General features: G+C 70.8%; 53 protein-coding genes, 1 tRNA gene, 3 pseudogenes and 1 riboswitch (1 of these 58 running past the window's edge). Of the genes and pseudogenes, 37 read left to right on the top strand and 20 right to left on the bottom strand.

All coding sequences use genetic code 11. From position 1 onward, the window contains the following. The first annotated feature begins 125 nt into the window (after positions 1-125). The 5 genes from ET989_RS07845 to ET989_RS15795 all read left to right on the top strand — a co-directional run bounded on the left by ET989_RS07845 (position 126) and on the right by ET989_RS15795 (position 3746). Positions 126-482, top strand: a complete 357-nt coding sequence (locus ET989_RS07845; protein WP_206662269.1) for a fluoride efflux transporter FluC — start codon at positions 126-128, stop codon at positions 480-482. After that, entirely contained in the window at positions 479-844 is a 366-nt protein-coding gene (gene crcB / locus ET989_RS07840) for a fluoride efflux transporter CrcB (RefSeq protein WP_131167979.1), read from the top strand. The genes ET989_RS07845 and crcB overlap by 4 nt, the downstream gene beginning before the upstream one ends. A gap of 96 nt (positions 845-940) precedes the next feature. Further along, positions 941-1987: an endonuclease/exonuclease/phosphatase family protein gene (locus ET989_RS07835; RefSeq protein ID WP_131167978.1), complete on the top strand. Its 1047-nt coding sequence runs from the start codon at positions 941-943 to the stop codon at positions 1985-1987. A 127-nt stretch (positions 1988-2114) separates the two neighbouring features. Next, the gene (locus ET989_RS07830; protein ID WP_131167977.1) at positions 2115-3044 is read left to right on the top strand and encodes a 3-oxoacyl-ACP synthase III family protein; all 930 of its coding nucleotides are present in this window, start codon (positions 2115-2117) and stop codon (positions 3042-3044) included. Between the two features lie 24 nt (positions 3045-3068). Continuing rightward, positions 3069-3746: an ATP-binding cassette domain-containing protein gene (locus ET989_RS15795; protein WP_131167976.1), complete on the top strand. Its 678-nt coding sequence runs from the start codon at positions 3069-3071 to the stop codon at positions 3744-3746. Here ET989_RS15795 and ET989_RS07820 read toward each other — a convergent pair. Next, positions 3715-4260 (bottom strand): hypothetical protein, encoded by a 546-nt coding sequence (locus tag ET989_RS07820; protein WP_131167975.1) that lies wholly within the window; start codon positions 4258-4260, stop codon positions 3715-3717. The two genes, ET989_RS15795 and ET989_RS07820, sit on opposite strands and share 32 nt — an antisense overlap. 53 nt (positions 4261-4313) lie before the next feature. Here ET989_RS07820 and ET989_RS07815 point away from each other — a divergent pair, with 53 nt between their 5' ends. The 4 genes from ET989_RS07815 (at position 4314) to ET989_RS14910 (ending at position 6576) form a co-directional block, all read left to right on the top strand. Further along, positions 4314-5273, top strand: a complete 960-nt coding sequence (locus ET989_RS07815; protein ID WP_131167974.1) for an AraC-like ligand-binding domain-containing protein — start codon at positions 4314-4316, stop codon at positions 5271-5273. Continuing rightward, positions 5270-5647, top strand: a complete 378-nt coding sequence (locus tag ET989_RS07810) for a PAS domain S-box protein (RefSeq protein WP_131167973.1) — start codon at positions 5270-5272, stop codon at positions 5645-5647. The genes ET989_RS07815 and ET989_RS07810 overlap by 4 nt, the downstream gene beginning before the upstream one ends. Before the next feature lie 291 nt (positions 5648-5938). Further along, complete coding sequence (locus ET989_RS07805) at positions 5939-6424, top strand: nucleotidyltransferase family protein (RefSeq protein WP_241656261.1); 486 nt, start codon at positions 5939-5941, stop codon at positions 6422-6424. After that, a complete protein-coding gene (locus ET989_RS14910; RefSeq protein ID WP_165490078.1) occupies positions 6424-6576 on the top strand; it encodes a hypothetical protein in 153 nt (50 codons plus the stop codon). The genes ET989_RS07805 and ET989_RS14910 overlap by 1 nt, the downstream gene beginning before the upstream one ends. A 31-nt stretch (positions 6577-6607) precedes the next feature. On the opposite strand, the gene ET989_RS07800 is transcribed toward ET989_RS14910, so the two are convergent. From ET989_RS07800 to ET989_RS15155, 6 genes are all read right to left on the bottom strand, one after another. Further along, a complete protein-coding gene (locus ET989_RS07800; protein ID WP_131167971.1) occupies positions 6608-8740 on the bottom strand; it encodes an ATP-binding cassette domain-containing protein in 2133 nt (710 codons plus the stop codon). Continuing rightward, on the bottom strand, positions 8733-9359 hold the full coding sequence (locus ET989_RS07795; RefSeq protein WP_131167970.1) for an ECF transporter S component: 627 nt from the start codon (positions 9357-9359) through the stop codon (positions 8733-8735). The genes ET989_RS07800 and ET989_RS07795 overlap by 8 nt, the downstream gene beginning before the upstream one ends. Further along, positions 9356-10015: a YkoF family thiamine/hydroxymethylpyrimidine-binding protein gene (locus ET989_RS07790; RefSeq protein WP_131167969.1), complete on the bottom strand. Its 660-nt coding sequence runs from the start codon at positions 10013-10015 to the stop codon at positions 9356-9358. Before ET989_RS07790 ends, ET989_RS07795 begins: the two co-directional genes overlap by 4 nt. Positions 10016-10101: 86 nt before the next feature. Next, a riboswitch (TPP riboswitch) is annotated at positions 10102-10205 on the bottom strand. 56 nt (positions 10206-10261) lie between these two features. Continuing rightward, entirely contained in the window at positions 10262-10867 is a 606-nt protein-coding gene (locus tag ET989_RS07785; protein ID WP_165490085.1) for a pyroglutamyl-peptidase I, read from the bottom strand. Positions 10868-10968: 101 nt separating this feature from the next. Continuing rightward, positions 10969-11217, bottom strand: a complete 249-nt coding sequence (locus ET989_RS07780; protein ID WP_131167967.1) for a sulfurtransferase TusA family protein — start codon at positions 11215-11217, stop codon at positions 10969-10971. Further along, positions 11217-12191: a hypothetical protein gene (locus ET989_RS15155; protein ID WP_180320769.1), complete on the bottom strand. Its 975-nt coding sequence runs from the start codon at positions 12189-12191 to the stop codon at positions 11217-11219. Before ET989_RS15155 ends, ET989_RS07780 begins: the two co-directional genes overlap by 1 nt. Positions 12192-12312: 121 nt before the next feature. Between ET989_RS15155 and ET989_RS07770 the strand changes: the two genes are divergently transcribed. Further along, positions 12313-12852 (top strand): hypothetical protein, encoded by a 540-nt coding sequence (locus ET989_RS07770; RefSeq protein ID WP_131167966.1) that lies wholly within the window; start codon positions 12313-12315, stop codon positions 12850-12852. A 348-nt stretch (positions 12853-13200) separates the two neighbouring features. Here the strand turns inward: ET989_RS07770 and ET989_RS07765 are convergent, their stop codons facing one another. Next, positions 13201-13518 (bottom strand): type II toxin-antitoxin system PemK/MazF family toxin, encoded by a 318-nt coding sequence (locus tag ET989_RS07765; RefSeq protein ID WP_131167965.1) that lies wholly within the window; start codon positions 13516-13518, stop codon positions 13201-13203. A 1-nt stretch (position 13519) separates the two neighbouring features. Then, positions 13520-13753: a YlcI/YnfO family protein gene (locus ET989_RS07760; RefSeq protein WP_131167964.1), complete on the bottom strand. Its 234-nt coding sequence runs from the start codon at positions 13751-13753 to the stop codon at positions 13520-13522. Positions 13754-13853: 100 nt separating this feature from the next. Between ET989_RS07760 and ET989_RS15960 the strand changes: the two are divergent. The 10 genes and pseudogenes from ET989_RS15960 to ET989_RS07710 all read left to right on the top strand — a co-directional run. After that, a pseudogene (locus ET989_RS15960) lies at positions 13854-14070 on the top strand (transposase); the annotation flags it as partial. A 40-nt stretch (positions 14071-14110) separates the two neighbouring features. Beyond that, positions 14111-15316, top strand: coding sequence for a galactokinase (gene galK, locus ET989_RS07750; RefSeq protein WP_131167962.1), 1206 nt, complete (start codon positions 14111-14113; stop codon positions 15314-15316). A gap of 64 nt (positions 15317-15380) precedes the next feature. Beyond that, complete coding sequence (locus ET989_RS07745) at positions 15381-16424, top strand: LacI family DNA-binding transcriptional regulator (RefSeq protein ID WP_131167961.1); 1044 nt, start codon at positions 15381-15383, stop codon at positions 16422-16424. A 94-nt stretch (positions 16425-16518) separates the two neighbouring features. Further along, the gene (locus tag ET989_RS07740) at positions 16519-18651 is read left to right on the top strand and encodes a beta-galactosidase (protein ID WP_131167960.1); all 2133 of its coding nucleotides are present in this window, start codon (positions 16519-16521) and stop codon (positions 18649-18651) included. Between the two features lie 7 nt (positions 18652-18658). Next, complete coding sequence (locus ET989_RS07735) at positions 18659-19993, top strand: ABC transporter substrate-binding protein (protein WP_131167959.1); 1335 nt, start codon at positions 18659-18661, stop codon at positions 19991-19993. Continuing rightward, positions 19990-20901 (top strand): carbohydrate ABC transporter permease, encoded by a 912-nt coding sequence (locus ET989_RS07730; protein WP_131167958.1) that lies wholly within the window; start codon positions 19990-19992, stop codon positions 20899-20901. Before ET989_RS07735 ends, ET989_RS07730 begins: the two co-directional genes overlap by 4 nt. Next, entirely contained in the window at positions 20898-21788 is an 891-nt protein-coding gene (locus ET989_RS07725; protein ID WP_131167957.1) for a carbohydrate ABC transporter permease, read from the top strand. Before ET989_RS07730 ends, ET989_RS07725 begins: the two co-directional genes overlap by 4 nt. 109 nt (positions 21789-21897) lie before the next feature. Continuing rightward, positions 21898-24888: a glycoside hydrolase family 2 TIM barrel-domain containing protein gene (locus ET989_RS07720; protein ID WP_131167956.1), complete on the top strand. Its 2991-nt coding sequence runs from the start codon at positions 21898-21900 to the stop codon at positions 24886-24888. Between the two features lie 25 nt (positions 24889-24913). Next, the gene (locus ET989_RS07715; RefSeq protein WP_131167955.1) at positions 24914-27148 is read left to right on the top strand and encodes an alpha-galactosidase; all 2235 of its coding nucleotides are present in this window, start codon (positions 24914-24916) and stop codon (positions 27146-27148) included. 140 nt (positions 27149-27288) lie between these two features. Next, entirely contained in the window at positions 27289-28509 is a 1221-nt protein-coding gene (locus ET989_RS07710) for an ATP-grasp domain-containing protein (protein ID WP_131167954.1), read from the top strand. 151 nt (positions 28510-28660) lie between these two features. On the opposite strand, the gene ET989_RS07705 is transcribed toward ET989_RS07710, so the two are convergent. From ET989_RS07705 to ET989_RS07690, 5 genes and pseudogenes are all read right to left on the bottom strand, one after another. Then, a complete protein-coding gene (locus ET989_RS07705; protein WP_131167953.1) occupies positions 28661-29119 on the bottom strand; it encodes an SCO6880 family protein in 459 nt (152 codons plus the stop codon). A 223-nt stretch (positions 29120-29342) separates the two neighbouring features. Continuing rightward, on the bottom strand, positions 29343-29924 hold the full coding sequence (locus ET989_RS07700) for a hypothetical protein (RefSeq protein ID WP_131167952.1): 582 nt from the start codon (positions 29922-29924) through the stop codon (positions 29343-29345). Further along, on the bottom strand, positions 29924-30067 hold the full coding sequence (locus ET989_RS14905) for a hypothetical protein (protein ID WP_165490084.1): 144 nt from the start codon (positions 30065-30067) through the stop codon (positions 29924-29926). Before ET989_RS14905 ends, ET989_RS07700 begins: the two co-directional genes overlap by 1 nt. Before the next feature lie 219 nt (positions 30068-30286). Beyond that, positions 30287-30481 (bottom strand): annotated as a pseudogene (locus ET989_RS07695) (IS3 family transposase); the annotation flags it as partial. Between the two features lie 154 nt (positions 30482-30635). Beyond that, positions 30636-31223 carry an alcohol dehydrogenase catalytic domain-containing protein gene (locus ET989_RS07690; RefSeq protein WP_206662268.1) on the bottom strand — a complete coding sequence of 196 codons (588 nt, stop codon included), beginning with the start codon at positions 31221-31223 and terminating at the stop codon, positions 30636-30638. 111 nt (positions 31224-31334) lie between these two features. Between ET989_RS07690 and ET989_RS07685 the strand changes: the two genes are divergently transcribed. From ET989_RS07685 to ET989_RS07665, 6 genes and pseudogenes are all read left to right on the top strand, one after another. After that, positions 31335-32009 (top strand): TetR/AcrR family transcriptional regulator, encoded by a 675-nt coding sequence (locus tag ET989_RS07685; protein ID WP_131167951.1) that lies wholly within the window; start codon positions 31335-31337, stop codon positions 32007-32009. Between the two features lie 215 nt (positions 32010-32224). Then, positions 32225-33451: pseudogene (locus tag ET989_RS07680) on the top strand (IS256 family transposase). Positions 33452-33820: 369 nt separating this feature from the next. Next, complete coding sequence (locus ET989_RS07675; protein ID WP_131167950.1) at positions 33821-35107, top strand: Fic family protein; 1287 nt, start codon at positions 33821-33823, stop codon at positions 35105-35107. 9 nt (positions 35108-35116) lie between these two features. Continuing rightward, entirely contained in the window at positions 35117-36058 is a 942-nt protein-coding gene (locus ET989_RS14900) for an MmyB family transcriptional regulator (protein WP_180320768.1), read from the top strand. A gap of 23 nt (positions 36059-36081) precedes the next feature. Then, positions 36082-36939, top strand: a complete 858-nt coding sequence (locus tag ET989_RS07670; RefSeq protein WP_206662267.1) for an aldo/keto reductase — start codon at positions 36082-36084, stop codon at positions 36937-36939. Positions 36940-36982: 43 nt separating this feature from the next. Further along, positions 36983-37624: an aldo/keto reductase gene (locus ET989_RS07665; protein WP_338324530.1), complete on the top strand. Its 642-nt coding sequence runs from the start codon at positions 36983-36985 to the stop codon at positions 37622-37624. Positions 37625-37663: 39 nt separating this feature from the next. Here the strand turns inward: ET989_RS07665 and ET989_RS07660 are convergent, their stop codons facing one another. Genes ET989_RS07660 through glpA form a run of 3 tightly spaced genes read right to left on the bottom strand, consistent with a single transcriptional unit; the run spans position 37664 to position 41750 of the window. Further along, the gene (locus ET989_RS07660; protein ID WP_131167949.1) at positions 37664-38935 is read right to left on the bottom strand and encodes an anaerobic glycerol-3-phosphate dehydrogenase subunit C; all 1272 of its coding nucleotides are present in this window, start codon (positions 38933-38935) and stop codon (positions 37664-37666) included. Further along, on the bottom strand, positions 38932-40176 hold the full coding sequence (gene glpB / locus ET989_RS07655) for a glycerol-3-phosphate dehydrogenase subunit GlpB (protein ID WP_131167948.1): 1245 nt from the start codon (positions 40174-40176) through the stop codon (positions 38932-38934). The genes ET989_RS07660 and glpB overlap by 4 nt, the downstream gene beginning before the upstream one ends. After that, on the bottom strand, positions 40173-41750 hold the full coding sequence (gene glpA, locus ET989_RS07650; protein WP_131167947.1) for an anaerobic glycerol-3-phosphate dehydrogenase subunit GlpA: 1578 nt from the start codon (positions 41748-41750) through the stop codon (positions 40173-40175). The genes glpB and glpA overlap by 4 nt, the downstream gene beginning before the upstream one ends. A gap of 185 nt (positions 41751-41935) precedes the next feature. Between glpA and ET989_RS07645 the strand changes: the two genes are divergently transcribed. From ET989_RS07645 to ET989_RS07610, 8 genes are read left to right on the top strand one after another with little or no spacing between them, the layout of a single operon-like run. Next, positions 41936-43837, top strand: coding sequence for a PRD domain-containing protein (locus ET989_RS07645; protein WP_131167946.1), 1902 nt, complete (start codon positions 41936-41938; stop codon positions 43835-43837). A gap of 8 nt (positions 43838-43845) precedes the next feature. Next, positions 43846-44304 carry a transcriptional regulator GutM gene (locus ET989_RS07640; RefSeq protein ID WP_131167945.1) on the top strand — a complete coding sequence of 153 codons (459 nt, stop codon included), beginning with the start codon at positions 43846-43848 and terminating at the stop codon, positions 44302-44304. Positions 44305-44353: 49 nt separating this feature from the next. Continuing rightward, complete coding sequence (gene srlA / locus ET989_RS07635; RefSeq protein WP_131167944.1) at positions 44354-44905, top strand: PTS glucitol/sorbitol transporter subunit IIC; 552 nt, start codon at positions 44354-44356, stop codon at positions 44903-44905. A gap of 5 nt (positions 44906-44910) precedes the next feature. After that, positions 44911-45999, top strand: a complete 1089-nt coding sequence (gene srlE / locus ET989_RS07630; protein ID WP_131167943.1) for a PTS glucitol/sorbitol transporter subunit IIB — start codon at positions 44911-44913, stop codon at positions 45997-45999. Between the two features lie 19 nt (positions 46000-46018). Further along, on the top strand, positions 46019-46384 hold the full coding sequence (locus ET989_RS07625; RefSeq protein WP_131167942.1) for a PTS glucitol/sorbitol transporter subunit IIA: 366 nt from the start codon (positions 46019-46021) through the stop codon (positions 46382-46384). Further along, positions 46381-46638 (top strand): HPr family phosphocarrier protein, encoded by a 258-nt coding sequence (locus ET989_RS07620; protein ID WP_131167941.1) that lies wholly within the window; start codon positions 46381-46383, stop codon positions 46636-46638. Before ET989_RS07625 ends, ET989_RS07620 begins: the two co-directional genes overlap by 4 nt. Before the next feature lie 52 nt (positions 46639-46690). Continuing rightward, the gene (locus ET989_RS07615; protein WP_131167940.1) at positions 46691-48037 is read left to right on the top strand and encodes a sn-glycerol-1-phosphate dehydrogenase; all 1347 of its coding nucleotides are present in this window, start codon (positions 46691-46693) and stop codon (positions 48035-48037) included. 29 nt (positions 48038-48066) lie between these two features. Next, entirely contained in the window at positions 48067-48900 is an 834-nt protein-coding gene (locus ET989_RS07610) for an HAD-IIA family hydrolase (RefSeq protein ID WP_131167939.1), read from the top strand. 41 nt (positions 48901-48941) lie between these two features. Here the strand turns inward: ET989_RS07610 and ET989_RS07605 are convergent, their stop codons facing one another. The 3 genes from ET989_RS07605 to ET989_RS07595 form a co-directional block, all read right to left on the bottom strand. Then, complete coding sequence (locus tag ET989_RS07605; protein WP_131167938.1) at positions 48942-49439, bottom strand: DinB family protein; 498 nt, start codon at positions 49437-49439, stop codon at positions 48942-48944. Positions 49440-49945: 506 nt separating this feature from the next. Further along, positions 49946-50028 (bottom strand) — tRNA-Leu (locus tag ET989_RS07600). A gap of 309 nt (positions 50029-50337) precedes the next feature. Further along, positions 50338-51279: an AEC family transporter gene (locus tag ET989_RS07595; protein ID WP_165490083.1), complete on the bottom strand. Its 942-nt coding sequence runs from the start codon at positions 51277-51279 to the stop codon at positions 50338-50340. Between the two features lie 249 nt (positions 51280-51528). On the opposite strand from ET989_RS07595, the gene treY reads away from it, so the two are divergent. The 3 genes from treY to ET989_RS07580 all read left to right on the top strand — a co-directional run. Next, entirely contained in the window at positions 51529-54264 is a 2736-nt protein-coding gene (gene treY, locus ET989_RS07590) for a malto-oligosyltrehalose synthase (RefSeq protein WP_131167936.1), read from the top strand. Continuing rightward, complete coding sequence (gene treZ, locus ET989_RS07585; RefSeq protein WP_241656260.1) at positions 54257-56083, top strand: malto-oligosyltrehalose trehalohydrolase; 1827 nt, start codon at positions 54257-54259, stop codon at positions 56081-56083. Before treY ends, treZ begins: the two co-directional genes overlap by 8 nt. 117 nt (positions 56084-56200) lie before the next feature. Further along, positions 56201-56787, top strand: partial view of an FhaA domain-containing protein gene (locus ET989_RS07580; RefSeq protein WP_131167935.1) — the 5' portion only. Its footprint extends 121 nt past the window's final position; only the first 587 of its 708 coding nucleotides appear in the window; it begins with the start codon at positions 56201-56203; its stop codon lies beyond the right edge, outside the window.

Genomic DNA, 56787 nt, shown 5'->3' with positions numbered 1-56787 from the left:
GGGCCCGTGTGCATTTCTATGGGGCGGAAACCGCATCACAGTGATGCACACGGGGGTTTCTGGCGTCGAAACGCTGCCTAGAAATGCACACGGATAGTCGGGGCTCGGGTTCGAGTCTGGCCGCCGTGGGTTTGGTCTTCGCCGGGGGCGCTGCCGGCTCGCTGGTTCGATACGTGGTCGGGGTGGCCCTGCCCGCGCTGTGGCCCGTGCTCGTCGTGAACGTGCTCGGCTCGCTGATGCTGGGGCTTCTGCTGGGGTCGGCTCCGTCGCGGTCGGTTCGGCTGCTGATCGGGACAGGATTCCTGGGCGGCTTCACGACGTATTCGGCCTTCGCGGTCGAGGTGGCCTCCCTCGGGGTCGTCGGCGGGCCCGCGCTCGGTCTGGCGTTCGGGTTGGGGCAAGCCGCCTTCGGCGTAGTCGCGGCCCTGCTCGGCTTCGCACTGGCGGACGTCCGACGCGCGCGGCCGGAGGTGTCGGCATGACGTGGCTGTGGGTCGCCCTGGCGGGCGGTGTGGGTGCGGTGCTGCGCCACCTCGCCCACACCGGAGCGCAGCACGCGGGCTGGCGGTCGCCGTGGGCGACCTTGGCCGTCAACGTCGCGGGGTCGTTCGCCATCGGCATCGTGGCTGGTTTCGGTGCGCGGGTGTGGTCGCCCGAACTCGTGACGGTCCTCGCCACCGGGTTGTTGGGCGGGTTCACCACCTTCTCGACAGCCTCGGTCGAGGCCGCCGACCTCTGGCGCGACGGACGCCGCGGGCCTGCGGTCGGCCTCGCCACGGCCATGTTGGTCGGATCGGTCGCAGCGTGTGCACTCGGCTGGTGGTTGGCGTCGCTCCCACTCTGATGCACAGCTGCATCAGAGTCAGAGCGACGCCAGCACCACACCGCCAATCCTCCCGACGGGCGTAGGCTCGACCCACCGAAGGATGGAGCCCCCACCATGCCCGACCTCACCCGCTTCAGCGTCGCCACCGCGAACCTGTTCAACCTCCAACTGCCCGGACGCCGCATGCACCGGTTCTCCAAGCCCTGGACGGAGGAGGAGTTCGCCCGGAAATCCACCTGGCTAGGCCTGACGCTGCGTGAACTGGACGCCGACATCGTGGGCGTCCAGGAGTTGTGGCACGCGGACGCCCTCGCCGAGGTCCTCCGCCGCAACGGCCTGGAGGAGACCTACGACCTGCTCGCCACGCCCGCGGACGGCACCCGCATCGTGTGCGGGGCGCTCGTCCGCAAGGGCCTGCTGCGGGGGCAACCCGAGTGGGTCACCCGGTTCCCCGACGGGCTGCACCTGGAGTCGACCAGCCCCGAGGACCCGCAGGCGCCCGACATCAAGGTCGCCCTGGGCGGGTTCTCCCGTCCGGTACTGACCTTCGAGGTGGCCCTGCGCGAGGCCCCGCCGCTGACGCGCGTCTACGTGGCACACCTGAAGTCGAAGTTGCCCGCCGAGGTGCACGAGGAGGCCTGGTACGAGGCCGACCCCGACCGATTCCGCAACCACCGCACCGCGATCGGGGCGGCCCTGTCGACGATCCGGCGCACGGCCGAGGCGGCGGCCCTGCGGGTGCTGCTGACCGAGGCCACCAAGGGCACGGTCACGCCCGTCATCGTGCTCGGCGACCTCAACGACGGGCAGCTGAGCAACACGCTGAACATCCTCACCGAGCAGCCGCGCTACTTGGTCGGCGACTCCCGCGGTGGGGGCGACATCGCCCTGTACTCGGGCCAGACCCTGCAGGAGTACCGCGACACGCGCGACGTCTACTACACCCACGTCCACAACGACATGCGCGAGTCGCTCGACCACGTGCTGGTCTCGGAGCAGTTCTACGACAACTCCCACCGCCGGCTGTGGCTGTTCGACGGCCTGGTGATCTACAACGACCACCTCAACGACACCACCAGCGCCGACCACAAGCGCAAGGGCACCGGCGACCACGGCCTGGTGAAGGTGAGGTTCAGGTGGCGGCCGGCGCGCCAGGCCTGAGCGCCCGACGGTCGGTCATTCGAGGTTGACCGGGCACACCCGACCGATGTTAGGGTTTTGCACATCGTCCCACCCCCGCGGACACCCCCTGGTGGCACCCCCGCCATCCCTGCCCCCCAGGACCGTCATGTCCACCCCCACCCTGTCTTCCACGACCCCTGCCGACGCCGCCCCCGCGCGTCCCGACCAGCCCCTGCTCCCCATGGCCATCCTGGGGACCGGCGAAGCCCTGCCCCGCCGCGTCGTCACGACCGCCGAGGTCGCTGCACGGTGCGGCCTGCCGGCGGACGAAGCCGAACAGCGCTCCGGTGTGCTCACGCGGCACTGGATCAGTCCCGATGAGGACCCCCTCGACCTCGGTGTCGCGGCCGCCCGTTCCGCACTGGCAGACGCCGGCCTCACCATCGCCGACATCGACTGCGTCCTGAACGCCTCGGGCACCCCCATGCAGGCGATCCCCGACGGCGGGGCGTTGCTGGCCGCCGAACTCGGCATGGCGCCCACCAAGTCGGCGTACAGCGTGCACGGCACGTGCCTGTCCTTCCTCTTCGCGTTGCGTGAGGCGGCCCTCCTGATCGCCCACGGTTCCGCCCGCCACGTCCTGATCGTGTCGACCGAGGCCGGCAGTCGGGGGCTCAACTTCGCCCAGCCCGAGAGCGCCCTGCTGATCGGGGACGCCGCGGCCGCCGTCGTCGTCGGGCCCGCCCAACGCCCGGGCCAGGGGCTCGTGCGGAGTTCCTTCATCACGGTCACCTCCGGGGTCGAGGACGCACGCATCCGGGGCTTCGGCACACGCATCCCGATCGAGGAGGCGAGCGAGCGCCTGACCGACTTCAAGTTCGACATGCAGGGCATCCGCCTGCTCGCGAGCGCGATCCGCGCCTTCCCGAAGTTCCTGGAGGACTTCGAGCCGGGGCTGAGCAGCGGCCTGGGCGACACGATCGCCGCCGGCATCCCGTTGACCCTGCACCGCGCACGGATCCAGCCCGGGGAACGCCTGCTGCTGGTCGGATCGGGGGCAGGTACCCACTTCGGGGCACTGCTCGTCCAGAACTGACGCGCGGGAGCGCCCGGACCGGACATGCCCACGACCATCAGCATCCGTGGCCTCGGCAAGAGCTACGGCACCGGGGAGTCGGTCGTCCACGCGCTGCGCGATGTGGACCTCGACCTGGCGAGCCGTCGGCTCACGGTCATCCTGGGCCCGTCGGGCTCCGGCAAAAGCACCCTGCTCAACCTGCTGGGAGGGATGGATCGCGCCAGCGCGGGGAGCCTGGTCGTCGACGGGATGGACATCCGCGAGGGTGGCGGCCACGCCCCGGCCCAGGACGCCCGCGACCACCGTGTCGCCGCGTTCGACCAGGGGCAGCAGGGCGTCGGCGAGCGGGACGGCCAGCACCCTCATCCAGCGGCGCAGCAGCGTGAGCTGACCCAGCGGGTGGCGGGCGAGGCCCTCGGCGAGGCGGCCGCGGGCCAGCGTGTCGGTCAGGCGACCCGGGATGCCGACGAACCCTGCCCCGTGCCCGGCGACCAGCGACGCGTACTCGTCGATGGCGACGACGCGCGCGTCCACCCCCGATGCGACCAGCGCGCCAGCCAGCACGGCCAGCGGTTGGACATCCCCCCGCGAGCCGAGGGCGATCAGCAGGACCTTGGTCACCGCCCCATCGTCGCCCACGCGCCGGTCGCGGGCAACGAGGGGCGGCACCGTCCTCCTCCCGTGGTGGTCAGCAGCGGACCGAGGATGCCCCGGCGCTGAAGGTCGTGAGCATCCGCTCGGGCAGGTCGGAACCGGCACCGAAGTACTCCAGGCCCTTGCCGTTGGCGCCGTTGGGGGCCATGCGGCCCTCACCCTTCGGGTCGGCAATGGTCATGTCGACCTTGACCTTGATCGCGACCGGCAGCTTGGCCGCGCGCAGCGCCGCGTAGCCGGCCTTGCGCTGGGCCTCGCACTTCACGCCGGGCATGCCCTCGAGCGCGAGGCCGTCCTCGGCGGTGATGGTCCACCAGTTGGGGGACGCCGGACCGTTCAGGTTGTACATCGGGATGAAGCAGTGCTGCGCGAACGCCGGCGACGCCGCCAGCACGGCTGCGGTGAGCGTCGCGGCACCGGTCACCAGGAATCGTCGGATGGTCTTCGGCATGGCTTCCTCCATGGTCGGGGCGTCCCGATGTGAGGGTTGTCGGACGCCGGGCACCAGCGTGGCCGAGCCCGCGGCGTCCGGCTTGACCGGGACGACACAGTCGCTGTGCTGTTCCGTCACAGCCGTCACCGGGGTGAGGCTTCACCCTGTCCCACCCGGGCGCCGCGGCCTACAGTCTGCGCATGCCGCACACGGGGGACCAGCGGACCTGGAGCACGGCCGGGCACCGCCCGGAGCTGCAGCTCGCCGTCTGGGGGCAGATCGTGGCGGACGCGTTCGTCCCGGTCACCGTCTCCCCCCAGGACCCGTATGAGGAGGGGTTCGCGTCCGAGGTCGGCGGACGCCGGATCGGTGACGTGCACCTGATGGGGCTGAACTCGCAGCGCCAGGTCGTCGAGCGGACGCCGTCGCACATCGCCGCCCACCCCGGCGACCTCTACTTCCTCAACGCCCCCGTGCATGGCTCGGGCAGCGCCCAGCAGTTCGGGCGGGTCGCCTCGGCAGGGAGCGACTCGTTCGTGGTGGTGGACAGCGACCAGCCGTTCCGGCTGGAGTTCGGGGCCACGTTCTCGCAGTTGACGTTGGTGATCCCCAAGCCGTTGCTCGACCCGCTGTTGGTCGTCCCGGGCGTGGGCGTGGGGGTCGGCATCAAGGCGGATGCGGGTGCCGGGGCGCTGGTGACGGCGCTGCTGCGGGGGCTGGCCGAGCACTCCGACGAGCTGACCCCCCGCCAGGCCCGCGCTGCCACCGACCACCTGCTGGGGTTGGTTGCGATGGCGCTGGCCGGGGCCGCCGCGCCCGTGTTGGACGCCCGCGCCCTGCTGCTCCAACAGGCCATCGACGAGGCCGAACGCTCGCTGGGCGACCCGGACCTGACGGCCCACACCCTGGCCGCGCGGTTGTGCATCTCGACGAGCTATCTCACCAAGCTGTTCGCCGCCCGCGGGTTGAGCTTCGGGCGCTGGCTGCTGGGCCGCCGCCTCGACCGGGCGTGGGCCGAATTGGCGCCGGGGGCGTCCGACGGTCGCACGATCACTGACGTGGCGTTCGCCTGCGGGTTCCGTGACTCGGCGCACTTCGCCCGGACGTTCCGGGCCCGGTTCGGCACGACGCCCTCCGGACGGCGCACAATGGGGGCATGACCGACGACTTCGACGCCACCGCGTTCCGCGCCGCGGCCTGGGACTACGCCAACGACGCCCTCATCGCCATCGACACCGACGGGATCATCCGCGCCTGGAACCTGTTCGCCGAGAAGCTGTTCGGCTGGAGTGCTGAGGACGTCATCGGCCAGGACGTGAAAATCATGACCCCCGAACGGCTGCGCGCCGCCCACGACCGCGGCTTCTTCGCGGCCATGGAGTCGGGCCACCTGGCCTCCGACGGCCGGGCGCGCCGCACCAAGTCGTGCGAGAACATCTACGTCACCATGACCTTCGCCGTCATCTCGGACGCCTCGGGCGCGGCCATCGGCGCCGCCGCAGTGGCGCGCGAGTGGGAGCGCGACGCGGACTGACGCGGTGCCAGGCCCCCTGCCGCGGCCCCGGCCCCCGGACCGAACTCATCCCTCGGCATGAGTTTTTCCCCGAATCGGCCGGATTTCGGTTGCTCTCCCATGCCAAGGCATGAGTTCGGTCCATGCCTCGACGCAGACTGATCCATGACTTGAATTCCAGTCACATGACTGAATTCTGGTCATATGCGATTTGATGAGGCGTTTGGGGGCCTGATCCCCGGCGCGCGTGGTGCCGCACTGGCCGTTGTGATGCGAACAGGCCAACCGCTCACAGGGCGACAGGTTCATGGGATGGCCCAGAACGACTTCAGCTTGTGGTCGATCCAGCAGGCGCTCACGGCATTGATCGACCTCGGATTGGTCCACGGGGAGACGGTCGGTCGCGCCACCCTGCACACGTTCAACCACGAGCACTACGCCGCGAGGCCTTTGGAGGCGTTGCTCTCCCCCCTGGCTGCGTTTCGCACCGTGATTCGGGAAACGGTGGGGACCGACGTGCACGCCGTCGTGCTGTTCGGGTCGCTCGCGCGCGGTGAGTCCAGCCCCGGCAGCGACATCGACTTGGCCGTGATCGCCCCTGCGGAGTGGGATCGACGGGGCGAGGTCCAGGAAGCTGTGCAGACCCGCATGGGCAACCGCTGCGACGTGCTCGTCTTCTCGCCGACCGAGTTCCTTGGCCACGCGAGGAGCAAGGATGAACCTGTGGTGAATGACATCCTGTCCGACGGGATCGTGCTGGCCGGTGCACTCCCGCAACATGACGTCGAGGTGGCTTGATGGCAAGCCTTGAGCAGCGCAATCACGCCCGGGCGTACCTGACCAAGGCTGAGGAGTACTTCGCGTCGGCCGAGGCCAACCTGGCAGCAGAGGCCCGGCGAGCTGGGTCCTTGGTCGATCTGGCGGTGGAGATCGTTCGCCTGGGCATCTGAGCGGCGAGCCAGGATGGATGCTACGCGCACCTCAGCTGACCGAGCCCAGAACCCCACCCAGCACCACCCCGGCCGCCAGGAGCACCGCACCCACACCCAGCACCACGTCGCGCCAGCCCCACCGCACCGGACGCCAGATCGTGCGGGGCGTCCGGCCCAGGCCGCGGGCCTCGAGCGCCTCAGCCAACTGCTGGCCGCGCCGCAGGGCGACGACCATCAGGCCGAACGCCGACCGGGCGAAGCCGCGCACCCAGGCGACCCGGCCGCCGCCCAGGCCGCGCGAGCGCACCGCGTGGGCAGCCCGGATCGTGCGCCACTCGTCGGGCAGCAACTCCAGCAGGCGATAGCCGGCCAACAGCGCGTACGCGTACCGCACCGGCACGCGCGCCTGCGAGTGGGCCGCGTTCACGAACCACACCGCGTCCGTGCTGAGCACGAACACCGAAGCCAGCCCGCCGATCGCGAGCGTGCGGGCGGCCAGTGCCAGGCCGAACGCCAGCCCCGGTTCGGTGGCGACGAAGATGCCCCACCCACCCAGGGCCTCCCCGGGTCGGCTGAACAGGTTGACCAGGAACGTCGACAGCGCGAACCAGAAGATCGGCACCTGGAACCGCAGCGTGCGCCGCAGCGACACCCGGGCGAGCACCGGCACGGCCGCGGTGGCCAGCAGCCACACCGCCAGCACGGGCCAGAACACGGTCGTGGCCAGCAGCCCCACCGAGGCGAGGAACACCACGGCGAGCTTGAGCACCGGCGAGCAGCGGGCCAGGAACGAGTCGGGCACCCGCTCGCGCGGGGCGCGCACCTCGCCGGGCGGCGGCGCGGGCAGCACCAGCCGGTTATCGGCCAGGCGGTCGGCCAGCTCGACGTCGTGCGTGGCGAACAGGATCGCCCGACCCTCGTCGCGCAGCGACCGGATGAGCGACTCCACCGCCGCCACGCCCGCGTCGTCGAGGCCGAAGGTCGGCTCGTCGAGCAGCAGCACCGGGTGGTCCTGCGCGGCCATCGCGACCACCGACAGGCGGCGCTGCTGGCCCAGCGACAGGGTGTGCGGGTTGCGGTCCTCCAGCCCGGCCAAGCCCACGCGGGCCAGCAGCTCGCGCGCGAGTTCGACCGACGCCCCGTACGAGGCCTCCCCCAGCACGGTGGTCGCGACGAACTGGTTCTCGGGGCGCTGGAACACCATACCCACGCCCTCCCCCGCCGCCTCGCCCCCCGGCAGCACTCCGGCCAGGGCCATCAGCAGCGTCGTCTTGCCCGACCCGTTCGGGCCCAGCAGCGCGGTCACCGTCCCCGCGCGCAACGCCACGCGCACGCCGTCGACCACCACCGGGCCCTCGGCGTCGCGGCGCACCCCGGTCAGCTCGCGGTCCAGCACCACCTCCCCCGGACGCCCCGGGCTGCGGTCGGTCTCCCCCACGGCCGGCGTGCCGAGCCGCACCACGGCGTCCGGGACGAGCCCGGCGCGCTCGAGCTCGCGGGCGCGGTGCTCGACGATGACGGCGGCGGGGCCGTCCCCGCCGAGTTCGCGGCGGAGCAGGCCGGCGACGGAGGCTGCGGCGTCCGGGTCGAGCATGCTCAACGGTTCGTCGAGCAGCACGACCTCGGGGTCGCCGATGAGGGTCGCGGCCAGGGCGACGCGTTGCTGCTCGCCGCCGGAGAGCTGGTTGGTGCGGCGGTCGAGTAGGTGGGCGACGCCGAGCCGATCGGCGACCTCCTGCACGCGCGGGCCGATCGCCTCGCGGGGCAGGCCGGCGTTCTCCAGGGGCAGGGCGAGTTCGTCGCGCACGTGGGTGAGGCACAGCGACGAGGCGGGGTCCTGGGCGAGGAAGCCCAGCCAGGCCGCGCGTTCCCAGGGCGGGTCGAGGGTGACGTCGGCGCCGCGGTGGGTGATGCGTCCCCACAGGTCGCCCGAGCGGGCGTGCGGGACGAGCCCGGCCGCCACCGCGAGCAGTGTCGACTTGCCCGACCCCGACGGCCCGGTCAGCGCCACGAGGCCGCCCGACGGGACGGCGAGGCTGACGTCGGCCACCACGGGCTCTGCGTCGTGCGCGACCGTGATGCCGTCGAGCACGAGCGGGTCGGCCGTCGTCGTCCCGGGCACGGTCGGGTCGGGAACAGTCGGGTCGGGCATCGTCGGGTCGGGCATCGTCGGGTCAGGCACGGTCGAGGGCGGCCGCCCGTCCGGCCGGCAGGTCGCGCAGGACGCCGGTGCGCAGCAGGGCGCGGGCGATGAGCCAGCCCAGCACGCCGCACAGGACGAGGCCGGACGTGAGGTGCAGCGCCAGGCGGGTCTCGAACAGGGTCTGGCCCAGCCACCCGAACCGGATGGTCGAGTAGATGAAGCTGAACACCGCGGTGGTCAGCCCCGAGACCAGAAACGCGACCAAGTCGTAGCGGCGGTAGCGGAACAGGGCGAAGCCCAGCTCGGACCCCAGGCCCTGGACGGTCGCCGACAGCAGCAGGATCGGCCCGACCGGGCTGCCCAGGAACACGAACTCGACGATCGAGGCCATGATCTCGGCGACGAGCCCCGCACCCGGGCGGCGCACGACGAACAGGGCCAGCGGGGCGACCACGAACCAGCCGCCGATGAGGACGTTCTGGGCGAGGTCGCCGAAGGGTCCCATGGCGACGGCGAGGGCGTTCCAGCCCTGGACGAGCAGGTAGTACAGGAAGCCGAACACCACGCCGAGGGTCACCACGGCGAGGATCTCCTTCAACCCGAATCCCCTCCCCTGCGGCGCGCGGACGGGCTGGTCGGTGCGGTTGGTCTGGGTCATGACTGCTCCTGGGGTGTGCGGGTTTCGGTGGGTGAGTTGATCGAGAACGACAGGTGGCTCGTGACGTGCTGGACGCCCCCACCCACGCCGCGCCACGCCGTGGTCACGAGGGTGAGGATGTCGGCGATGTCGCCGCGCAGCCGGGTCACGTAGTGGTCGGATCCGTCGTACAGGCCGACCTGCTTGGCCTGCTCGATGGCGGCCATGATCGGCTCCATGTGGTCGAGGGCCGCACCCGCGCTGGCGGCCGGGTCGGCGTCCAGCAGCGGGTAGAGCGACCACTCGGCGACCGCGGTGGTGCCGGTCGGCTCCGCGGCGAGGGTGCCGTCGCTGGCCCACGGCCCGCTGCGCAGGTCGCAGGTGACCTCACCGGGGCAGCCGCGGGACAGCAGCACCGATGCAGCGAGGTGGTCGCCGTCCGCGCGGCGGGCGGCGGCGCCGATGAGGGCGGTGAGGTAGGCCAGCAGGTCGGCCTCGTCGCCGCCGACGAAGGTGCTGACGACGCCGGTACGGGTCGTCAGGTCACCGCGGGCGGCGTCGGCGTCGGCCAGGGCACCGAGGATGATGTCCTCGAAGCGGGCTGACATGGGGTGCAGGGACACGCGCGCCCCGATGCCGTAGGTGGTGGGGGTGGGCTCCCCCGTGGCGGGTTCCATCTCGTCCTTCCCGCCCCTGGGGGTGGGTTGGACTCGGCCCGGACGCGCGCGGCCGGGCCGCACACGTCGGGTGATGGATGCCGCGGGCGCGGCCTCCTGCCCAACTTCCTCCGCTGGTGTTACCCAGTTCAGGTTCCACGGGTCTGCCGGATGGCACTCTCAGCGCTGGCGCGCTCCCCGGGGGCATTGCTGGGGCCACCCTAGCCGATGGACGGCCGGGTTGCGCCCCCGCTCCATCGACGCTGGTCAGGCGAGGGTGCCGCCCGGTTCGTCGAGGTCGGTCTCGTGCTCGGCGCACGCCCGGAGCGCCGCGACCAGCGCCTTCGTGGCCGAGGCCGTGCCGAGCACCTTCAACGAAGGAATGTGCAGGAACCCCACCCGCGTGCCCGGCCGCGCGTTCTGCAGGGCGGCGAACATGGCGGCGTTGCAGCCGTAGCTGCCGGCCGACAGCGACAGCTCGGCCGGGACCCCGATGCCCTCGATCGCCGCCCGCACCGCCTTGACCGGGATGGTCGCGAACAACCCGTCGGGCGCACCGGGGATGACCGGACGGTCGACCGGTTGCGCCCCGGACGTGTCGGGCATGGCGGCGTCGACCAGGTTGATGGCGACGCGCTCGACGGTGATGGCCTCGGCGTCCATGTCGACCCCGGTGCAGAGCACGACGTCGGGGCGGACCAGGCGCATCATCTCGGCGATCTGCCCGGGGATGACCTTGAAGTCGACCGGGATGATCGCCGTCGCCACCTGGACGCCGGGGAAGCGCCCAGTGTCGGCGCGTCGCTGCAGCTCGTTGACGGCCAGGGCGGAGGGATTGTTGGACACCCCGGGGAACGGACCGAAACCAGTCACCAGCACGCGCATGGTGCCCATCGCAGGGCGGGCAGGGTTGCACCCGCAGGACCCCGTTGTCCTACGGGTCTCGGCATTCTACTACGAGACGTAGTTCGAGGCTAGGGTCCGCTCCCCTTGGTCACCTCGAAGACCATGTGCCTAGCGGGCCAGCGCCCGTCCCAGCCGAGGGCCTCGACCGCGTGGCCGTCTGCTTCGGCCCAGATCGGGATCTCCCACGGGGCGAAGCGGTCACGGCGCCAGATCTCGAGGATGGTGCCCGGGTCGAGCTCGGCCATCAGCCGCGCGGCCTTGATGAGGCCGACGGCGCACGGCGTCTTCCGGTTGTCGAGCAGGACGCGGTCTGCCATCACGCCCCCGCGTCGGCGAGGTCGCGGGCGTGGGCGTGGGTGGTGTCGGCGTCGGCGTCGGCGAGGTCGTCGATGTTGCACACGCCCGGGACCGGCGAGCAGCGCCGGAACAGCGGGCAGGTGATGAACACCACGACCAGCGCGATGATCGCCAGCACCTTGATCGGGATGAGCACGCCCGGGAACGACACCCAGAACACCAGCGGCATCATCGAGTAGCCCCAGGCCATGACCAGCCCCGTGACGATGATCGTCGGCAGCGCGAACCGCACCACCCAGCGGAACCGGTCGAGCTGGCGGGCGCCGGCGAGCACGGCGTCGACGGTCGGGTGGGCGCGGCCGGCCGGCATGGCGACGAGGATGTTCCACAGGGCGCCGCCGAGCCAGAGCGTGAAGGCCGCCAGGTGCAGCAACCGGACGCCGCCCTGCCAGCCCGCCCCGGCGTCCAGAACCGCCCAGCCGAGGAGCGCGAGGCCGAGGATGAGGGCTGCGGGGAAGGCGAAGCCGCGGCGGGAGACGCCGCCGAGCAGGAGGGCCGCGACAGTGACGGACGCGGCGACCAGGCCGTAGCTGAGCCACTGCCAGCCACCCACGACCGGGACGACGAGCGCGCCGGGCGCACCGATGAGCACCAGCGGTGCGACCCAGCGCGCGACCTTGTCGGCGTGGGTGAGCGCCGTCGTGTTGAGGGCGTCGGTCTCGTGCTGGGCGGCCTCGGGTTCGCTGGCGCGCAGGTAGGCCAGCCGCCAGACGAGGAAGCCACCGGCCAGCGCGAGCGACCACAGGGTGAGCCAGCGCAGCACGAGCGCCCCCGGACCCAGGCCCATGCCGGTGCCGGTGAAGAACGCCCCGCCCATCGAGGCGAGCGTGATCAACACGAACGCCACCTTGGGCAGGAACGGGGCCTCCTGCTTGACCACGATCTGCAGGGTGTCGACCCGTCGCAGGTCTCGTAGGTTCAGCTGGTCGTTCATGGTGAGTCCTCCGGTCCGGCCATTTATACAACGAACGTGTAACTAATATCCGGGGCGGATCACAGGGTTCGCCACGGGCCGTCAGCCCGGGACGCGCGCCACCAGCGGCAGCGTGCCGCCGGTGAGCAATCATCAGGGTCGCGATGGCGATCATCACCCGCGCCATGACGAAGCGGTGGCGGTCGACCTCCTGGGACGGCAGGGGCAGCCGCGTCTCGGCGAGCTGGCGGGAGCGCCAGATGTCGTAGCCGAAGGCCTGCAGCCCACCGTGTTCGTCGGCGAAGTAGGTGTCCTCGCGGGCGCGCAGCATGAGGGCCGCGCCGAGCACACGGAGGTAGTTGGCGCGGTCGAAGCTCGCGCCCATGAGCCTGCGGACGAGGCGCTTGTGGTCGTCGACCAGGTCAGGGTCGGTCATGACGGTGACCACCGTGTCGAGCCCGTCGATGGCCCCGCAGCCGCTGCCGTCGGTCTGGTCGAGCCGGTGGTCGCGGTGGTCCCCGGGCGCGAGGCCGTGACGCAGGTAGGAGTGGATCATCGTCTCGGCGTCGTTGTGCGGTCGGCGAGCCTCCCCAGCGAGATCGTGCGCACCGGCACCCGACGCGAGCGCTGGCCTCGGGACATCGTCGTCGTAGGCATGGCCCATTGCGGCGTGTCGGGGTGAGGGAGGGTGGCGGGCAAGACCACGCGACGCAAAGGGTGGGGACACCGCATGGAACTCGCCCCACCGAACTCGTTCCTCCGGCCCGGCGCTCCTACCGGCATCCTGATCACGGTCGTGTGCCGGACCGGACGCGCCGTCATCACAGCCAACGAACTGCAGTGGGCGAGCGCCTGGCGGTTCTCAAACCACGTCACTGACGCGCACCAGGGCAGCGTGTTCGCCATGACTGCTCACGGTTGGATCTCGGACCGCCACAGGGCTGGCCTGACGCCAGTCCTGGATGAGCCCACGCGGGCCGCCCTACGCGTGGTGCCGTGAGGCTGCCCTCCCGGAGGGACGAGTCGCGATTCACCCGCTGTGCAGGGGGAGGTCAAGGTCGTAAGCCAGCACGATGGCCCTGGCCAGGAGGCTCTCCTGATCGGTCGTGAGGAAGCCGACCGTTCGACCGAGGAGCTGCGCCGGGATGGTGACGACGTTGTCCACGGAGACCACGCTGTCCTGATCGAGGCCGTTATGAGCCCCGACCGGCACTTCACTGCTCAGTCCTTTGACAGTGGTGGTGATGGGGGCGACTGTGACCTTGGTCATCGCGGCTCGTGCGGCCTCGCGGGTCAGGACGACGACTGGCCGGGTCTTGTCGAGTTGGGCCAGGCAGATCTCGCGCACGTCAGTCGGCGAGCTTGGCGTGGGTGATCGTCCAGTCGACCAAGGAATCCAAGTCGTCGGCGGCACCTCGTTCGCGAAGTATGGCGGCGTCGCGCTCGGCGGCTTGGCGACGGATCTCGCGTTCGAGGGCGGCGCTGACCAGCGCGGCCCGGCTGGGCGCCTTGCCTTCGGCCACGGCACTGTCGAGGAAGGCCACCATCTCGTCGGGCAGGCGGACAGCAATCTGCGTGCTCATGGCTTGACGATACCACGCTGCATCCCTATTCGGGATTCATCACCCGATCACGGACCGCCTGCACAAGCTCCCCGACAACGTCGACCTGAAGATGTTCGTGAGCACGATCCTGTCCGCGCAGGCCGACCAGATCTGCGGCGCCCTCGCACGGCGTCCGTCACGGAGCCCGGGTGAACCGCCGCAACGGCTACCGCCACCGTGACCTCGACACCCGGATCGGCACGTTGGATGTCGCGGTGCCGAAGCTGCGGGAGGGCAGCTTCTACCCCGACTGGCTGTTGACCCGACAGACCCGCTACGAGAAGGCTTTGCCGTCCCGGGCGTCGGCCGAGGGGGGGGCGCATTAGGCTGCGGGTCATGTCGAACCACCTTTCCCTCCTGCCCGCCTGGGACGACGCGGAGGGCGTCCGGAGGGCCTCGGACCTCTTCCTCGCCACGTACGGCAGCCGGCCCGACGGCGTGTGGGCCGCACCCGGCCGGGTGAACCTGATCGGCGAGCACCTCGACTACAACGGCGGCTTCAGCCTGCCGTTCGCGCTGCCCCACCGCACGTTCGTGGCGCTGGCGCGCCGCGACGACGAGTTCGTCCGGCTGGTCTCGGACCTCGGCGCGGACGAGCCGTGGACCGGCTCTCTGGACGACCTCGGCCCGGGCCGGGCGGCCGGCTGGATCGCGTACGCGGGCGGGCCCGCCTGGGTCCTGCGCGACGAGGGCCTCCCCGTGGGCGGGTTCGACGCGGCGATCGCCTCCTGCGTGCCCCTGGGCGCCGGGCTCTCCTCCTCCGCGGCCCTCGAGACCGCGGTCGCCCTGGCCCTCGACGAGCTCTTCCACGACGGGACCCTCGGCGCCGACGACGCGGGCCGCACCCGGCTCGCGGCCGCCTGCGTGCGCGCCGAGAACGAGGTGGCCGGGGCCGCGACCGGCGGCATGGACCAGGCCGCAGCGCTCCGCACCACCGCCGGGCACGCCCTGCTCATCGACAGCCGTGACGCCTCCGTCCGGCAGGTCCCGCTCGACCTGGACGCCGCGGGCCTCGCCGTGCTGGTGATCGACACCCGCGCCCCCCATGCCCTCGCCGACGGCCAGTACGCGAGCCGGCGGGCCGCGTGCGAGCGGGCGGCCGCGCGCCTCGCCGTCCGGACGCTGTGCGAGGTGGCCGACCCGGAGGCCGCCCTCGCGCGGCTGGACGACCCGGAGGAGGTTCGCCGCGCGCGGCACGTCTTCACCGAGCAGGAGCGCGTGCGCCGCGTGATCGACCTCGTGTCGGCCTCGCGGCTGTCCAAGATCGGGCCCGATCTGGACGGCTCCCACGCCTCGCTGGCGGGCGACTACGAGGTCAGCTGCCGCGAGCTCGACGTCGCGGTGTCGGCCGCCCGCGACGCCGGGGCCCGGGGTGCCCGGATGACCGGCGGCGGGTTCGGGGGCTCGGCCATCGCGCTCGTCGAGCGGGGGGCCGAGTCGCGGGTGGCGGACGCCGTGGCTTCGGCCTTCGCCGAGCACGGGTTCAACCCCCCGGCGTTCCTCGTTGCCCGCGCGTCCGCGCCCGGCGGCCGGGTGGCCTGAGCCCGTGCGTTACCGCTAACGTTCCGGGTGGGCCGCGGACGCCCGTGAGGAGGTGACGGCGAGCATGGCGATCGAGGCCTCCGCTCCGGAGGGCGGCCCGCCCGGCCGACCCGCCACGATCTACACCGTCGCGGAGGCGGCGGGTGTGAGCCACCAGACGGTGTCCCGCTACCTCAAGGGCGATTCCCTGCGACCCGGCAACCGCGAGCGGGTGGAGCAGGCGGTGAAGGCCCTGGACTACCAGGTCAACGACGTCGCGCAGGCCCTCTCCACGAAGAAGTCGCACCGGATCGGTGCGTTCGTGTTCGACATCGACGACTGGGCGCCGCAGCGCATCCTGGCCGGGGCGGCCAAGGCCGCGCGCTCCGCGGGCTACATCCTCGACATCCTCCGCGTCGACCCGGAGGACAACGTGTCGTTGCGGAACGCCGTCCGCCTGATGAACCGCACCATGCTGGCGGGGGTCGTGGTCATCTCGCCCTCCGACCCGATCCTGCGGCTGCTGCAGCTCGAACGGCTGAGGGTCCCGTGGGTCGTGGAGGCCGAGCCCGTCCTGGGCCCGGACGACGACCGCGCCCTCCAACACCCCTTCGCCCGGGTCGTGAGCCACCTCGCCGACCTGGGCCACGAACGCTTCTTCCACATCGGGGGCCCGGTCTCCTGGCTGGCGGAACGGAACCGCCGCGAGGCCTACCGGCAGACGCTCGCCCGCCGGGGCCTGACGAACTGCGGCGAGACCCAGGGGCTGTGGGGCGCCGCCGCCGGCTACGAGGCCATGGCGTCCTACCCCCACGCGGACGCCCCCACCGCGATCGTCGCGGCGAGCGACCAACTGGCTCTGGGGGCGCTGTTCTGGCTGCAGGAGCACGGCGTCCGGGTCCCGGACGACGTCAGCGTGTCGGGCTACGACGGCATCGCGGACACGGCGTACTACTGGCCGCCGCTCACCACGGTGGCCGTCGACTTCCCCCGTATGGGACGCAACACGGTGCAGGCGCTCTTGGCGCTGGAGGGCGGCGGCGGGCCGCCCGACCTGGGGATGCCGGTCGGGGAGCTCGTCCCGCGCGCGTCCACGGGCCGCCCGGGCGGGGGCATCCCCGCACCCTGAAAGCCACGGAGCGACTTTTCCGGAACCCTTGCCACATGCGAAATGTTACCGGTAACGTTTGGTCCGTCTCGTAGGCCAGCTCCCGGGAAGTCCCATGACGATCACAGCCCAGCACCCGCACCCCCTGCGGTTCGGCGCTGCCTACTACCCGGAGTACCAGCCGAGCCTCGACCTCGAGCGCGACCTCGACCTGATGCGCGCGGCTCACTTCAACGTGATCCGCGTCGGCGAGTCCGTGTGGTCCACCTGGGAGCCCCGGAACGGGGAGTTCGACCTCGAGTGGCTGCAGCCCGTGCTCGACGGCGCCCACGCCCGGGGAATCGGCGTGATCCTGGGGACGCCCACCTATGCGGTTCCGCCGTGGCTGTGGCGGACCTACCCCGAGATCGCGGGCGACGTCGCCACGGGCCGGCCCCAGGGCTGGGGACGGCGGCAGGAGGTCGACATCACCCACGCCGCCTTCCGGTTCCACGCCGAGCGCGTCATCCGCGCCGTGATGGCCCGGTACGCGGCACACCCGGCCGTCATCGGGGTCCAGGTCGACAACGAGCCGGGCGCGATGCTGCTGCACAACCACAACACCTTCGTCGGGTTCCTCAACTGGCTGCGCGAGCGCTACGGCGACGTCGAGACCCTCAACCGCGCCTGGGGACTCGTGTACTGGTCGCACCGCATCGGCGACTGGTCGGAGCTGTGGTGTCCGGACGGCAACCTGCAACCGCAGTACGCGCTGGCCTGGCGGCGCTACCAGGACGAGCTGGTCACCGGCTTCATCGGCTGGCAGGCCGACCTCGTCCGGCAGTACATGCGCGACGACCAGTTCGTCACCACGTGCGTCGCGCTCGACCGCCCGGCCGTGCACGAGGAGCAGGTGGTCCGCCGTCTCGACGTGCCGGCCCTCAACGCGTACCACGGCGTCGAGGAGCACCTCGACCTGGCCCAGCAGCTGACGCGTCCGGACCACTGGATCCGCACGGGGGTGGCCGGCCTGCTCGAGCTGGGCGACCGCGGCTATGCCCTGCGACAGGAACGGTTCCTCGTGACGGAGACCAACCTGCAGTCGATCAACTGGTGGTGGCAGCACTTCCCACCCTACCCGGGCCAGATCCGCCAGAGCGCGCTAGCCCTCATCGCCCGCGGCGCCTCCATGATCGAGTACTGGCACTGGCACACCCTGCACTTCGGCACCGAAACCTACTGGGGCGGCGTCCTGCCCCACAGCCAGGTGCCGGGCCGCATCTACGCCGAGGTCTCAGCGCTCGGCGACGTGCTCGCCGGGCTGGGGGACCGCCTCGACGGCTACACCCCGGACGCCGACGTCGCCCTGCTCTACTCCACCGACAGCAAGCAGTCGTTCGAGGACTTCCCGCCGCTCTGCAACGCCGATGGTTCGCCGCGCGCCAGTGCCTACCACGACATCGTGGACGCCTTCCACGCCGCCGTGCTGCACGCCGGCGCCCAGGCACGCTTCCTGCACGCCGAGCAGTGGGACGAACTCACCGCGTCGGGCGCCGCGCGCCGGTTCCCCGTCCTCGTGGCCGCCGCCTTCTACGTGGCCACGACCGGGCAACTCGAGAAGCTCCGCGCCTATGCGGCCGCCGGTGGTCACCTCGTCGTCGGTCCGCGCACCGGATACGGCGACGAGGAGTCCCGGGCACGGTTCGCGGTCGCGCCCGACGTGGTAGGCCCTGCGGGCGGCGTCCACTACGAGGAATTCACCTCGCTGCGGTCGCCCGTGCCGGTCGTCGGCGAGGGCATGGCGGTGTCCGGGGGCGCCGCCGGGCAGTGGTGGGCCGACCACCTCCTCGTGGACGACGCCGACGTGCTCGCCCGCTACGACCACCCCCAGCTGGGCCGGTTCCCCGCGGTGACCACTCGCGCCCACGGGCGCGGCCGCGTCACGTACGTGGGCACCGTGCCCGACAGGACCCTCGGCGCCGACCTCGTGCGGCACCTGGTCCCCACCCCCGTCGCGGCCGCCTGGCGCCGAGACACCCCGGTCACCGTCCTGTCGGGCGTGGCCAACGGGACGAGGGTCCACTTCGTCCACAACTGGAGCGGGAGTGTCGCGCACGCGGTCACCCCCCATGGCGTCGACGACCTCGTCGGCGGCGTCCCCCTGTCTGCAGGCCACCGGCTCACCCTCGACCCGTGGGACAGCCTGGTCCTCGCCGACACCACACCACCCACCGACCCCGTCCGTCAGTCAGCCACCCAAGGAAAGTAGGCCAAAGATGTCCCGTCCTCAGACCGAAGCCGAGTACCTCGCACGCTTCCCCTCCGCCCCCGTGAGCGGTTTCTCCCGTCGCACCCTGCTCGGCGGCGCCCTCGCCCTCGGCGCCCTGGGCCTGTCCGCCTGCACGAGCGGTGGCACCTCGACCATCCCCGGCGCCGCGGCGTCCGGGGAGATCACGTTCGGCAACAACCAGGCCGATCCGGTCCCGAAGGCCGCGATCGAGGCCGTGGCCAAGGCGTTCCAGGACGCGAACGCGGGGCTGACCGTCAAGATGAACACCGTTGCCCACACCACGTTCCAGGAGAACATCAACAACTACCTGCAGGGCTCGCCGGACGACGCCTTCGGCTGGTTCGCCGGCTACCGCGCCCGCTTCTTCGCCTCAAAGAACCTCGTCGGCGACCTCTCCGACGTGTACAACGGCATCCAGGGCATTCCCGAGGGCCTGAAGAAGGCGTGCTCCACCGAAGACGGCAAGCAGATCGTCATCCCCGCCACCTACTACCCGTGGGTCGTCCTGTACCGGAAGAGCGTGTGGGAGGAGAACGGCTACACCGTCCCCAAGACCATCGACGAGTTCAAGGCGCTCGGCGACAAGATGAAGGGCAAGGGCCTCGCCCCCCTCGCGTTCGCCGACAAGGACGGCTGGGAGGCGATGGGCACCTTCGACATCCTCAACCTGCGCGTCAACGGGTACGACTACCACATCAACCTGATGGCCGGGAAGGAGGACTGGACCTCCGACAAGGTGGCCAAGGTGTTCGACCTGTGGAAGGGGCTGCTCCCCTACCACCAGACGGACGCGCTGGGACGCAGCTGGCAGGAGGCCGCCCAGGCCCTGCAGAAGGGCCAGGCGGGCATGTACTACCTCGGCACCTTCGCGGCGCAGCAGTTCGCCAAGGGCGCCGAGCAGGACGACCTCGACTTCTTCGTGTTCCCCGAGGTCGACTCCACCATCGGCACCGGCGCCATCGAGGCACCGACCGACGGCTACATGATGTCCCGGCGGCCGAAGAACGAGGCCGGTGCCAAGAAGTGGCTGGGCTACCTGGGCACCGCCGACGCGCAGAACATCCTGGTGCAGGCCGACCCGTCGGTGATCGCCACGAGCCAGGGGGCGGACGTCACGAAGTACACCGACCTGCAGAACAAGATGCTGGCCGTGCTGAAGGACGCCAAGGAGGTGGCGCTGTTCCTCGACCGCGACTCGCGGCCCGACTTCGCCTCCACCGTCATGGGGCCGGCGATCCAGAGCTTCATCAAGAACCCTGACGACATCACCTCGATCCTCAAGAACGTCGAGGCCCAGAAGAAGTCGATCTTCGCGTCATGACGGCGGCCACCAAAGCGCCGGTCACGGGCAGGCACCGGAAAGCCCGGCTGTCGACCCGTGACCGGGTCACCGTCGCGCTGATGATCCTCATCCCGACGGCGGTGGCGGCCACGCTGGTGTGGGTGCCGGCCATGGCCACGATCGTGATGTCGTTCTTCGACTGGGACGGGTTCAGCCCGTTCAGCGAAGCCAAGTTCGTCGGCACCCGGTGGTACACCGAGGCGGCGACGATCTACCCCGCGTTCTGGCCGGCCATCCAGCACAACGTGATCTGGCTGCTGGTGCTCTTCGGCATCGCCACGCCGATCGGCCTGCTACTCGCGGTGCTGCTCGATCGCGAGGCCTCGCACACGAAGTTCTACCAGACGTCGCTCTACCTGCCCGTGGTGCTGTCGATGGCCCTCATCGGCTTCATCTGGCAGCTGATGTTCAGCCGCGACCAGGGCCTGCTGAATGCCCTCCTGGGCACGACGATCGACTGGTACGGCGATCCCAACATCAACCTGTGGTCGGCCCTCATCGCCACCTCGTGGCGGCACGTGGGCTACGTCATGCTCCTCTACCTCGCCGGCCTCAAGGGGGTCGACGTGGCCCTGAAGGAGGCCGCGCGGATCGACGGTGCCTCCGAGGTGCAGACGTTCTTCCAGGTGGTGTTCCCGGTCATGTTCCCGATCAACGTGGTCGTGCTCGTCATCACATTCATCGACTCGCTCCGCGCGTTCGACCTCGTGTGGGTCATCAACCGGGGACGCAACGGCCTGGAACTCCTCGCTACCGAGGTCACCCGCAACATCGTGGGCGAGGCGCAACGCATCGGCTTCGGCTCGGCGCTGGCGACGATCATGCTCGTGATCTCGACCGTGTTCATCATCATCTACCTGCGCATCGTCATGAAGGAGGACCGATGACCACGTCCGCCGCACCCCTGCCGAAGCCGCGGCGCCCTTGGACGAGGGGCCGAATCGCGACCCACGCGTTCCTCGCGTTCATGACCATCCTGTGGCTCATCCCGCTCGTGTACGCGGTGCTGGCGTCGCTGCGCGACTACCAGTACACGGCGGAGCACGGCTACCTGAGCTTCGGCGGGTTCACGCTCAACAACTACGTGACCGCGTGGCAGGTCGGCGAGTTCGCCCAGAAGTTCCTCAACTCGGCGATCATCACGATCCCTGCCGTGGCCCTCACCCTGTTCCTGGCGTCGATGGTGGCCTTCGTGCTGGCCCGCTTCAACTGGACCTTCAACATCGTCATGCTTGGCGCCTTCACGGCTGGCAACCTGCTGCCACCCCAGGCCCTGCTGATCCCGGTGTACAAGATGTTCCAGGCGTTCGAGGTGCCGTTCTGGTTCAGCGCATCCGGCACGCTACTCAACTCGTACTGGGGGCTGATCGCGGTCAACGTGGGCTTCCAGATCGGCTTCTGCACCTTCGTCCTGTCGAACTACATGAAGGCCCTGCCGAAGGAGATCTACGAGTCGGCCATGGTCGACGGCGCGAGCATCTGGCAGCAGTACTGGAAGCTCACGCTCCCGCTGTGCCGCCCCTCGCTCGCCGCCCTCGCCACGCTCGAGATCACCTGGATCTACAACGAGTTCTTCTGGGCGACCGTATTGCTGCAGAACGGCGATCTGTTCCCCATCACGAGCTCGCTGACGAACCTGTCCGGCGCGTTCTTCACCGACAACAACCTGGTGGCAGCGGGGGCGGTGATGATCGCCCTCCCGACGATCATCATCTACTTCGCGCTCCAGAAGCACTTCGTCGCCGGCCTCACCGTCGGGGCGACCAAGGGCTGACCCGCCACCCCGCCCCCGGCGCCGAGCCGGGGGCGGGTTCGCGTCCCACCTCGACCACCACCGGACGCCGCCCGCGTCCGCCACCACCGCCCGCCCGAGCGAGGAACCCATGCCTGCCACCGCCTCCCCCGACATCGCCTACATCGAGGAGATCTCCCCCGGCTCCGGACGCCGTGTGGCGCCACGGGCGCACCTGGACAGCGACTCTCCCGTGCTCGACCTGTGCGGCGACTGGCGGTTCCGCCTCTACCCGAGCGCCGGCGAGGCGGACGCCGCGGCGTCCGACCCGGGCTTCGACGACTCGGGCTGGGACGCCATCGACGTCCCGTCGCACTGGGTGCTGCGCGGCGACGGGCGCTGGGGGCGTCCGGCCTACACGAACGTGAAGTACCCGTTCCCGCTGGACCCGCCGCACGTCCCGGACGCGAACCCGACCGGCGACCACCGGCGGCGCTTCGTGCTGCCGCCCGACTGGCTCGCCGGCGGGCGCGTGTGGCTGCGGTTCGACGGGCTCGAGTCGTTGGGCCGGGTCTGGCTCAACGGCCATGAGGTCGGCGTCGTGCGCGGCAGCCGGCTGCGCCAGGAACTGGACGTGACGGACCAGGTCCGGGCGGGCGGGAACGTGCTGGTGGTCCGCGTGCACCAGTGGTCGGCCATGTCGTACGTCGAGGATCAGGACCAGTGGTGGCTTCCGGGGATCTTCCGCGAGGTCACCCTGCTGCACCGCCCCGACGCGGGCCTCGACGACGTGTGGCTGCGCGCCGACCGCGACCCTGCGACCGGACGCGGCACCCTGACCGTCGAGCTGTCGTGCCCGCCGGAGGCCTACCCCGTGCGGGTGAGGTGCCCCGAGCTGGGTCTGGAGGCCGAGCTTCGCGACGCCGCGGCGGCTCACGCCCTCGACGTCGGCCCCGTCGAGCCGTGGAGCGCCGACGTACCCCGGCTGTACGAGGTGGTGGTGGCGAACGCCGCCGAGACGGTCACGGTGCGGACGGGCTTCCGTCGCGTCGAGGTCGTGGGCGACGCCTGGCTGGTGAACGGACGCCGCCTCCGCCTCCGCGGCGTGAACCGTCATGACTTCGACCCGATCGAGGGCCGCGTGTTCGACGCCCCGAAGGTGCGCGAGGCGATGCTGCTCATGAAGCGGCACAACCTCAACGCGATCCGCACCAGCCACTACCCGCCCCACCCGGTGCTGCTCGACCTCGCGGACGAGTTGGGCTTCTGGGTCATCGACGAGTGCGACCTCGAGACGCACGGCTTCGAGACGAACGGCTGGGTCGGCAACCCCTCCGACGACCCCGACTGGCGCGAGGTCTACCTCGACCGCGCCCACCGCATGGTCGAGCGCGACAAGAACCATCCCTGCATCATCGCGTGGTCGCTCGGGAACGAGTCCGGGCAGGGGGGCAACCTGGCCGCGATGGCCACGTGGATCCGTCGGCGCGACCCGGGGCGTCCGGTGCACTACGAGAACGACCACACCGACCGGTACGTCGACGTGGTGTCGCGCATGTACGCCACCGTCGAGGAACTCGTCGAGCTCACCCGGACGCGACCGGGTCGCCCGATCATCGAGTGCGAGTACGTCCACGCGATGGGCAACGGCGCCGGCGGGATCGCCACGTACGAGGCCACGTTCGACGCGCATCCGGCGCTCCACGGCGGCTTCGTGTGGGAGTGGCGCGACCACGGCATCCTCACGGCCACCGCCGACGGCACCCCGTTCCACGCCTATGGCGGCGACTTTGGCGAGGTCTTCCACGACGGGAGCTTCGTGTGCGACGGCATGGTGCTGGCCGACGGGACGCCGACCCCGATGCTCGCCGAGTACGCGGCGGTGGTGACGCCCATCAAGGTGGTCCTGGCGGCCGAAGGGGTGACCGTCGACAACCGGCGCCACGACGGCGACACCGGCGACCTCACCTTCGGGTGGGTGCACGAGGTCGACGGCCGCGCGGTGGCGTCCGGGGTCCTGGCCGTACCGCCGGTGGCGGCCGGCGACTCCACGTCCGCGCCCCTGCCGACCCTCGACCGCGGCGCGGCGGGTGAGCACTGGCTCACCGTCACCGCGGCCCTGGCCGACCGGACGCCGTGGGCCCCGGCCGGGCACGTGGTCACCACCGCACAGCTGCCGCTCGGGGTCGTCGAGCCGGGGGCGTCCGCCGCGCCGGTGGCCGCCCCGGAGCCCGCCGTCCCCAGCGACGACGGGGGGTACGCCCTCGGCGAGGCCCGGTTCGACCGCTGGGGACGCCTGCTGTCGGTGGGCCCGCTCCCCGCCCTCGGCGGGGAGGTCACGTTGTGGCGCGCCCCCACCGAGAACGACTCCCTCGCGACGCGCGGGTCGTACGAGCTGGCCGACCCGGCCGAGACCATGGGGCTCGGCGTCGACGGGCCGTCGTCCGCCGAACGGTGGCGGGAGGCCGGGCTCGACCGGCTGCAGCCGCGGCTCGTGGCGCTGGTGCCAGGGCCCGACGGGCTCACCACGCGGTACCTGCTCGCCGCCGCCAACTCGGCGCAGCACCTGACCGTCGAGCAGCGGTGGCGGTGGTCAGCCGGCACCCTGCAGCTGGACGTCGACGTCCAGCCGTCGGCGGGCTGGACCGTCACGTGGCCGCGCGTGGGCGTCCACCTGCGGCTGCCCGCCGGGTACGCCGAGGCGTCGTGGTTCGGCACGGGCCCGGGCGAGAACTACGCCGACAGCCGGGTCGCCGCGCGCGTGGGCCGGTTCTCGGCCGCCGTCGACGACCTCACCGTGCGGTACGCGGTCCCGCAGGAGAGCGGGCACCGCGAGGCGCTGCGTGAACTTCGGCTGGCCGGCCAGGGCCTGCCTTCGTTCAGCGTGACCACCACCCCCGTGGCCGGGGCCCGCCCCGGCTTCGTGGTGGCGCGCCACAGCGCCGAGGAGTGGACGGCCGCCCGCCACCCCCACGAGCTTCCCCGCTCCCACGGCGTCCACCTCTACCTCGACCTGGCACAGCACGGCCTCGGCTCCCGCTCGTGCGGGCCGGACGTCCGGCCCGAACACGCGCTGTGGCCGCGTCCGGTGGCGGCGTCCGTCCTGTTCAGGGTCGGCCACGTCGACCGTGCCGACGGCTGACCACCCCCGCCCACCGGAGGACCCGATGACCACGACCCCCGTCCACGCCTTCGTCCACCTGCGCTCCGAGGGCGTGAGCGTGCTGCTGGACTGCACCCGGGGCCGGCTGCCGGCCCTCGCCCACTGGGGTGCCGACCTCGGGGAGGTGTCCGCCGCGGACGCCCTCCGCCTCGTCGAGGGCGGCGTCCACCCCATCCCCCAGAACATCGTGGACGAGCCGGTCCGCGTGGCGCTGCTCCCCGAGTCGTGGACCGGCTGGGCCGGCCGCCCGGGTCTCAGCGGTTCGCGGGGCGGGCGGGACTGGTCACCGAGGTTCACCACCACGGCCCTCACCGTGGCCGGCCGGGCGGTCGAGTCGCCGGGCGGCGACGCGACCGTCGTCGCCGGGGGGTGCGCGCTCGTCGAGGTCGCCGCCGTCGACGACGTGGCCCGCCTGGGGCTGCTGCTGCGTGTCGAACTGCTGCCGGGTGGCGTGCTGCGCTCCCGGGCCCGGGTCACCAACCTGGCCGCCACGGCCTACCAGCTGGACGACCTGGTGCTGGCCTACCCCGTCCCCCCGGTGACGCGGGAGCTCCTCGACCTCTCCGGCCGCTGGGGCCGGGAACGCTCGCCCCAACGGCGCGGCTTCACGGTCGGCGTCCACCTCCGGGAGGGACGCCGCGGCCGGACGGGCGCCGACGCGGCCACCGTGCTGCACGCCGGGACGCCGGGGTTCGGCTTCGCCCACGGGGAGGTGTGGGGGGTGCACACCGGATGGAGCGGCAACCACACCCACTACGCCGAACGCTTGGCCACGGGCGAGCAGGTCGTCGGCGGCGGGGAACTGCTGCTCCCCGGTGAGGTGGTGCTCACCGAGGGTGAGAGCTACACCTCACCGTGGGTGTACGGCTCGTACGGGACGGGCCTGGACGCCGTCGCCCGGCGCTTCCACCGCTACCTGCGCTCACGGCCGCAGCACCCCGCCACGCCCCGGCCGGTGACCCTCAACACGTGGGAGGCCGTGTACTTCGACCACCGGCTGGAGCCGCTGGTGGAACTGGCCGAGAAGGCGGCCGCGATCGGCGTCGAACGGTTCGTCCTGGATGACGGCTGGTTCGGATCGCGCCGCGACGACAACGCCGGGCTGGGCGACTGGTGGGTCTCGCCCGAGGTGTGGCCGCAAGGGCTGCACCCGCTGGTCGACAGGGTCACGCAGTTGGGGATGCAGTTCGGCCTGTGGGTCGAGCCGGAGATGGTCAACCTGGACTCCGACATCGCCCGCGCCCATCCGGAGTGGGTCATGGCGACCGGAGGGCGGACCCCCGTCCCGTCGCGCCACCAGCAGGTGCTGAACCTGGGCATTCCGGAGTGCTACGCCCACATCCGCGACGCCCTGTTCGCGATCCTCGCGGAGTACGACATCGCCTACCTGAAATGGGACCACAACCGCGACCTCGTCGACGCGGGCAGCCACCCCGACGCGCGTCCCGGCGTCCACGCGCAGACCCTGGCCGTCTACCGGCTGCTGGACGAGCTCCGCGCGGCCCACCCACGGTTGGAGATCGAGTCGTGTTCCTCGGGCGGGGGGCGGGTGGACCTCGGCATCCTCCAGCGCACCGACCGGGTGTGGGTGTCGGACTGCATCGACCCCCACGAACGCCAGATGATGCAGCGCTGGACGGCGCAACTCCTCCCCCCCGAGTTGCTGGGCTCCCACGTCGCCTCACCCACCTCGCACACCACGGGCCGCACCCACGACCTCGGCTTCCGCGCGGCCACCGCGCTCTTCGGCCACTTCGGGATTGAGTGGGACCTGCGTCGGGCCTCCGAGCGTGACCTGGCCGAGCTGTCCGCGTGGGTCGCGTTCCACAAGCAGCAGCGCGACCTGCTCCACCGTGGCGACCTGGTGCGGCTGGACTTCCCCGACGGCTCGCTGACGGCGACCGCCGTCATCGCGCCGGACCGGTCGCGGGCGCTCTACTCCTTCGCCAGCGTGGACCGTGCGGACGTCGTGCTGCTGGGCCGGCTGCGCTTCGCGGGCCTCGACCCTGACCGCCGGTACCGGGTGCGCCCCCTGATGGTGGGCACCCCCCCGTCCGGCCTGTTCCCGCCTCCGTGGTGGGGCGTGGGGACGGCCGTGGGCCAGGCGTCCGGCGGCGGCCCCGAGGGGGCGCACGCCGGGGTCGAGCTCCCCGGAAGGATCCTGACCGAGGTGGGGCTGGCCCACGCGCCGGTCGACCCCGACCAGGTGGTGCTCTTCGCCGTGGACGCCGTCGGCTGACCGACGGGCCGGCCTCCCCGGAGCCGCCGGGGTCAACGACCTGCCGGCCCTACCGGTCGTGGTGTCGGTGGTGGGCGTCCGGGTCGTGCTCGGGGGTGTGCTCGATGGCCTGGTGCCGGTCCCGGTGCCGGGTCCCCGTCATGCGACGCACCCCCACCGAACAGGCGGGCCCGCTGAAGGCGGCCATGCACACCGGGGTGGAGGTCATCCTCATCGGCGACAGCATCCCCACCGGGCTGCCCACGAGCCTCGTGACCGCCCAGCGGAAGGTGGCGTCCACGTTCGATGCCGAGGACGTCCTCGCGGTGCTCGACACCGAGCTCGGGGGCCGCCCGCTCGCGGGCGTGGTGACCTGGTCGGATGCCGCCGTGGAGACGGTGGCGGCGGTGGGGGCCGCGCACGGCGTGCCCACGGCGTCCCGTAACGCCGCGGCCATCTGCCGCGACAAGGCCCGGATGCGGTCGGCCCTGTCGGCGCGACGACCCGACCTGTGCCCCAGCTTCGCGCGCGTCGGCACCTGGGCGCAGACCCTGGCCGCCGCCTCGGGCATGAACTTCCCGCTCGTCCTCAAGCCGGTGTCCGGCAGCGGCAGCAAGGGCATCTACCGGGTGGAGACGGTCGAGGAACTCCACCGGGCCCACGAGGCGCTCACCGCCCTCGTCGACCCTGGTCGCGACCCGATCTTCACGGGGCACGCCGGCGACCTCATCCTGGAGGAGTTCCTCGAAGGGAGCGAGCACAGCGTCGAGGGCGTGGTCCACGACGGGCGCATCGTCGTCTTCGGCGTCACCGACAAGCGCACGACGGAGCCCTTCCGGCTCGAGGAGGGGCACGTCTTCCCCAGCCGGCTGCCCACGGCGGACCTGGCGTCCGTCGACGACCTGGTCCAGGAGACCATCGCGGCGTTCGGCCTCGACAACTCGGCATTCCACCTCGAATGCATGGTCGGCCCGGACGGGAAGGCCCGACTGGTCGAGTGCGCCGCGCGGGGCGGTGGCGACTTCATCGTCTCCGACCTGATCGGTGCCTCCACCGGGCGCCACGCCGCGACGAACGTGCTCCGGGTCGCCCTCGGGGAGGCGCCGCACACCGCACCGCCGCGTGTGGTCGCGGGCGTGCGGAAGATCATGGCGGACCGTGAGGGGCGATTCGAGCGCGTGGAGGGGCTGGACGAGGCCCTGCGGCTGCCCGGTGTGGAGAAGATCGTGCTGGAACGGCCCCGCGGCGCGACGGTGCACCTGCCGCCCCGCGACTTCGGCTCCGCGGTCATCGGTGCCGTGATCGCGACGGCGCCGACGGTGGACGAGGTCGAAGCGGTGCTTGATGCCGCGGTCGCGGCGCTGGTCCCCGTGATCACGTGACGCGCCCGCTCCTCGTCGTGGGTTGCACCTCGGGCACGCCCCACGGACGCCATGCCCTGCAGGCCGCCGCCGAACTCGCGCGCCTGCTTGGTGATCCGGGTTTCGGGAACCACGAACGTGACGAACGCCTCGGTGCGCACCGCGGCCCGGGTCAGGCGGTGGCGAGTTCGTCGTTCATCCGACGGGCCAGCTCGGGGCCGTCCGGACGCCGATGCGTCGCGATCCACTGTTGCCGTTCGGCGCTGTCGTCGGGGACGGTGCGGACCAGGAACACGATGTCGCTGATCAGGGACGCCCCAGCAGCGACGTCGAGGAGTTCGGTGACGCCGCGTCCGTACTGGTCGCGGCGGTCGCCCTCGGCCATGCCGACCCCGGGATGCCGGATCGCGGCGGTCATCGCCCAGGTGCGCAGGCCGTGGTCCTGGACGCCAACCACGACCTCGCAGAGCACACAGCTCCCGGTCGTGGTTGCGGTGACCTCCGCCGAGACCGCCGAGGGGAGGGCACGCTCTATTTCGGTGGCAGCCACATTGCCCACGACTTGCCGCACCACAAGTTCGGTGACGACCAGGAGCGCGGCGACGACGGCGAGCACGATCACGAGTGCCACGATGCGGCGTCGACCTCGACGTGGCGATCGGCTCGCGTCAGTCATCTCACATCCGTTCCGGCGCGTCGACTCCACGAGCTGTCGGGGGCACCATCCGTCTTGGTTGATCGAGTAGGCCGCAGGCCGTATCGAGATCCCCTCAGCCTGCGCATCAGCCCAACACAGCGCGCTTCGCGCCGCAGAGCACTCGCAGCCTCAGAGTTGGTTCGCTATCGTGTTGGATTCACTGCCCGCGATACATGCGCAGCTGCATCCGTTTCGGTGGTTCCGGGGCTGCTTGGATGACCATGCGGGTGCCGGCGAGCTTGTCCTGATAGAGGTCCGGATCAGCAGCGAAGGTTTGCTGCTCCCACGGGGCCAGGACGTGCTCGAGGAGCATCAGGGCGCGTTCGGCCCAGAACCGCAGCGCCGGGTGGATCCACCCGGAGATTTTGAACTGCCCGCATGCGGCGGCGATGTAGACGTCGATCTCGCCGTGCAGGAACCGGACGTGGTTCTCGTCGGCGTCGAGCCAGGCGGTGATCTCCTCGGCGGAGCTGTCCCAGACCTGCTCGGGCACGAGTGCCCAGTCGCCGATCAGGTTCGCGATGCAGCCGGGGACGTGTTCGTCGCCGCCGCCCTGGATGAAGTGCTCTTGCAGGGTGCTGAGGGTGTCGTGCCCGTCGTCGCTGCCGAACGGCGCACGCGGGTCGTCCGTGCTCCAGAACCACTCAGGTGCTACGGCGACGTAGTCCGGGTGGCTGGTCGCCGGCGACAGGCCGTCCTGGTCGGAGTCGAGGTGAGGGGTGTGTTTCGATCTGGCCATCAGTAGGTCCCATCTTTCGTGCCGAACACGCCGGCGGTTGTGTGGTCGGGGAAGACGCGAGCGGTGCGGATGATGCCCGAACCTCGTAGAACTCGCTCCCGGCCGTGATCGGGCACGCCGGAAGTGTGGATCGTCACCGCCATTCCCGGACCATCCTCACCGCCACTCTGGACGATGTCGTTCGCGATTCTCACAGCGTCCACTTCCTCAGGCGCGAGTAGCATTCTCCGCGGCCTGCGGAGTTCTGTGGAGGCCTCAAAGTCATTCTCCCACTGGGGCGCTTCGCTATTCAACCAGCCTTCGCGTCGTGAGGGCTCACTATTGTGGCTCGGGACTGCTGCACGATTTGGTGACAGGTTGGGTTAGGCGGCCTGGAGGGCCGGTGTGGTCATGATGGTCTCGAACTCGATGGGGGTCAATCGGCCGAGGCGTTGCTGGCGTCGGCGGCGGTGGTAGGTGCGTTCGGTCCAGGTGACGATGGCGATCCGGAGGTCGTGGCGGGTGTGCCAGCGTTGCCGGTTCAAGACGTTCTTCTGGAGCAGGGCGAAGAAGGATTGTGAGACTCCCAGCATGCTGCGCGGCAAGGTGGTGCTGGCTGGTGTGACCCACAGAATGACCGACCCTGCCGGTGTCCTCATTGAGAGATATGTCCCCCAGCCGCACCGCCGACCTCGATGGCTTGATTAGGAGCTTGTCCCTTCGGGTGACCCATCACAGTCCTGCCTCACCTCCTCGGCGGAAGTCCGTCCGCTGGATCAGAAGGAGCAAAGGCATGTCACTCGCAGAGCTCGTCGACCACGTCATAGGCGTCGACCCCGACAGGGACCGCATCACGGCCGAGGTCGGCACCGCTGCTGCGCTCACGACCGAGAGGTTGGTGGGCACGGGCACGAGGTTGTCTGCCGGGATGCAGGCGTACTCGGCGAACGCTCCCGCGGCGCTCCAGCCGAACACCCGGTCGCCGGGACGCAGCGCTGTGACGTCCCCCCCGACCGCTGACACCACGCCGGCGAGGTCCCTGCCGAGGATGCCGTGACGCGGTCGGCGGAGCCCGAACACAAGGCGGACCACGTACGGCTCACCGGTCATGACGTAGTAGTCGCCCGGATGGACCGACGCCGCGCCCACCTGGACGAGCACCTCGCCGCGACCGGGCGACGGGATGCCGACCTCGGCCAACCCCAACACCGGGAGCGGGCCGTAGCGGTGCTGGACGACGGCCCGCATCGTCGGCGCGCCGGCCGGACCCGTCCCGTGCTCCACGCGTGCGCCGCTGTTCGGCTGCTGTCCGGTTCCCATCGGTGCCTCCTCACGTCCGAGTCGCGGTCCCGCGCCTCGTACACTGTACGTCGTACGCTGTACTATGCACGTACGCTGTACGATCGTCAAGCCGTGGGAGCGAGGAGGACTGTGTCTACCGAGAGAGAGCAGGACGTCACGTCGGGCGCGGGGCTGAGCAGGCGGCGGGTGGTGCTCGAGGCCATCCGGCTGGCCGACCAGGAGGGGATCGAAGGGCTGAGCATGCGCCGGCTGGCCGGCGCACTGGACGCGGGCGCGATGTCGCTCTACCACTACGTGAAGAGCAGGGACGAACTGCTGGACGCCATGATCGATCTCGTGTTCGAGGAGATCGAGCTCCCCCCCGCGGACACCGACTGGCAGACGGCGATGCGACGGCGGTCGGAGTCCGCCCGGCAGGTCCTCGCCCGCCACCGGTGGGCGATCGGCCTGATGGACTCGCGAACATCACCGGGGCCTGCGCACCTCCGCCACCGCGAAGCCGTCACCGCATGCCTGCGCAGGGCCGGCTTCCCAGTCCTGATGACGACCCACGCCACTTGGCTGCTCGACAGTTATGTCTACGGTTTCGCCCTGCAGGAAGCCAGCCTGCCGTTCGACTCAGCCCATGAGCTCGCGAACATGGTCGAGGACGTCTACCTTCCCCAGCTCCCGCCTGACCAGTTCCCCTACCTCAACGAGTCCGCCGCGGCGCTCGTGGCCGCCGACTACGACCCGGCGGATCAGTTCGCGTTCGGCCTCGAGCTCGTGCTCGCCGCGCTCGATCCCCTGCGAGCCGACGCATAGCGCCCCGCGATCCACGCCGGCGTCCGTCTGGGTGCGTCCTGACCCAGAGGAAGGCACCGCGGACTGCTGACCGGGACGGGAATCGGGCCCACACCTCGGTGTGAGTCCCTCCGGGTGGTGGGGTTTCGGGATGGGCGTGTCCCTGCGTTGATGGGTGGGCCATCGGCGAGATCTTCGGTGTGTACGGCCAAGCACGCATCGAAAGAGGTTCACCGATGGCCCAGTTCCAGTCTGCCCTGTCCGGGTTACTGACGTCTGTCCAGAACGGGGAGGGGGTCGACCTCGTGCGCGAGTCGGTCCGGATCGTGTTGCAGGAGTTGATCGACGCCGAAGCGATCGCTGTGATCGGCGCCGACCGTTACGAACGCACCCCCGAGCGCACCACCGAACGCAACGGCACCCGCCCCCGGGAGGTGATGACCAAGGGCGGCACTGTCGAAGTGCAGATCCCGAAGCTACGCACCGGCTCGTTCTTCCCATCGGTGCTCGAGCGTCGGCGTCGGATCGACCAGGCGTTGTACGCGGTCGTGATGGAGGCGTGGGTGAACGGGGTGTCCACCCGTAACGTCGACGCGCTCGTGGTCGCCTTGGGTGGCACCGGGATCAGCAAGAGCGAGGTGTCCCGCATCTGCGGGCAACTCGATGAGGAGGTGGGCCGGTTCCGGACCCGGCGGCTCGACGCTGTCGAGTACCCGTACGTGTTCCTGGATGCCACCTACCTCCACGTCCGCACCGATCACCTGGTCACCAGCAAGGCCGTCGTGGTGGCGACCGCGGTGGCCGCCGACGGCCGCCGCGAAATCCTCGGGGTGGACGTGGGTGACAGTGAGGACGAGGTGTTCTGGCGTGGGTTCCTCACCAGTCTGAAGGCCCGCGGCCTGAAGGGGCGTGCGGTTGGTAATCAGCGACCAACACGCCGGCCTGACCGCGGCGATCCGGCGGTGCTTCCAAGGCGCTGGGCATCAACGGTGCCGGGTCCACTACATTCGCAACCTGCTCGCGCTGGTGCCCAAGGCCCACACCGACATGGTCGCGGCCCTGTTCCGCACGATCTTCGCCCAGCCCGACCCCAAGCCATGTCAGCGACGTGGGATGCCGTGCGGGACCAGCTCGGCACCCGTTGGCCCAAAATCGGCCCGCACATGGACGCCGCCAAGACCGAAGTCCTCGCCTTCAACGCGTTCCCGCGGGCGCACTGGCGCAAGATCTGGTCCACCAATCCCCTCGAGCGGTTGAACAAGGAGATCAAGCGCCGCGCCCGCGTCGTGGGCATCTTCCCCAACGAAGCCAGCCTCATCCGGCTGGTCGGCATGATCCTGACCGACACCAACGACGAATGGATCACCGACGAGCGCCGCTACCTATCCGAAGGATCCATCGCCTTGCTCCACCCCGACACCGATAATGGACCCATCGCCGCCATCACCGACGGCGACGTGTAGGCACCGAGGAACCCTCGAAAGCCCACCACGAGCCGGGGCTCAGTCGGAGTTGAACCTGTCGGCGACCAGTCAGCAATAGCGCACTGACAAGCGGCGACGCATCCCCGAAGGCGTTCGACGCCTCGGGCGTGGGGAAATCCGTACATTACGGCGCCGACCCTGGTCGAACGCACCCGAGGACGCTGGCGACGGTCGCCCGATTCCCACGCCCCGAGTCGGCGCCAGCCGTAGCTTCAAACGATCTGGAGCAGGCGACGCCCCGGAGCGAACTTCACGTACGGGCCACTGTTACACCACCACGCCCGAGATGTAATGATCGGGATCTATAGTTACATCCAGCGGTGAGCGGCGTAACGATAAGGGGGACCAATGGCGACGTGGGAAGAGCAGTGGTGGGAGTCAACGATCGAGTCCGGCCTGCCCCGGCGCGAGCGCCGCTCGGGGGCTTACCTCAGCTACACGCCCGACCCGCTCCTGGAGACGCCCCTCCTTCTCCCGCCGGAGGTTGACGCGTTGGTGGCCCGGGCCGAGCAGTCCGTCCGCACCCTCGGCGGCAACGCGCGGGACCTGGCCGGAATCGCCCGTTTCCTGCTGCGCTCCGAGGCCATCGCTTCCTCGCGGATCGAGGGCATCGCCCCTGCGGTCCAGGGCATTGCCCTGGCCGAGCTGGGGGCCCACGAATCCGTCCCCGATGTCTCAGCTCAGGCCCAACTCGTGGCCAACAACATGACCGTCCTACAGGACGCCAGGACGATCTTGGCGACCACCCCCACCGTGACGCTCGAACACCTCATCGCCCTCCACGCAGCCCTCCTGCCGGACGAGCCGGAGCACCACGGCACCCGCGGCGTCCAGAACTGGATCGGCGGGTCGAACCACCACCCACTCGACGCCGACTTCGTGCCGCCAGCGCCACCCAGGGTCGACGCACTGATGGGCGACCTCGTCGCCTACCTCAACGGCGCGGGCCATGCCCCCATCGTCCAAGCCGCGCTCGTACACGCCCAGTTCGAGACCATCCACCCCTTCACCGACGGCAACGGACGCGTCGGCCGCGCCCTCATCCACACCGTCCTGACCCGCCGCGGCCTCACCCCCGAGGCCGTCCTACCGGTCAGCCTCGTGCTGTCGACCCTGCGCCACGACTACGTGGCCGGCCTCACCGCCTACCGACACTCGTACGCCGCCGACTCCCCCGCCGGCCACGCCGCCCGCGCAGCGTGGATCGAGACGTTCGCCTCCGCCGTGCTCACCGCCACCGACCAGGCCGGACGCCTGGCGTCGGACCTGGCCTTCCTGCGGACGGAGTGGGCCGAGCGACTCTCCTCCTCGCGCGCCGAGCAGGGCAAGGTGCGCGGCATCCGGAGCGACTCGGCCACGGCCCTCATCCTGGACGACCTGCCGGCCACGCCCGTCCTCACCAGCACCACCGTGCAGCGGATCTACGGGGTCTCCCACGTGGCCGCCGATCGCGCCCTGGCCGAACTGCTCACCGCCAACATCTTGAGCGCCAACGAACGCCGGGGCGTCCGGTATTACCAAGCCTTCGACGTGCTGGACCTCATCACGCACACCGAGCGACGCCTCGCCAGCACCAAGTTCGACACCCGCACCAGCCCGCCCGTGCACCCCGTTCCCGCACGGCCAGCCCCGTAAGGTCCCGGCATGCGTGTGAAGGTGGTCGACTGGAACGTCAACGGGTTCGCCACGACCGGTCAGCCCGACCTGCTCGGCTCCCTCGAGTGGGACATCGCTTGCCTGCAAGAAGTGACGGAAGCCTCGTGGCCGTTGTTCCGCTCACTCGCCGACCACGGGGATGTGGCTTCAACCACCCCCCATCCCTGGCCGGAACCGCGCCCACGCGGTCCAAAGCCGAACCTCCCGCAATATCCGTGCAACAGGCCAAGCATTGGGTGCGGGTCCGACAGCGTCCTGGACGCCGTCGCCCGCGCCCTGCAGCTCGACGAAGCCGAACGGACCCACCTGTTCGACCTCGCCCGGGCCGCGAGCTCCGGCACGGCCGCGCGCCGGCGTCCCCCGGTGCGGCGCGTCCGGGCCAGCATCCAGCAGATCCTCGACGCGCAGTTGTCGCCGGCGTGGGTGTGCAACGGCCGCGGGGACATCGTGGCAACCAACCTGCTCGGCCGGGCGCTGAACTCGCCCCTGTTCGACGAGGCCGTCCGTCCGGTCAACCTCGCCCGGTTCCGGTTCCTCAACCCGGACGCCCTCGACTTCTTCCGCGACTGGGAGGCCACCGGCCGCGACAGTGTCGCGGCGCTCCGCGTCGAGGCCGGCCGGAATCCCTACGACAAGGCGCTGACCGACCTGATCGGTGAGTTGTCCACCCGCAGCGAGGAGTTCCGCACCCTGTGGGCCACCCACGACGTCCGCCTGCACCGCACCGGCACCAAGCGGCTGCACCACCCGGTCGTCGGCGACCTCGACCTCGCCTACGAAGGCCTCGACCTGCCCTCGGACCCCGGCCTGGCGCTGTTCATCTACACCGCCGAACCCGGCTCACCCTCCCACCAGGCACTCGACCTGCTCGCCAGTTGGGCCGCCACTCCCACCCAGACCGGACCGCGACCGCGACCGCGGTCGGCATGATCACCGCCACGAAGGGTTCCACCATGTCCATCCAGATCCCCACCGTCACGCTGAACAACGGCGTCGAGATGCCGATCCTCGGCTTCGGCGTGTTCCAGGTGCCGCCCGACGAGACCGAGCGCGTCGTCACCGACGCCCTCGCCTCCGGCTACCGCCACCTCGACACCGCCGCCGCCTACGGCAACGAGGAAGCGGTCGGCCGGGCCATCAAGGCCAGCGGACTGCCCCGTGACGAGCTGTTCATCACCACCAAGCTGTGGATCCACGACGGCGGCGAGGACGGCACCAAGCGTGCCTTCGACACCTCACTGAGCCTCCTCGGCCTCGACGAACTCGACCTCTACCTCATCCACCAGCCGTTCGGCGACTACTACAGCTCCTGGCGCGCGATGCAGGACCTGCATCGCCAGGGCGCCATCCGGGCCATCGGGGTGTCCAACTTCCACCCCGACCGGCTCGTGGACCTCATCGACCACAACGACATCACCCCCGCGGTCAACCAGATCGAGACCCACCCCTACTTCCAGCGGGCCGGCGACCAGCAGCTGATGACCGAGCGCGGCGTCCAGATCGAATCCTGGGGGCCGCTCGCCGAGGGCAAGAACAACATCTTCAGCGACCCCACCCTGACCGCCATCGGCCAGGCGCACGGCAAGTCCGTCGCCCAGGTGACCCTCCGCTGGCTGATCCAGCGTGGTGTCGTGGTGATCCCGAAGTCGTCACGCCCCGAGCGGATGGCCGAGAACCTCGACGTGTTCGACTTCCAGCTCACCGACGACGAGATGGCGCGCATCGCGGCCCTCGACACCGGCGCCAGCGTCGCCTTCGACCACCGCGATCCCGCCATGGTCAGCCGCCTGAACGGCGTCCGGATCAACTGAGCCCGCCGGCGCCCGACCGCACCCCGACGACGGAGCACTACGAATGATCACCCGCATCCTCGGGACAAGCGGCCTGCAGGTTTCCAGCCTTGGGCTGGGCTGCATGGGCCTGAGCCACGGCTACGGCCCGGCGTCCACCCACGTCGACGGCGTCGCGCTCATCCGTGCCGCCGTCGACGAGGGCGTCACCTTCTTCGACACCGCCCAGGTCTACGGCCCGTTCACCAACGAGGAACTCGTCGGGGAAGCCCTCGCCCCCGTCCGCGACCAGGTCGTCATCGCCACCAAGTTCGGGTTCTCCTTCGACGGCACCAGCTCCACCGGCCTCGACAGCCGCCCCGACACCATCCGCACCAGCGTCGAGGACTCGCTGCGCCGGCTGCGCGTCGACGCCATCGACCTGCTCTACCAGCACCGCGTCGACCCGAACGTGCCCATCGAGGACGTCGCCGGCACCGTCAAGGAGCTCATCGGCGAGGGCAAGGTCAGGCACTTCGGCCTGTCCGAGGCCGGCGTCGGCACCATCCGGCGGGCCCACGCCGTCCAGCCCGTCACCGCCCTGCAGAGCGAGTACTCCCTGTTCTGGCGTGAACCCGAAGCTCAGATCCTGCCCACCCTGGTCGAGCTCGGCATCGGCTTCGTGCCGTTCAGCCCCCTCGGCAAGGGCTTCCTCACAGGTCCGTGAGCCAGCACTCGATGTCGTGCGGGGTTCGCGCGGGGCGGGTCATGGCGTCACCGCGCCCAGCCCGTAAGCCTGGTGTACGAGCACGATGGGATGCACAGTGCGCACACCGGTGGAGTTCTCGATCTGCCAGCGGCAGGTCTCGGTGTCGCAGGCCGCGAGGCCCTGCTCGGTCTGTTTCACCATGTCGAACAGTGGCTTGCCGACGGCTTGGGCGATGTCGTACTTCTCCTTCTTGAGGCCGTAGGTACCCGCGATGCCGCAGCAGGTGGCGTTGCTGTCGACCACCTCGAGGCCGGGGATCAGCCGCAGCAGGTCGAACGCAGGCGTCCCCATGCCCTGGCTCTTCAGCTGGCAGGGGGCGTGGTAGGGCAGCCGCTGCTTGATCGGCTCGAAGTCGGTGGGCAGCTCGCCCGCCTCGTGCAGCTCCATGAGGAACTCCGAGATCTCCCGGATCCGCGTGCCGACGTCGGCCAGTTCGGTGTCGTGTAGGCCGAGGATCTCGTGGGCCTCGTGCTTGAGCATGCCGGTGCAGCTGCCGGCGGTGCTGACGATGGTGAGGTCGGTTCCGGCGGAGCGCAGCGCCTTCACCAGTGCGCGCACCGACTTCGTCGCCTGTTCGAACAGGCCGTTGCTCTGCTCGGCGAGGCCGCAGCAACCCTGGGGGGGCACGAGCACCTCGTAGCCAAGGTGTTCGAGCACTTCGATGGCCTTCTTCGCGGCGTCCACCTCGAAGTAGCCGCCGGCGCAGCCGTGGAAGTAGACCAACGCTCCGCGGGTGGGTGCCTTGGCCGGGGCGGGCCGCTTCTTCAGCCAGGTGTGCAACGACTGGGTGCGCGCGGTGGGCATGGGGGCGCCGCGGTGGACGCCGACGACTTTCTCCATGGCGAAGCGGGCCAGCTTGTTGTCGAGCACGGCGTTGGCGAGGGGGGCGACCGGCGTCATCGCCTGGCCCATGAGGACGGTCTGGGTGATGATCCGGTCCCGGATCGGGACGCCGTGTTCGGCCTTCATGACGGCCCGGGCCAGCGAGTTGAGCTCGGCCACGTTGACGCCTTGGGGGCAGACGACGCTGCAGGTGCCGCAGCTGGAGCAGTAGTCGACGGAGTGGTCGACGGAGTCCCCGTCGCGGAACCGTTCGGCCTGGGGGCCGACGAACTTCGGCCCCGAGAACAGCGGTGTCACCGCCGCCACCGGGCAGCTGGTCTCGCAGATCGTGCACTTGACGCACTGGTCGAGGCTCATGCGGTTGAGCTCGTTGTTGAGCCGCTCGCGCAGGTGCTGGGCCCGCTCGGCCCTGGACTTCTCGCTCATCGTGTTCCTCCGGTGATGTGGTCGGCGGCCCGGACGGCCGTGGCGACGGCGATCCCGTCTCCCGACTTCTCGCGCCAGCGCTCGGCGCCGGCGATCAGGCCGCCGGCCACGTACAGGTTGGGGTGGACGGCCGCACCGGCGGCGTCCACGGGTCGGCCGGCGGCGTCGGTGCGGACGCCGACGGCGAAGAGGGGGTGGGGCCCCCAGTAGGTGGCCGGGATCAGCGGCCCCGCGTCGGTGGCGGTCAGGGGCAGTCCGAACACCGGTTCCGAGATCGCACCGAAGGAATCCACCTCGAGTGCACCGCTCTCGAACCCGCCCGGGGCGTACACGAACGCGTCCGCCCGGAGCTGGCGCGGCCCTCCGGCGGCGGCGAGGGTGACGGACGCCACGGCGTCCGCCTCCAGGGTGCGGCCGACGATCCGGCTGCCGGTGATGATCCGGACGCCGGCGGCGCGCACCAGCGCGAGCAGCGCCTCGTACAGCCTCAGTCCCGGCACGGAGGGGGGAGGCAGCGGGATCTCGCACACGTCGCGTCCGACCACCTCGGCGACCTGCCGCCACACCCCGCTGCGGCGCACGCCCAGCACGGCGGGCAGGGCCACGACGTCGCCGGGACCGGCAGCGGCGGCCACCGCCCGGGCGAACCGGGCCGCGAAGGCCTCCTCATCGAGGGCGCGGGCGTAGGTGAGGGGGCTGGGGTCGGCCTCCCCCGGGCGGGCGGGCAGGTCGACCCACGCCGCACTCGCCGCGAGCGCCCCGCCGTCGGGGGCGGTGCTGCGGGCCAGGTTGCCGGCCACCAGGTCGGCGGGGAAGTCCTTCAACTGCCGGACGCCGACCACCGCGTAGCTGCGGCCCCCGATCGCATCCCCGGCCACCATCGAGGGCTGCGCCAGGGCTGTGGGCCGCAGGGCGCCGACCGCCGTGGGCAGGTGGAGGTTGCGGGCGGGGTCGCCCACGAGCAGTTCGGGCACGAGGGCCCCGGCCAGCCATGCGGCGGCCGCACCGACGGCGTCCGCACCTATCGACGCGTACGGGTGGTCGGACGCCACGGCGGCGACGGCTTCCAGGGGGCGCTCGACCCGCTCGGGCGTGTAGCCGAGGATGTCCAGAGTGCCCTGGGACAGCTGCAGGCCGCCGGGGCCCTTGGTGACGAGCATGACCGACCGGCCGCTGCGGGCGAGCCGCAGGGCTGCGGTCAGGCCGGCGAGCCCGGTGCCGATGACGACGACGTCGCTCATCGCACGACCTCCTGTTCGGGGTGGGGCAGGTGCTCGACGTCGAGGGTGCCTGCGAAGATCCAGTGGTCCAGGGCGGTCTGCCGCACTTGTGGTCCGTAGAGGATGGGCCACAGCCCGATCCACCGGTGTTTGAGGAAGAGTCGCAGCAGGCCGGTCGCACGTTCGGCGTCCGCGACCTGCTCGGAGCAGGCGATCCCGGCCGCCCGCGCGGCACAGAAGCCGCCCTGGCACGGTCCCATCCCGAGACGCAACTGGCGACGGAGGTCGTCGAGGGTGGCGTTCGGCTGTGCGTGGAGGGCGTCGACGAGCATCGAGCGGCTCATCAGCTCGCACTCGCAGACGATCGGGTCGTCGAGCCGGTCCGCCTCACGCTCCTCGAGCCGGTGGGTCACGGCGTACAGTCGCCGGTCCTCGCTACCCGGGATCACCTCGTCGGCGGTCCGGCAGGGGCGGTTCTCGCCGAGCTGGTCGCCCATGGCATCCATGATGTGCTCGGCCATGAGGCGGTAGGTGGTCAGTTTGCCGCCGCCGATGGTCAGCATGCCGGTGAGGCCGTCGCGCTCGGAGTGGTCGATGACGGCCATGCCGCGGCTCATGTTCCGGGTGTCGTGGGCGGCGACCCGGTCGTCCTTGATCAGGGGCCGCGAGCCCGACCAGGCGTGCAGCGCACGCGCCGTCCGGAAGCCGGGGATCATCGCCTCGCCGGCGTCCAGCATCTGCTGGACCTCGTCGCGTGGGATCGGCAGGTGGTCCGGGTCGGACTCGTGGATGTCGGTGGTGCCGATGATCGACACCGTGTGCACCGGTACGAGGATGTCGCCGTCGGTGGGGTAGACGCACCGGTTGATGACCGTGTTCACGATCCGGTGGTTCATCGCGATCATGATGCCGCGGCCCGCCACCACCTCCACCTCGCGGGCGCCGGCCATCGCCGCGATCTGGCCCGCCCAGGGACCGGCGCAGTTCAGCACGAACGAGCATTCGATGCGGATGTCCTCGCCGCCCTTCTCGTCGCGGCACAGCACGGCCGACACCCGGCCGCCCTCGCGCTCGATGCGGGTGACGCGGTGGTAGGTGAGCACCTTGGCCCCGTGGGACATGGCCGAACGCGCCGCCCCCCAGACCAGCTGCCAGCCGTCGACCGAACCGTCAGCCACCTCGATGGCCCGCTGGATGCCCGGATGGAGGCGCGGCTCGCGGCGGAGCGCCTCGGCCACGCTGATCTCTGTCGCGGGGACGCCGGTCTTCGCAGCGCCGGCCAGGAACTGGTCGGCGTAGGACGGGTCGTCCCCGGGCAGCGTCACGAAGAAGCCACCGGTGTCCTCGACGGCGGACGCCTGGATGCGACGCAGGATCGCGTTCTCCTCGGCGCACTCGGTCGCCGACTGGGGATCGCTCACCACGTAGCGGCCACCGGAGTGCAGCAGTCCGTGGAATCTGCCGGTGGTGCCCTGTCCCAGGTCCACCCGCTCCACCAGAACCGCGCGGTAGCCACGCAGCGCGGCGTCGCGCACGACGCCCAGCCCGGTCGATCCGCCGCCGATCACGACGACGTCCGTCTCAAGACGTTTCACGGTGTTCCTCCTGGGTTGCTTGCTGCCCCCCACCCTGTCCCTGCCCGGATCCGGTGGGCAACCGGAATTCGGTCGCTCCTGCGGCGCACGGTGCCCCGATCCCCGGCCTATTCAAGGCTCCCCCCCAAGCCCCCACCGGGTTACGTTCATGTCACCCACAGCGGACCGAGCCGGAAGGAGGAGAGATGAATCGAGCGGTCACCATCCTGAGCCAGTTGGAGTCGTCCGACTCCACGACGCGGGAGGAGCTGGCGCGGCGCTGCGGCGTCGGGGTCCGCACCATCGCGTCCGAGATCGCCCACCTCAACAAGGCCCTCGAGGGTGCCGCCTCCATCCGCCTGGCCGATGGACGTTACCGCCTGCTCATCGTGGACGCCGGGGCCTACGGACGCGGACGTGAGCGCCTGGCGACGGTGCGCGAGTCCTTCAACGACCCGCAGTGGCGGGCGGCGTGGATCCTCGCCCGCCTGCTGCGCAGCGAGGTGCCGGTCCGCACGGAGGACCTCGCCCTCGAGATGCGGCTCGGCCGCACCAGCGTGGTGGCCGACGTCGCGGACCTCCGCACGCTGCTCTCCCCCTTCGGCGTGACCATCGAAGGACGCACCCGCGTCGGCCTGCAGCTGGCCGGGCCCGAGGCGGGCATCCGGCTGGCGGTCCTCGACCACGCCTACGCGGCGGCCTACCGGGACTACCCGCTCGGCGACGACCTGCAGGCTGCGGTCGAGGAGGTCCTCACGGCGCACCGGCTGGGCAGCGAGAGCCGTGCGCACATGCTGCGCTGGGTCACCGTCGTGCTCGACCGGCACCTCACCGGCCACGACCTCGGCGCCCTGCCCGCCACCTACCACGACCTGCTCGACACGCCCGCCCACGACCTGGCCCGCGCCCTGGCCGCCCGCCTCGAACCACTGCTCGGCGAACGGCTCCCCGACGAGGAGGTGTTGTTCCTGGCCCTTTCCGCCGCGGGTCTGCGGATGGTCGTGGACGACGGACCCACCGGTGTCTGGCCGACGGCGGCGGCCGCGGGCGAACTCGTGGGGCGCATCCTGGAGCGCATCACCGACGAGATGGACGTGCGCCTGGCGCCGTCGGAACTCACCCAGGAGTTCAGCCAGCACCTCACCTTCCTGCTCAACCGGATGCGTTTCGGGCTGCGCCTCGCACCCGACACGCAGGGCGGACGCCTCCGGGACGAGTACCCCGCGGCATCGCGGATGGCGACGATCGCCGGGGACGTGATCGAGCGCGAGACCGGGCTGGCCGTCGAGGCCGGCGAACTCTCGCTGCTCACCACCTACTTCCAGGTGTTCCTGGCCGAGCATGCGTCCAAGGGCAGCCGCGACCTGGTCGTCACGATCGTGTCGGGGCGGGGCCCGGCCACGGCCCGCCTGGTGCGGGCCAACCTGGAGTCGGTCCTGCCGGCGGGCACCCGCTACAGCATCGTGCCGGACGCCGCCCCCGGCGACCTGGACGACAGTGACCTCGTCGTCACCACCCCGGGGACCCGCGCCGCGACGCGGCGTCCGACGCTGGAACTGGGCGAGGTCTTCGACCGTCAGGCCGTCCTCCGCCGGCTGCACGCGCTCCGCGTGCCGACGCACGGACCGCTGTCCCACGGGGCGTCGGCCGGGTCGTTCCTGGCGGCCCTGCTGGACGAGGGCCGGTTCGTGCGGTTGCCCGCGGGCTGCGACTACCGGGAGGGCACCCAGCGCCTGGTCGCGCGCCTGACCGAGCGAGGCCTGGTGGGTGCGGAGTTCGCCGCCGCGATCGCCGCCCGCGAGGACCGCGCCACCATGCAGCTCGATGACCAGATCGGATTCCCCCACGCCACCGACCCGACGATCGCCAGCCCCGTGTGTGCCCTCGGGGTGGTCCCACGGTCCGACGGGGAGGCCGGTGTCCGGGTCATCGTGTGCCTCGCCGTTCCCGCGAAGCTCGCCTACGACGACACCCTGCTGATCCGCGTCTACGACGAAGTGATCCGCCTGGGCGCCAATCGGCCGGCCCTCGCCAAGCTCTCGAGACTCACCAGCTACGAGCAGTTCTTCTACTTCATGGAGAACCTCGCCACCGGTCCCACCACCTGAGGAGCAACATGTTCTGGACCTTCCTGATCGGCTTCGCCGTGCTCTACCTCACCCAAACGGTGCTGGGGCTGAGGCAGTCGAAGAACTTCGCCGACACGTTCACCGCGATGCGCCGCCGCGGCAAGGTCGCTCTCGGCAAGAAGCAGGGCCTGCTCGTGGCCGGCGCGCTGGTGCTGTTCCTGCTCGACGACGCCGGCCACATCGTCGAGGGCCGCAAGCTCTCCGGCGTCACCGTGCTCTCGCGGTTCAAGACGTTCGACGTCTACAACGGCCTGCAGTTGGCCGACCTCGCCCCCGAGGGCGACCGCCGCTTCAGCAAGCCGCTCCGTGGCGCCGTCGCCAACGCCCGCGACAACTACCGCACCGTCCTGGCCGGCGGGAAGCCGCTGGACCCACCCGGACCCTTCGCCCAGGTCGGCCTCCGGCTCGGACGCCTCTTCGGACGCCGCCCCGCCACCGCGGCCTGACCCCCCAACGCCCACCCGTACCACCCGCATTATCGAAAGGAGTTGAATCATGGACATCCTCGTTCACGCCGCTGAATGGTTCGTCGGCCTCTTCCAGGCCGGTGCCACCGTCTTCATCAGCTGGATGGGCAGCATCGTTCCCCTCGTGCTCATGCTGCTGATCGCCATGAACTCGCTGATCCAGCTGATCGGTGAGGACAAGATCAACCGGTTCGCCGGCAAGGCCGCCCACAACCCGGTCAGCCGCTACATGCTGCTGCCCTTCGTCGGCGCCTTCATGCTGGCCAACCCGATGGTCCACTCGCTCGGCCGCTTCCTGCCTGAGCGTTACAAGCCCAGCTACTTCGCGAGCGCCGCCCAGTTCTGCCACACCAGCAACGGCGTATTCCCGCACATCAACCCTGCCGAGCTGTTCATCTGGCTCGGCATCGCCCAGGGAGTCACCACGCTCGGCCTGAGCACGGGCCCCCTGGCCATCCGGTACCTCCTGGTGGGCCTCGTCATGAACTTCGTGGCTGGTTGGGTGACCGACTTCACCACCGCCTATGTCAGCAAGCAGCAGGGTGTCGTGCTGAGCGCCGAACCCCACGTGGAAGGGTGACGCACATGTCCCAGTACCGCACCATCGTGATCGAACGGGGCAGTGGCGGCTTCGGTGGCCCGCTGACCCTGACGCCCACCGAGCAGAAGAACAAGGTGCTCTACATCGTCGGCGGCGGCATGCGCCCCGACGTGGTGGACCGCATCTGCGAACTCTCCGGGGCGGAGGCCGTCAACGGCTTCAGCACCAGCATCCCCGACGACGAAGTCTTCGCCGCGGTGATCGACTGCGGCGGCACCCTCCGCTGTGGCCTGTACCCCAAGAAGGGCATCCCGACGATCAACGTCATGCCGACCGGCAAGACGGGCCCTCTGGCGCAGTTCATCAACGAGGACATCTACGTGTCCGCGGTGGGCAACGTCCAGGTGCGACTGGCCGACGAGTCGGAGGCCGTGGCGGCCTCTGAGGCCTCTGCGGCAGCTCCGGCAGCAGCCGCGGGGGCGGCGGCGGCCACCGGCGCCTCGGCGTCCGGGCAGGCTGCCGGCGGCGGAGCCAAGTTCGCGGTCCAAGGCGAGTGGACCACCGACAAGAAGATCAGCCAGACGATCGCCGCGAAGAAGAACAAGTCGATCCTCGAGAAGATCGGCCTCGGCGCCGGCCGCGTCGTGTCCATCTTCTACCAGGCGGCCCGCGACGCCGTGCAGACGATGCTCAGCACCGTCATCCCATTCATGGGCTTCGTCGCCATGCTGATCGGCATCATCCAGGCCTCGGGCTTCGGCACCTGGTTCTCCAACATGTTGACGCCGCTCGCGGGCTCGGGTATCGGACTGATCGTGCTCGGCTTCATCTGCTCGCTGCCGTTCCTGTCGCCGCTGCTTGGCCCCGGCGCCGTCATCGGCCAGATCATCGGCACCCTCATCGGCGTGGAGATCGGCAAGGGCACCATCCACCCGAGCCTCGCCCTGCCCGCGCTGTTCGCCATCAACACCCAGAACGCCGCCGACTTCATCCCCGTCGGACTGGGCCTGGCCGAGGCGGAGACCGAGACGGTCGAGGTCGGCGTCCCGTCGGTCCTCTACTCCCGGTTCCTGACCGGCGTCCCCCGCGTCGCCGTCGCCTGGCTCGCCAGCATCGGCCTCTACTCCTCCTGACCACGAAAGGATCACCCTCATGACCGAGACGTACCGCACCACCGTCACCGCGGCCGGACCGGAGGCCACCGCCTTCATCGGCCAGGGCATGTTCGTCACCTTCGGCGAGGACGCCCCCGACGCCTTGAAGGAGTTCTGCTTCATCATCGACGCCTCGGCGCGGACGACGCAGGACATCGAGGTGGGCCAGGTACTCGTGCTCGACGGCACGAGCTACCCCATCACGGCCGTCGGCGACGTGGCCCGCCAGAACCTCGACGCCCTCGGGCATGTCACGGTGAACGTGGACGGTGCCGACAAGGCCAAGATGCACGGCGCGATCCACGTCCGCGGAGAGCAGATGCCCCAGCTCGACGTCGGCAGCACGATCGCCATCGAGGCGTGATCCACCGCGAGGTGGTCGTGGGTCACGAACTGGGCGTCCACGCCCTCGTGGCCCACGACCTCGCCGAACAGGCCGCCCACTTCGACAGCAGCCTGTTCCTCCGCACCGGGGGCCGGAGCGCGAGCCTGCGCAACGTCGTGGACGTGCTCGCCCTGGGCCTGCGCCACGGTGACCGGGTCTCGATCTGGGCAGACGGACTCGACGAGTCCGAGGCCCTCGAGGCCACCGCCGACATCCTCCAGTCCTCCCCCTGACCACGCGGCCCACCGATCACCCGGCCCGCCGCCACCCACCGAAGGAAGCACCATGACCAACCAAGCCATCGCCGACGGACTGCGGCACGCGAGCGACACCCGCGTGATCGAGGTCGGTCGCGCCATCCTCTCCCGAACCGGCGAGATCCTCGCCCGCTCCCTCGCCCAGCCGGGCCGGCCGCTGTTGATCGTCGCTGACGAGCGCACCTGGGTCGCCGCGGGTGAGGCGGTGGCCGCATCCCTTCAGGCGGCGGGCCTCACCCAGACCGAGCCCCTCGTCTTCCCTGGGACGCCGACCCTGTACGCCGCCTACGAGCACTGCGAGACGATCCGCGAGCGCCTGATGGAGACCAACGCGCTCGGGGTCGCCGTGGGTGCCGGCACCCTGAACGACCTCGTCAAGCTGGCCTCCGGCGAGCTGGACCAGCCCTACGCGGTGGTCGGTACGGCGGCATCCATGGACGGGTACTCCGGGTTCGGGGCACCCATGAGCCAGGGCGGGGTCAAGATCACGATGCCCTGTCCCGCCCCCGCCGTCGTCCTGTTCGACCTCGACGTCGCCGCCGCCGCTCCCAAGGCCATGGTCGCCTCCGGTTACGGCGACCTCGCGGCCAAGATCCCGGCCGGAGCCGACTGGATCCTGTCCGACGCCATCGGCCTCGACCCGATCGACCCCCTCGCGTGGGACCTCGTGCAGGGAGGGGTTGCGGAGGCGCTCTCCCGGCCGGACGCCCTCGCCGCCGGCGACGCGGACGCCTACGAGGGTCTCGTCGAGGGGCTGCTCCTCTCGGGGCTGGCCATGCAGGTCTACAAGGGCACCCGCCCGGCGTCCGGGGCCGAGCACTACTTCAGCCACCTCTGGGAGCTCGACCACCTGGGGGCAGACCTCGACCCGCCACTCTCCCACGGCTACAAGGTGGCCATCGGCACACTCGCCATGACGGCGTTCTACGAGCGGTTCATGGCCCGAGACCTCGCGGCGATCGACGTGGACGCCGTGGTGGCGGCCTGGCCGACCTGGGACGCCGTCGAGGCCGACATCCGCAGCAAGCTCACCGGCCCGCTCGCCGAGAAGGGCGTCCGGGAGACGCGCGAAAAGTACGTGGACGCCGCCGGGTTGCGGACGCGCGTGCAGACCCTGGTCGATGGCTGGCCGTCGCTGCGTCCCCGCCTCGTCGACCAGTTGATGCCGGCGCGTGACCTGCAGCGCATGCTCGCCGCGGCCGGCACGCCGACACGCCCGGAGGACATCGGCCTCACCCTCGCCGAGCTCAAGGACACGTTCCCCAAGGCGATGTACTACCGCTCGCGCTACACCGTCCTCGACGTGACCCGCGAGATCGGCTGGTTCGACGAGTTGGTCGACGAGGTCTTCGCCCCCGGCGGGCTGTGGACCTGAGCGCGGCACGGATCGAGGAAGCGACAGCCATGCGTCCCGAACGCCTGTACGGCGCCTACGTCTTCGACATGGACGGCACGATCTACCTCGGCGACGAGGTCCTCCCGGGGGTGCGGGAAACCCTCGCGTTCCTGCGGGAGCGCGGCATCCCCCTGCGGTTCCTGTCCAACAACCCCACCAAGGACCCCGAGCAGTACGCAGCCAAACTCGCACGCCTCGGCCTGCCCACCCCAGTGGACGACATCGCCAACACCGTTGTCACCACCGTGCGATGGTTGCGTTCCCACCACCCGGACGCCGTGGTGTTCCCGATCGCGGAGGAGCCCCTCATCCGGGCCCTGCGGGAGGCGGGCGTCCGCCTGAGTGAGGACCCGGCCGAGATCGACATCGTGGTGGCGTCCTACGACCGCACGTTCGACTACCGGAAGCTGCAGATCGCGTTCGACGCCCTGTGGTTCCACAAGCGGGCGATCCTCGTCCAGACCAACCCCGACCGCTACTGCCCCTTCCCCGGCGGACGCGGCGAGCCGGACTGCGCCGCGATCACGGCCGCCATCGAGGCGTGCACCGGCGTCCGCTGCTCAGTGAACCTGGGCAAGCCGGGGGCGATCATGGTCGCAGAGGCGGTGGCCGGCTTGGGAGTCGAGCCCGCCGACGTCCTCATGGTGGGAGACCGCCTGGCCACGGACGTGGCGATGGGCCGGGCCGCCGGCATGGCATCCGTGCTGGTGCTGACCGGCGACAGCACGCCCGAAGAAGCGGAGGCCGCCCCGCCCGAGCAGCGTCCCGACCACATCATCGACACCTTCGACCAACTCGTCCCGGACGCCGTCTGGCGTGCGGCGACGCGGGCAGGCGCCTGATAGCGCTCGACCAGTGAGGCCCGCCGGCCCGGCGACCCGCCTCACTGGTTGCGGCGGGCCAGCAGCTGCTCGCGCAAGATGTCCGCGTGTCCGCAATGCTGGGCCAGCTCACGCAAGACGTGGAGGAGGACCCAGCGAAGCGTGAGACTGCCCCGCCGGTTTCCGGAGAAGACGACATCCCCGGACAGCCCAGCCGACGCAGTGCGCGACAAGGCGATGGCGTCGCGGTAGCTGGCCCGGACGGATTCGATGGTGTCCTCCGCCGCCAGATCGAAGGACTCGTCCGGCGACGCCGCAATCCCCAACTCGGCGCGCGACTGCCCCGTGACCGCCTCCCCGAACCACACGCGCTCCACGAACACCGCATGCTTGACGAGTCCGAGGAGCGTCGTCTTGGAAGGCACCAGCCTGGCCCGGGCCTCCTCCTCTCTGAGCCCGTCCAGGGACGCGAGCAACATCTGGCGGTGCTCGTCGACGAAGGCGGCCACCTGCACCTCAAAGTCAGCGCGATACACGGCGGCGCTGTCCGGACCAGTCATGGCCGCATGATCCCACGAGGCGCACGCGCTTCTAGAAGACCGCACCGCACCACCCAGTCACGGCACCGTGTGTCCACGGCTGCCCGCACTGCTCACCTTGGCGGTGAGGGGACGGTGACGCCAGCGGTGCGGATTTGCTGGAGGGGGTTGCGGATCCCGGCGCGGGGACGGCGTTTGGCGTAGTGGTCTCCGCCGAATTCGGTGTGGGGCTGGGCGGTGGTCAGGATGCGCCACACGGCGGCGAGGGCGCGCTGGTGGCCGCTTCGGACCGTGATCCGCTTGCAGCGGGTGGTGAACCCTTCCGACCCATGGGGAACCCGTGGGGAATGCGTAGGGAACTCGCCCCACGCGTGGGGAATGAACCCACCACCAGGGAGTGCGCCGGTCACGCCGACAACGTGTTCTCCCTTGTCAACTGCTCGTCACAACATTGGGACATAGGAAAGGCGAGAGGTTTTCGCCTCCCGCCTTTTCGTCCTATTTGCCCTTGTCAGAGGCGCTTTTTGTGCGCGAGAGAGGAGTTGAACCTCCACGTCCTTTCGGACACACGGACCTGAACCGTGCGCGTCTGCCATTCCGCCACTCGCGCGTCGCCCCCTCGCGGGGACAGCCTGAGTACCTTAGCACGGGGCCGCCGACAGGTCATATTCGGGATCGGCGGCGCTGCTGTCGGCGGACAAAATCGGGGCTCTCGGCGCACGAACCCGGGGCCCCGGGCGAGACAGGGGTTCATGTTCTGGCCACCTTGACTCATCAACCACCTCCACAGTTGCGGCGCGTGACTAGGGGTGATGGTTTCCACATCATCCACAGCGGTGGACAGGTCTGTGGACAACCTCGTGGATGTGAACGCCCGACGACCCCCACACCAACACCGGATGGACGCCACGCGCAGGCCTCAGGTGAGCACCGCCAACAGGCCCGACAGGGTCAGGAACGACAGCGCGGTGGTCACCAGCAGGACGGCCGGCGGGACGTCCGTCTCGCCGTACCTGGCAGCGAAGACCGGGAGCGACGTCCACGTCGGCATGGCGGCGCTCAACACCAGGGCGGCGAACAACTCGCCCTCCAGCGGCGGCAGGCCCAGAGCCCGCAACCCGAAGGCCACGCCAACCGCCAACCCGGGCATGACCAGCAGCTTCGCCGTCGACACCGCGACGACGCGCCCCACGCGTCCGCGCAGTGACAGCCCTACGAGCATGCCGCCGACGGAGAACAAGGCCAGGCCGGTGCTCACGCGCCCGAGCAGGTCGAACGACTCGCGGATGACCCCGGGCAGCACCAGCCCGGACGCGGAAACGGCCAACCCAGAGACGACGGCCAGCAGCACCGGCACGCGCACCATGGCGATGAGCGCCGGTCGGATGCTCGCCCACAGCCCTGTCCGGGCGTTGCCGCGCTCGGCCAAGAAGAAGCACAGCGGCACGGTCACCAGGGTCTCGACCAGGACGTTCATGCCGAACACGCCCCCGGCCACGCTGGGCAGCACCATCAGCAGCACCGGGAACCCGACGAAGCCCGAGTTGGCCCCGCCCGAGCCCATCGCGTCGAACGCGGCCGCCGCCCGGGGCGTCCGCCCGACCTTGCGCGACCACACATAGCCCGCGAGCAGCGCCACGAGCGAGGTCACCGCGAAGCCGAGCAGGTAGGTGGGGTGCGCGACCTCGCTGATCCTGCGCGACGACGTCGACAGGAAGATCAGCGCCGGCATGGCCACGTACATCACGAAGGTGCCGAGTGCGTTGATGCCCTCCCGGGTGAAGAGACCGCCGCGCGTCAGCGCGTAGCCCAGCAGGATCAGCAGGTACAGGGGCGCGGTGATCACCAGGATGTCCAACACGCGCGCTCCCTCCGCCAAGCGCACCCTACGCCGCGACCGGACGCCCCACGACAAGCGCGTTCAATCGTGGGACCCCTGGCGGGGGTGACCCGGTGAACGCAACGACCGCAGCACTCGACGGCGCGCACGCAGCGTGCTTCGCCACGCTCAGCCATCCGGACGGAGGTGCTGTCGGCAGACAACACCAAGGCTTTCGGCGGGTCCGGTAGGTTGTTGGCTGCCACTGCACCCGAGACAAGGACAGCTCCCGTGAGCCAGACGACTGCAGCGAGCGTGGCGTCCCCCCGCCCGCACCTGCCCTCGAGCGGACGCCGCACGCCGGTGTCCACGTACCGCCTGCAGTTGGGGCCCGACCTCAGCTTCGACGACGCGGCCGCGCAGCTCGACTACCTCGAGGGGCTCGGCGTCACCGACCTGTACCTGAGCCCGATCCTGCAAGCGGCGCCCGGCAGCACGCACGGCTACGACGTGGTCGACCACTCCCGCATCAGCGCCGAGATGGGCGGGCGCGAGGGCTTCGAGCGCCTCGCCACCGCGGCCCACGCCCGGGACATGGGCATCATCGTCGACGTGGTACCCAACCACATGGGCGTCCCGACCCCGCTCCACCACAACAGGGCCCTGTGGTCGGTGCTCAAGGACGGCCCGTCCTCCCCCTACGCCGCCTGGTTCGACGGCGCGGACGACGGCGACGGCATCCTCATGCCGGTACTGGGCGCCCGCATCGGCACCGTGCTGGCCGATGGTGAGATCACGCTCGAGCGCCGCGTCATCCCGGGTCAGGAGGAGGAGGGCGAGCAGGCCGTCCTCGTCTACTACGACCACGTGTTCCCCGTGCGCGCCGGCACTGAGCACCTGCCGATGCACCTGTGCGTGAAGGAGCAGTACTACCGGCTGGCCTACTGGAAGGTCGCCGCCGAGGAACTGAACTTCCGCCGCTTCTTCGACGTGGACACCCTCGTGGCCGTCCGCGTCGAGGACGACGACGTCTTCGACGCCACCCACGCCCTGCTGCTGGACCTCTTCCACGCGGGCCACATCGACGCCTTCCGCATTGACCACCCCGACGGCCTGGCCGACCCGCGCGGCTACATGCGCCGCCTGTCCCGGGCCACCGGCGGCGCCTGGATCGCCGCCGAGAAGATCCTCGAGGGCGACGAGCAGATGCCCGACGACTGGCCCGTCGCCGGCACCACGGGTTACGACACGAGCTGGCGCATCTCGGCACTGCAGTGCGACCCGAACGGCTACGGCGACCTGGGCACGGTCGCGCACCTGATCACCGGCGACATCCCGGGCACGCTGCCGGAGGTGATCGACGCCGCCAAGCGCGAGATCGTCACCACGAGCCTGCTCGCCGAGGTGCACCGCATCGCCACGCTCGCCCACGTGATCTGCCGCGACGACATCATGCTGCGCGACCACACCTTCGGGTGGATCCGCGCCTGCCTGACCGAGCTCGTCATCGCCTTCGACCGCTATCGCGCCTACGTCGTGCCCGGCGAGACGGCCCCCGCGGAGTCGGTCGAGCTCGTCCGCCACGCCGCCGAGCGGGCAAACGAGAAGCTGGACGCCGAACTGCACGACACCATGGAGGTCGTCGTCGACCTCGTCCTGGGCCGTGAGGTCGGCAGCGAGGGACGCGCACAGCGGGCCCAGCGCGACGAACTGATCGTGCGCTTCCAGCAGGTGTGCGGCGCCGTCACCGCCAAGGGCGTCGAGGACACCGCCTACTACCGCTGGACGCAACTGGTCGCCCTCAACGAGGTCGGCGGCTCCCCCGGCACCTGGAGCCTCAACCCCGACGAGTTCCACCGCTGGTGCTCGGCGATGGCGTCCGACTGGCCGGCGACGATGACGTGCGGCACTACCCACGACACCAAGCGGTCCGAGGACGTCCGCAGCCGCATCGGCGTCATCGCCCAGTACGCCCCCGAGTGGCGCGCGCTCGTCACCAAGCTGCACCCCTACGCCGAGGGGCTGGAGGGCCACACCGAGAACCTGTTCTGGCAGATCCTCGCCGGCACGTGGACGCCCGACGGCCCGATCGAGCGCGAGCGCATCGAGCAGTACATGCTCAAGGCCGCCCGCGAGCAGAAGATCTGGACGTCCTGGACGGCGCAGGACGCCGACGGCGAGGAGCGCCTCCTCGCGTTCATCCGCCGCGTCTACGACGACGGCGACCTGATGGGCGCCTTCACCGACTGGTACGAGTTCACCGCCGACGCCGTGCGCGTCTCGATCCTGTCGCGCAAGGCCATCCAGCTGACTTGCCTGGGCGTGGCCGACGTCTACCAGTCGTGCGAGACGCTGCAGAACTACCTGGTCGACCCAGACAACCGCGCGGCCGCCGACTTCGTCGGTCTGGCCGACGTCGCGAGCTACCTCGACCGCCGCTCCCCGCTCACGCTGGCGGAGGAGAAGTTCCACGTCACCCGCGAGGTGCTGCGGCTGCGTAAGCGGCGTCCGGACGCCTTCGTCGGCCCCGAGGCCGCCTACCGTCCCCTGCCGAGCAGCACCGGGCACGCGCTGTGCTTCGCGCGCGGCGACAACCCTCAGGTCGTCACCGTGGCGTCCCGCCTGCACCGCGACCTCACCCGCGCGGAGGGCTTCACCGCCCACTCGGTCCTCCTGCCCGAGGGACGCTGGCTCAACGTGCTGACCAACACCGAGCACGACGGCGGCAACGTCCTGATCGCCGAGGTGCTCGGGCGCTACCCGGTCGCCGTGCTGGAGAAGGTGGACGGGCCCGACTCGTCCGAGGCGCGCGCGCAGGCCGAGTCGCTGTCCGACACGCTCGAGGACGGACGGCCGATCTTCCGCGCCGAGCCCGGAGCCGGCTCCCTGAGCTGGTCGAAGGGCCCTTCGGACTCAGGGACCCGACCAGCTGACGAGACCGAGGCCGAGAGCACCGGGCTGCTGACGTGGCTCACCAAGCGCTTCTTCGACCGCCCGGCCGCCAACGAGGAGGAGCCCCGTGGCTGACGTGCGCCTGGAGGTCTGGGCCCCGCTGGCCACGACGGTCGAGGCGGTCCTCCCCCGTGCGACGGATCTGGCTGACGGTTCGCACGCCCCAGCGGTTGAAGCGTCAGCCAGCGATGTCGCACGCCCCGCGCCCACCCGTCTTCCCCTCACCCCGGGCACCGACGGGAACTGGACGATCGACCTGGCCCCCGGCACCGACTACCTGCTCAGCGTCGACGGCGGCGACCCGTGCCCAGACCCGCGCAGCGGACGCCAGCCCCACGGCGTCCACGGCCCGAGCCGGGTCTTCGACCCCACCGCCTTCGCGTGGACCGACGACGCCTGGGCCGGGCGCGACGTGCTCGGCGGCGTCCTGTACGAGCTGCACGTGGGCACCTTCACCCCCGGCGGCACGCTCGACAGCGCGATCGAGCGCCTCGGCGACCTGGTCGACCTCGGCGTCGACACCGTCGAGCTGATGCCGCTGGCACCCTTCCCCGGCGAGCGGGGCTGGGGCTACGACGGCGTCTCGATCTACGCGGTGCACGAGGTGTACGGCGGCCCGGAGGCGCTGCAGCGCTTCGTGGACGCCGCCCACGGCCTCGGCCTGGCGGTCTGCCTCGACGTGGTGCACAACCACTTCGGGCCGGCCGGCAACTACGTCGCCACGTTCGGCCCCTACTTCACGGCCAAGCACCACACCCCGTGGGGCGCGGCGATCAACCTGGACGACGAGCACAACGCCGGCGTCCGCGCCTTCATCGTCGATCACGCCGTGCGCTGGCTGCGCGACTTCCACGTGGACGCCCTCCGGCTGGACGCCGTCCACGCGCTGATGGACGACTCCGAGCGACACATCCTCGCCGAGATCGCGGACGCCGTCGCCGAGCTGGAGGCCGCCACCGGACGGACGCTGACACTCATTGCGGAGTCCGACCTCAACGACGTCGCGATGATCGCCCCCACCCCCGCCCACCCCGACACCACGGGCGACCCGTCGCTGCCGGCCACGGCGGCGTCCCGCGGCATGGACGGCCAGTGGGCCGACGACGTCCACCACGCCCTGCACAGCTGGCTGACGGGCGAGACGTTCGGCTACTACGTCGACTTCGGCACCGCCGAGACACTGGCGCACGCGTTCGAGAAGGTGTTCGTCCACGAGGGCGGCCTCTCCACGTTCCGCGGCACGGCGTGGGGCGCCCCCGTCCCCGACGACGTCGAGCGGCGCCGGTTCGTGACGTTCACGCAGAACCACGACCAGGTCGGGAACCGCGGGCTGGGTGACCGCCCGGACGAGCGCCTCCCGGCCGGGGCCATCGCCGGTGGCGCCGCGCTGCTGTTGCTCTCCCCCTTCACGCCCTTGCTGTTCCAGGGCCAGGAGTGGGGTACCCGCCGCCCGTTCCAGTTCTTCAGCGACCACGACCCCGACCTGGGCGCGCTGATCACCGCCGGGCGCCTGCAGGAGTTCGCCTCGCACGGCTGGGGCGAGATCTACGGGCCGGACGCCGTCATCCCCGACCCGCAGGACGAGGCCGCGTTCGCGGCGTCCGTCGTGGACTGGGCCGAGCGCGACCAACCCGAGCACGCCGCGATGCTGGCCTGGCACCGCACCCTGATCGAGCTGCGCCGCGCGCACGTGCGCCCCGGGCTCGCGGTCGCCACGTCGCACGGCGAGGGGTGGTTCGCGCTCACGCACGGCCCCCTCACGGTGGTCGCCGCCCCGCGCGAGGACGCCGCCGTGCCCCTCGCCGGGTCGCTGCTGGCCTCCTTCGGCGGGGCGGAGCTGGCTGGCGGCACTCTCCGCCTGCCCGCGGCGTCCGTGGCCGTGGTGGGGACGTAGACTCTGCCCGCCGACAGGGGGGAGACGTACCCTCCCCCGGCCACCTCCCCTCCGGAGGGGGGTGGCAAGCTACGCTTGGATCGTTCAGGGCACGTGCGGCAGACGGAGGGAGGGCCGGTGGGAGTCTTCGACAACCTCGAGCGTAAACTCGAAGGTGTCGTCAACGGTGCCTTCGCGCGCGCCTTCAAGGGGGACGTGCAGCCCGTCGAGATCACGGCTCGACTCCAGAAGGAGTTGGACGCCGAGGCCCGCCTGCTCTCCCGCGACCGCAAGCTCGTGCCCAACGACTTCACCATCGGGTTGTCCCGGCACGACTACGACCGGCTGGTGCCCTACAGCCGCACGCTGAACTCCGACATCATCCCCCAGCTGCGCGAGTACGCGGCCAGCGCAGGCTACGTCTTCAACGGCCCCGTCACCGTGGCCTACGAGCTGGAGCCCGAGCTGCCGGTGGGCCGCTTCACGGTCGAGAGCCAGGCGGTGGCCGCGGCCGCGACGCCGGCGACGACGACCGCCATCCGCCGCGCGAGCCTCGTGCTCGAGGTCAACGGCATCCGGCACCCGCTGAGCCCGCCCGGCTTCACGCTGGGCCGCGGCACGGACGCCGACGTGCGCATCAACGACCCGGGCATCTCCCGCCTGCACGCCCGCGTGAGCGTCCGGGGCACCGAGGACGCCCCGCACGTCACCATCGAGGACATGGG

The sequence above is a fragment of the Propioniciclava sinopodophylli genome, from assembly GCF_004324755.1.
Lineage (GTDB): Bacteria > Actinomycetota > Actinomycetes > Propionibacteriales > Propionibacteriaceae > Propioniciclava > Propioniciclava sinopodophylli.
Note: the sequence above shows the minus strand (reverse complement) of the source record. Positions and strands in the feature narration are given on the sequence as shown.

Bases quoted from the DNA above. Each gene is read 5' to 3' on its own strand.
- ET989_RS07815 (WP_131167974.1), top strand. From the start codon at position 4,314: ATGCCGCACACGGGGGACCAGCGGACCTGGAGCACGGCCGGGCACCGC.
- ET989_RS07790 (WP_131167969.1), bottom strand. From the start codon at position 10,015: ATGGAACCCGCCACGGGGGAGCCCACCCCCACCACCTACGGCATCGGG.
- ET989_RS07660 (WP_131167949.1), bottom strand. From the start codon at position 38,935: ATGAGCGAGAAGTCCAGGGCCGAGCGGGCCCAGCACCTGCGCGAGCGG.
- ET989_RS07640 (WP_131167945.1), top strand. From the start codon at position 43,846: ATGTTCTGGACCTTCCTGATCGGCTTCGCCGTGCTCTACCTCACCCAA.
- ET989_RS07795 (WP_131167970.1), bottom strand. From the start codon at position 9,359: ATGACCCAGACCAACCGCACCGACCAGCCCGTCCGCGCGCCGCAGGGG.
- ET989_RS07645 (WP_131167946.1), top strand. From the start codon at position 41,936: ATGAATCGAGCGGTCACCATCCTGAGCCAGTTGGAGTCGTCCGACTCC.
- glpB (WP_131167948.1), bottom strand. From the start codon at position 40,176: ATGAGCGACGTCGTCGTCATCGGCACCGGGCTCGCCGGCCTGACCGCA.
- ET989_RS07625 (WP_131167942.1), top strand. From the start codon at position 46,019: ATGACCGAGACGTACCGCACCACCGTCACCGCGGCCGGACCGGAGGCC.
- ET989_RS07805 (WP_241656261.1), top strand. From the start codon at position 5,939: ATGGCCCAGAACGACTTCAGCTTGTGGTCGATCCAGCAGGCGCTCACG.
- ET989_RS07690 (WP_206662268.1), bottom strand. From the start codon at position 31,223: ATGGGAACCGGACAGCAGCCGAACAGCGGCGCACGCGTGGAGCACGGG.
- ET989_RS15795 (WP_131167976.1), top strand. From the start codon at position 3,069: ATGCCCACGACCATCAGCATCCGTGGCCTCGGCAAGAGCTACGGCACC.
- ET989_RS14905 (WP_165490084.1), bottom strand. From the start codon at position 30,067: ATGGCGGTGACGATCCACACTTCCGGCGTGCCCGATCACGGCCGGGAG.
- ET989_RS07700 (WP_131167952.1), bottom strand. From the start codon at position 29,924: ATGGCCAGATCGAAACACACCCCTCACCTCGACTCCGACCAGGACGGC.
- ET989_RS07605 (WP_131167938.1), bottom strand. From the start codon at position 49,439: ATGACTGGTCCGGACAGCGCCGCCGTGTATCGCGCTGACTTTGAGGTG.
- ET989_RS07665 (WP_338324530.1), top strand. From the start codon at position 36,983: ATGATCACCCGCATCCTCGGGACAAGCGGCCTGCAGGTTTCCAGCCTT.
- ET989_RS14910 (WP_165490078.1), top strand. From the start codon at position 6,424: ATGGCAAGCCTTGAGCAGCGCAATCACGCCCGGGCGTACCTGACCAAG.
- galK (WP_131167962.1), top strand. From the start codon at position 14,111: ATGTCGAACCACCTTTCCCTCCTGCCCGCCTGGGACGACGCGGAGGGC.
- ET989_RS07735 (WP_131167959.1), top strand. From the start codon at position 18,659: ATGTCCCGTCCTCAGACCGAAGCCGAGTACCTCGCACGCTTCCCCTCC.
- ET989_RS07715 (WP_131167955.1), top strand. From the start codon at position 24,914: ATGACCACGACCCCCGTCCACGCCTTCGTCCACCTGCGCTCCGAGGGC.
- ET989_RS07830 (WP_131167977.1), top strand. From the start codon at position 2,115: ATGTCCACCCCCACCCTGTCTTCCACGACCCCTGCCGACGCCGCCCCC.
- srlE (WP_131167943.1), top strand. From the start codon at position 44,911: ATGTCCCAGTACCGCACCATCGTGATCGAACGGGGCAGTGGCGGCTTC.
- ET989_RS07730 (WP_131167958.1), top strand. From the start codon at position 19,990: ATGACGGCGGCCACCAAAGCGCCGGTCACGGGCAGGCACCGGAAAGCC.
- ET989_RS07615 (WP_131167940.1), top strand. From the start codon at position 46,691: ATGACCAACCAAGCCATCGCCGACGGACTGCGGCACGCGAGCGACACC.
- ET989_RS07780 (WP_131167967.1), bottom strand. From the start codon at position 11,217: ATGGCAGACCGCGTCCTGCTCGACAACCGGAAGACGCCGTGCGCCGTC.
- srlA (WP_131167944.1), top strand. From the start codon at position 44,354: ATGGACATCCTCGTTCACGCCGCTGAATGGTTCGTCGGCCTCTTCCAG.
- ET989_RS14900 (WP_180320768.1), top strand. From the start codon at position 35,117: ATGCGTGTGAAGGTGGTCGACTGGAACGTCAACGGGTTCGCCACGACC.
- ET989_RS07670 (WP_206662267.1), top strand. From the start codon at position 36,082: ATGTCCATCCAGATCCCCACCGTCACGCTGAACAACGGCGTCGAGATG.
- ET989_RS07675 (WP_131167950.1), top strand. From the start codon at position 33,821: ATGGCGACGTGGGAAGAGCAGTGGTGGGAGTCAACGATCGAGTCCGGC.
- ET989_RS07710 (WP_131167954.1), top strand. From the start codon at position 27,289: ATGCGACGCACCCCCACCGAACAGGCGGGCCCGCTGAAGGCGGCCATG.
- ET989_RS15155 (WP_180320769.1), bottom strand. From the start codon at position 12,191: ATGAACGACCAGCTGAACCTACGAGACCTGCGACGGGTCGACACCCTG.
- ET989_RS07745 (WP_131167961.1), top strand. From the start codon at position 15,381: ATGGCGATCGAGGCCTCCGCTCCGGAGGGCGGCCCGCCCGGCCGACCC.
- ET989_RS07610 (WP_131167939.1), top strand. From the start codon at position 48,067: ATGCGTCCCGAACGCCTGTACGGCGCCTACGTCTTCGACATGGACGGC.
- ET989_RS07740 (WP_131167960.1), top strand. From the start codon at position 16,519: ATGACGATCACAGCCCAGCACCCGCACCCCCTGCGGTTCGGCGCTGCC.
- ET989_RS07835 (WP_131167978.1), top strand. From the start codon at position 941: ATGCCCGACCTCACCCGCTTCAGCGTCGCCACCGCGAACCTGTTCAAC.
- ET989_RS07760 (WP_131167964.1), bottom strand. From the start codon at position 13,753: ATGAGCACGCAGATTGCTGTCCGCCTGCCCGACGAGATGGTGGCCTTC.
- crcB (WP_131167979.1), top strand. From the start codon at position 479: ATGACGTGGCTGTGGGTCGCCCTGGCGGGCGGTGTGGGTGCGGTGCTG.
- ET989_RS07810 (WP_131167973.1), top strand. From the start codon at position 5,270: ATGACCGACGACTTCGACGCCACCGCGTTCCGCGCCGCGGCCTGGGAC.
- ET989_RS07725 (WP_131167957.1), top strand. From the start codon at position 20,898: ATGACCACGTCCGCCGCACCCCTGCCGAAGCCGCGGCGCCCTTGGACG.
- ET989_RS07720 (WP_131167956.1), top strand. From the start codon at position 21,898: ATGCCTGCCACCGCCTCCCCCGACATCGCCTACATCGAGGAGATCTCC.